Annotated in this window: 40 protein-coding genes and 4 pseudogenes (2 of these 44 only partly in view); 6 read left to right on the top strand and 38 right to left on the bottom strand. The window is 34.5% G+C overall.

Annotated features, from left to right (window positions below):
* On the bottom strand, positions 1–6307 hold the beginning of the coding sequence (locus tag ABWU32_RS03455) for an ankyrin repeat domain-containing protein (protein WP_353278856.1). 6902 nt of this gene lie to the left of the window's left edge; the window shows 6307 of its 13209 coding nt (coding positions 1–6307); its start codon is at positions 6305–6307; the stop codon falls past the left edge of the window.
* Positions 6308–6408: 101 nt separating this feature from the next.
* Positions 6409–7644 carry a hypothetical protein gene (locus ABWU32_RS03450; RefSeq protein WP_353278854.1) on the bottom strand — a complete coding sequence of 412 codons (1236 nt, stop codon included), beginning with the start codon at positions 7642–7644 and terminating at the stop codon, positions 6409–6411.
* Between the two features lie 748 nt (positions 7645–8392).
* Between ABWU32_RS03450 and ABWU32_RS03445 the strand changes: the two genes are divergently transcribed.
* The 3 genes from ABWU32_RS03445 to ABWU32_RS03435 all read left to right on the top strand — a co-directional run bounded on the left by ABWU32_RS03445 (position 8393) and on the right by ABWU32_RS03435 (position 14532).
* Positions 8393–9730, top strand: coding sequence for a hypothetical protein (locus ABWU32_RS03445; protein ID WP_007302980.1), 1338 nt, complete (start codon positions 8393–8395; stop codon positions 9728–9730).
* Positions 9731–9737: 7 nt separating this feature from the next.
* The gene (locus ABWU32_RS03440) at positions 9738–11936 is read left to right on the top strand and encodes a hypothetical protein (protein WP_353278852.1); all 2199 of its coding nucleotides are present in this window, start codon (positions 9738–9740) and stop codon (positions 11934–11936) included.
* A 649-nt stretch (positions 11937–12585) separates the two neighbouring features.
* Positions 12586–14532 carry an ankyrin repeat domain-containing protein gene (locus tag ABWU32_RS03435; RefSeq protein WP_353278850.1) on the top strand — a complete coding sequence of 649 codons (1947 nt, stop codon included), beginning with the start codon at positions 12586–12588 and terminating at the stop codon, positions 14530–14532.
* A 466-nt stretch (positions 14533–14998) separates the two neighbouring features.
* On the opposite strand, the gene ABWU32_RS03430 is transcribed toward ABWU32_RS03435, so the two are convergent.
* From ABWU32_RS03430 to ABWU32_RS03305, 26 genes and pseudogenes are all read right to left on the bottom strand, one after another.
* Positions 14999–16483 (bottom strand): recombinase family protein, encoded by a 1485-nt coding sequence (locus ABWU32_RS03430; protein WP_353278848.1) that lies wholly within the window; start codon positions 16481–16483, stop codon positions 14999–15001.
* Positions 16484–16492: 9 nt separating this feature from the next.
* Positions 16493–16924, bottom strand: coding sequence for a DUF2924 domain-containing protein (locus tag ABWU32_RS03425; RefSeq protein WP_353278846.1), 432 nt, complete (start codon positions 16922–16924; stop codon positions 16493–16495).
* Positions 16925–16928: 4 nt separating this feature from the next.
* Positions 16929–17402, bottom strand: a complete 474-nt coding sequence (locus tag ABWU32_RS03420) for an ankyrin repeat domain-containing protein (protein WP_226080515.1) — start codon at positions 17400–17402, stop codon at positions 16929–16931.
* A gap of 38 nt (positions 17403–17440) precedes the next feature.
* Positions 17441–18142 (bottom strand): ankyrin repeat domain-containing protein, encoded by a 702-nt coding sequence (locus tag ABWU32_RS03415; protein WP_226080513.1) that lies wholly within the window; start codon positions 18140–18142, stop codon positions 17441–17443.
* 168 nt (positions 18143–18310) lie between these two features.
* Positions 18311–19471, bottom strand: coding sequence for a phage tail protein (locus ABWU32_RS03410; protein WP_353278843.1), 1161 nt, complete (start codon positions 19469–19471; stop codon positions 18311–18313).
* Entirely contained in the window at positions 19456–20247 is a 792-nt protein-coding gene (locus tag ABWU32_RS03405; protein WP_353278841.1) for a baseplate J/gp47 family protein, read from the bottom strand. Before ABWU32_RS03405 ends, ABWU32_RS03410 begins: the two co-directional genes overlap by 16 nt.
* A 2-nt stretch (positions 20248–20249) precedes the next feature.
* Positions 20250–20585 (bottom strand): GPW/gp25 family protein, encoded by a 336-nt coding sequence (locus ABWU32_RS03400; protein WP_353278945.1) that lies wholly within the window; start codon positions 20583–20585, stop codon positions 20250–20252.
* A gap of 7 nt (positions 20586–20592) precedes the next feature.
* Positions 20593–21684 (bottom strand): YhcG family protein, encoded by a 1092-nt coding sequence (locus ABWU32_RS03395; protein WP_353278840.1) that lies wholly within the window; start codon positions 21682–21684, stop codon positions 20593–20595.
* Positions 21668–21922, bottom strand: a complete 255-nt coding sequence (locus tag ABWU32_RS03390; protein WP_063630987.1) for a PAAR domain-containing protein — start codon at positions 21920–21922, stop codon at positions 21668–21670. Before ABWU32_RS03390 ends, ABWU32_RS03395 begins: the two co-directional genes overlap by 17 nt.
* Positions 21922–22386, bottom strand: coding sequence for a phage baseplate assembly protein V (locus ABWU32_RS03385; protein WP_353278837.1), 465 nt, complete (start codon positions 22384–22386; stop codon positions 21922–21924). Before ABWU32_RS03385 ends, ABWU32_RS03390 begins: the two co-directional genes overlap by 1 nt.
* Complete coding sequence (locus ABWU32_RS03380) at positions 22373–22846, bottom strand: hypothetical protein (protein WP_253303090.1); 474 nt, start codon at positions 22844–22846, stop codon at positions 22373–22375. Before ABWU32_RS03380 ends, ABWU32_RS03385 begins: the two co-directional genes overlap by 14 nt.
* The gene (locus tag ABWU32_RS03375) at positions 22843–23358 is read right to left on the bottom strand and encodes a phage tail protein (protein ID WP_353278835.1); all 516 of its coding nucleotides are present in this window, start codon (positions 23356–23358) and stop codon (positions 22843–22845) included. The genes ABWU32_RS03380 and ABWU32_RS03375 overlap by 4 nt, the downstream gene beginning before the upstream one ends.
* Positions 23359–23664 carry a hypothetical protein gene (locus ABWU32_RS03370; protein WP_353278834.1) on the bottom strand — a complete coding sequence of 102 codons (306 nt, stop codon included), beginning with the start codon at positions 23662–23664 and terminating at the stop codon, positions 23359–23361.
* 74 nt (positions 23665–23738) lie between these two features.
* Entirely contained in the window at positions 23739–24743 is a 1005-nt protein-coding gene (locus tag ABWU32_RS03365; RefSeq protein WP_353278832.1) for a major capsid protein, read from the bottom strand.
* Between the two features lie 38 nt (positions 24744–24781).
* Positions 24782–25153 (bottom strand): head decoration protein, encoded by a 372-nt coding sequence (locus ABWU32_RS03360; RefSeq protein ID WP_353278831.1) that lies wholly within the window; start codon positions 25151–25153, stop codon positions 24782–24784.
* A gap of 77 nt (positions 25154–25230) precedes the next feature.
* The gene (locus tag ABWU32_RS03355) at positions 25231–26283 is read right to left on the bottom strand and encodes a S49 family peptidase (protein WP_353278829.1); all 1053 of its coding nucleotides are present in this window, start codon (positions 26281–26283) and stop codon (positions 25231–25233) included.
* A 14-nt stretch (positions 26284–26297) separates the two neighbouring features.
* Positions 26298–27698 (bottom strand): phage portal protein, encoded by a 1401-nt coding sequence (locus tag ABWU32_RS03350; RefSeq protein WP_353278827.1) that lies wholly within the window; start codon positions 27696–27698, stop codon positions 26298–26300.
* Entirely contained in the window at positions 27692–28390 is a 699-nt protein-coding gene (locus tag ABWU32_RS03345; RefSeq protein ID WP_353278825.1) for a glycoside hydrolase family 25 protein, read from the bottom strand. The genes ABWU32_RS03350 and ABWU32_RS03345 overlap by 7 nt, the downstream gene beginning before the upstream one ends.
* Positions 28387–28611, bottom strand: coding sequence for a gpW family protein (locus tag ABWU32_RS03340; protein WP_230609214.1), 225 nt, complete (start codon positions 28609–28611; stop codon positions 28387–28389). Before ABWU32_RS03340 ends, ABWU32_RS03345 begins: the two co-directional genes overlap by 4 nt.
* Entirely contained in the window at positions 28604–30433 is a 1830-nt protein-coding gene (locus ABWU32_RS03335; RefSeq protein ID WP_353278823.1) for a phage terminase large subunit family protein, read from the bottom strand. The genes ABWU32_RS03340 and ABWU32_RS03335 overlap by 8 nt, the downstream gene beginning before the upstream one ends.
* Complete coding sequence (locus ABWU32_RS03330; RefSeq protein WP_353278821.1) at positions 30430–31899, bottom strand: ankyrin repeat domain-containing protein; 1470 nt, start codon at positions 31897–31899, stop codon at positions 30430–30432. Before ABWU32_RS03330 ends, ABWU32_RS03335 begins: the two co-directional genes overlap by 4 nt.
* 7 nt (positions 31900–31906) lie before the next feature.
* Positions 31907–32383, bottom strand: a complete 477-nt coding sequence (locus tag ABWU32_RS03325; RefSeq protein ID WP_353278819.1) for a hypothetical protein — start codon at positions 32381–32383, stop codon at positions 31907–31909.
* A pseudogene (locus ABWU32_RS03320) lies at positions 32380–33009 on the bottom strand (DNA-methyltransferase); the annotation flags it as partial. The gene ABWU32_RS03325 and the pseudogene ABWU32_RS03320, both read right to left, overlap by 4 nt.
* Positions 33010–33158: 149 nt before the next feature.
* On the bottom strand, positions 33159–34631 hold the full coding sequence (gene ltrA, locus ABWU32_RS03315) for a group II intron reverse transcriptase/maturase (RefSeq protein ID WP_264378235.1): 1473 nt from the start codon (positions 34629–34631) through the stop codon (positions 33159–33161).
* 590 nt (positions 34632–35221) lie between these two features.
* A pseudogene (locus ABWU32_RS03310) lies at positions 35222–35842 on the bottom strand (ParB N-terminal domain-containing protein); the annotation flags it as partial.
* Between the two features lie 112 nt (positions 35843–35954).
* The gene (locus ABWU32_RS03305) at positions 35955–36410 is read right to left on the bottom strand and encodes a crossover junction endodeoxyribonuclease RuvC (RefSeq protein ID WP_265027983.1); all 456 of its coding nucleotides are present in this window, start codon (positions 36408–36410) and stop codon (positions 35955–35957) included.
* A 277-nt stretch (positions 36411–36687) separates the two neighbouring features.
* Between ABWU32_RS03305 and ABWU32_RS03300 the strand changes: the two genes are divergently transcribed.
* Together ABWU32_RS03300 and ABWU32_RS03295 are read left to right on the top strand one after the other, a co-directional pair.
* The gene (locus tag ABWU32_RS03300) at positions 36688–37860 is read left to right on the top strand and encodes a hypothetical protein (protein ID WP_265027982.1); all 1173 of its coding nucleotides are present in this window, start codon (positions 36688–36690) and stop codon (positions 37858–37860) included.
* Complete coding sequence (locus ABWU32_RS03295; protein WP_353278816.1) at positions 37826–38941, top strand: hypothetical protein; 1116 nt, start codon at positions 37826–37828, stop codon at positions 38939–38941. Before ABWU32_RS03300 ends, ABWU32_RS03295 begins: the two co-directional genes overlap by 35 nt.
* Before the next feature lie 474 nt (positions 38942–39415).
* Here ABWU32_RS03295 and ABWU32_RS03290 read toward each other — a convergent pair whose 3' ends face one another.
* The 9 genes and pseudogenes from ABWU32_RS03290 to ABWU32_RS03250 all read right to left on the bottom strand — a co-directional run bounded on the left by ABWU32_RS03290 (position 39416) and on the right by ABWU32_RS03250 (position 49229).
* Entirely contained in the window at positions 39416–40267 is an 852-nt protein-coding gene (locus ABWU32_RS03290; protein ID WP_047759514.1) for a BRO family protein, read from the bottom strand.
* Between the two features lie 69 nt (positions 40268–40336).
* On the bottom strand, positions 40337–41755 hold the full coding sequence (locus ABWU32_RS03285; RefSeq protein WP_265027980.1) for an AAA family ATPase: 1419 nt from the start codon (positions 41753–41755) through the stop codon (positions 40337–40339).
* A gap of 1241 nt (positions 41756–42996) precedes the next feature.
* A complete protein-coding gene (locus ABWU32_RS03280; RefSeq protein ID WP_353278813.1) occupies positions 42997–45150 on the bottom strand; it encodes an AAA family ATPase in 2154 nt (717 codons plus the stop codon).
* 61 nt (positions 45151–45211) lie between these two features.
* On the bottom strand, positions 45212–45664 hold the full coding sequence (locus ABWU32_RS03275) for a hypothetical protein (RefSeq protein ID WP_265027978.1): 453 nt from the start codon (positions 45662–45664) through the stop codon (positions 45212–45214).
* A 37-nt stretch (positions 45665–45701) separates the two neighbouring features.
* Positions 45702–46205 (bottom strand): hypothetical protein, encoded by a 504-nt coding sequence (locus tag ABWU32_RS03270; RefSeq protein WP_265027977.1) that lies wholly within the window; start codon positions 46203–46205, stop codon positions 45702–45704.
* Between the two features lie 26 nt (positions 46206–46231).
* Positions 46232–46597: pseudogene (locus ABWU32_RS03265) on the bottom strand (hypothetical protein); the annotation flags it as partial.
* A gap of 206 nt (positions 46598–46803) precedes the next feature.
* Positions 46804–47187 (bottom strand): annotated as a pseudogene (locus tag ABWU32_RS03260) (helix-turn-helix domain-containing protein); the annotation flags it as partial.
* Between the two features lie 96 nt (positions 47188–47283).
* Positions 47284–48465 (bottom strand): hypothetical protein, encoded by a 1182-nt coding sequence (locus ABWU32_RS03255; protein ID WP_264707743.1) that lies wholly within the window; start codon positions 48463–48465, stop codon positions 47284–47286.
* A 107-nt stretch (positions 48466–48572) separates the two neighbouring features.
* Complete coding sequence (locus ABWU32_RS03250; protein WP_155968723.1) at positions 48573–49229, bottom strand: RadC family protein; 657 nt, start codon at positions 49227–49229, stop codon at positions 48573–48575.
* Positions 49230–49693: 464 nt separating this feature from the next.
* On the opposite strand from ABWU32_RS03250, the gene ABWU32_RS03245 reads away from it, so the two are divergent.
* Positions 49694–50563, top strand: coding sequence for an Rpn family recombination-promoting nuclease/putative transposase (locus tag ABWU32_RS03245; RefSeq protein ID WP_208571569.1), 870 nt, complete (start codon positions 49694–49696; stop codon positions 50561–50563).
* Here the strand turns inward: ABWU32_RS03245 and ABWU32_RS03240 are convergent.
* Positions 50547–57671: the 3' portion of an ankyrin repeat domain-containing protein gene (locus ABWU32_RS03240; protein ID WP_353278809.1), read on the bottom strand. 4344 nt of this gene lie beyond the right edge of the window; the window shows 7125 of its 11469 coding nt (coding positions 4345–11469); its start codon lies beyond the right edge, outside the window; it ends in the stop codon at positions 50547–50549. The genes ABWU32_RS03245 and ABWU32_RS03240 overlap by 17 nt on opposite strands.

Genomic DNA, 57671 nt, shown 5'->3' with positions numbered 1-57671 from the left:
AATCTTCAACATATTCTTTTACAATTCTTTCATAATCATCTCTAAGTTTATTCTTATGCTCCATTACATTATCAACATTTCCTAATAACTCAGGAGATGGAAAAAGATCATTGTTATTCCAGAGAGAATAGGAAATATTCTCCCATTTACTTCGATCAGTATAAAAACCTTCTATTCTAATGATAAAAGGATTTCCACTTTCTCTTATTAATAAAAGATCTTCTCTATCTTTATATTTCTCAATATCTTCAAGACGAGAATCTATTACTACATGATCACCTTGAAAATCCTTAGGTAACAAAAACATATTCTGAGTTTGTGTAGCCTGTAAAAAAGGAGCTAATTTACCCTTTCCCGAAGAAGAGGGAGAACAAGACATTGATTGTATATTGGGGATAAAAGTTTCTCCTTTTTTGTTCATAATTATAAGATGCCTATAATTAGGATCTTGAAAGTAGTTTTTCACTCGAATGTTACTATTATTGTATTTTAAATACAGATCACATTGCTGAATTGAAAAATCTTTCTCAACTGCCGACATAAATAGTGTATCTAGTTTTTTATCACTTGAGTTATTATCAATTTTAACTTCTCTACTATTTATATCATTACCAATAATGTATACATCACTTCCTTCTCCGCCTCTAGCAAACATGGTGCCTTGATCAAAGTTAATTACATCTTCTTCTAAAGAACCAAAAACCATATGTAGAACTGCACTATTACCCTGATTCTGTACTCTATCTCTGATAACACTAAAGACTTTGTAATCCTTGTTATTGTTTAGAATTTTCTTGTAATGACTTTCAACATTGTCAAAATTATCTAGGGAATGTTCTGAATGTAATTCAAATGAAGTAATTTTTATAGTTGATGAGTCTGATCTTTCAATCTTAGGAACAATATTACTACCATTTTTATCTATTAGTGCAAAGCGAGGTTTATTACTGCTTTGCTCAACATAATTTTTTACATCAAGAGTAAATTGATTGTTTTGACCAAAATTTATTTTTAAAGATAAAGTATTACTGTTTTTAAAGTAAGTTATTTGATCACAATCACCTAATAAATTAATTTCCGGAAAAATTACAGTTCCTGTTCCATCTACATCAATTTCTGAATGCAAACCCTTACCTTTGTAGTCTGCAGCTTTTACGTAAAAAGTATAGTTGCTCTTTCCACCCTTGACTGTAGTATACGGCAAAATAATTACTTTTTTGCAATTTTCAACTATATCTTTCTCATTGTTGTTAGAGCCACCACCACTATCTATGATAACCTCACGATCATCGATTCCTGTAAAGTGTTCAGAGTAACCCATGCACAAAATCTCATCCACCTTGTTCTTTCTTCCAACATAGTAGTAATTAAAGATGCCATTATTATCAATTTGATCATTGATTAGCCAACGACCATTTACTCTTGCCTTTAATGACCCAGAGGCACTAGGCTTAAAACGATAGTTAACATTCACTCCTATAACTGTATCTTTCAATTGGCTCAAATCAAGTATATTAACAGAGTTACTTTCACCAATAATTTTACCTGAGAAGTCAACGTTATTTACAACAAACCTATTTACTACCTTATTACTACCACCAGTTATGTTTGCTGTACCTGAGCCAATTAGAAAATTATTGTTCCACTCGTTACTTCCAACGACGATACCTCTGTCCACATTGCTTAAATCATAAATAATTGTTTTGTCCTTTTGCATCATATTTACTCTCTTATCATGGCTAATAACCATTGCATTATCACAATAGTACTTAGCCGATGGAACTGAGCTTTTAATACCCTTTTCGTAATCTTGACTAGTACTGTGTGGCAAACAAATCATGCTAGCACCTTCAATATAATCAGGTATAACACGCGAAAGATCTTGTGTATTGGCATTTTTCCTATTCATCATAATCGTTGCATAATCTGGACGAAGAGTATTACCGTTTATTTTTCCAAGACCAATACCATAAGCAACAACATTACTAGGGTCATTATTTAAAGCTTTCCAAACTCCTTTAGCTAGACTATTAACCATTTCCTTTCTTGCTGCAAGATGTTGTACATCTTGTGGTACAGGTTGAAAAGCAAATGTATGCCAAAAAATACGCCAATTTTCATCATGGGTTGTATCATACTTTTTCTCGTACTCCACGATATTGCTAACACCACTATAAACTCCGGAAGCTACCATCAATGCAACTCCAACTGCAATGCCGATTCCAGGCATACCAAGTGCTGTAAGAGCAACACCAGACATAAACGATATAGTGGAAAAAGATATAGTTGCTATATTATCTCTTATTTCTTTCTCTCCACATGGATTATCACTATTCTCTCTTTTTTTACAATCAACAAGATTGTTTGCTGACATGCCTATATCAACAATATCAAAGACGCCAGTTATAGCTCCTGCTGTACCTCTTGCTATTGTACTTCCAAATTTTACTCCCACAACTCGAATAGCAAATTTTGTCTGTTTACCTAAAGTACCTGGTATAATTTTTCCCACAACCTTTTCAGCTGATGCTACAACTTTTGGAGTAATTTTAACCATTACATTTTCAATCGGTTGAGATGCAAAAGACCATCCTATTCCGCCTAGATTTAATCCACAATCTGTGGCTGTCCCTTCCTTGCAAGATACGATAGCACCATGGATCCCTCTTATTAATTGTATCCCACCAGCAGCATTCATTAACCTGCCTTTTAATTTTGAGCCTTTTGTTGCACTGCTAGCTTGCTGTGAGATATCTCCATGCAAATTCTTAACACGTTCATTCTGAACATAGCGTTCATACCCTTGATCTCCAACAACCTTATCAAGTAAATACTTACGATCACCTTCAATACTTTTATCTCCAACAAACTCTACTAGTTGAGCGTTTTTTGCTTCATCTTGACTATTTTTAACATAAGTTAGGAACTTTTCACTATCAATTATAGTTTTGTCTACATTATTTTCATCTACCTTTCCTTTACTAAACTTTTCTACATCACCCTTTGAAAATAAACAAGGATTGACACTTCTTTTGCTTCTACCACCAGACCTTACACAACTGTTTAGGTTGAATTTCTTCCTATTTGCTTGTGTTTCAGCAAGTATAGCTTCATCTAAGTTAGCTATACGTTGTGGATCTATACTTAATCTATCTGAAATATTTTCTCTTTGTTCTTGAAAATATGCTTCATTTCGATTAAATAGTAACAGATCTCTAACCCAATCGGAATCATAGCCATTTGCTATCATTTGGTTTAGGGAGTGAGCATTTTCTAATGCCCATAAGCCGCAATTGTGACCATCTGTTTGTTGAGCAATAGAAACGTCATTAACGGTAATTCGAGCACGTTTTAGAACTTGACGAATATTACCTGGAATATCATTACCCAACGAGTCTACATAGTGTCCATTATATTGCCCATTTTGATGGGAAATGACTAACGTAACCCAGTGATTATTATCTAAATTAACAATTAAAGTTAATGGCCGTTTTTCACCTCTTGTTGCTACGCTATTCTGAAACTGTTGTAATTGATTAGCTATATGCTTCGGTGATCCCACTACTTCAAACAATGTGTTAGCCCCATCAGTACCATAGCCATATTCTATTCTTGCAATATCAGCTATATCGTGTTGTTGAAGCCAGTAATGATAATCCTTTTCTGCTGTTGCAGACTCTAATGTACTTAGGTTCTCTTCTTGTATACCCATATCTTTGAGTCTCTGGGTTACTTCTTGTATTCCTTCTAAATGTTTTCTCTTAGCTATGTCAATAGAACTATGAACTACTAGAGCAGGAACAAACTTATTACTTGTTAATATTAAAGAATTTTTATCTTTAGCTTTCACATTAACAACTACTCCCATGAAAAGCATTTTGTCACTATCTGTGATTGCTTTCAGTGCCGCCCCTTTAGCATATCTAACATTTTGTTCTTGTGTTAATTTATCAACTTCTTCTTTCATTCCTTTTTCGTCTAAGTTTTTATCTATAAGCTTAAATTCCAGCGCTATAGGAGTATATTCTTTAGTACCATGAGGTGAAGGACCAATACCTTGAATTACCATATCAACACGACCACCTGCTCCTACTTGAAATTCAGGTATAATTACAATTTTTGCAGAATCCTCTTGTTTCGCAGAAGTCTCTTTTAGCTTCAAATCACTGTAGCTACTAAGTAAACCATTAAGCACAGCTTGCAATCTTGCTTCATTAGTAATCAAATCTTTAATAGGGTAAATCATATCTGCTACTTCAGTAAGCAACACTTTATAGGCTTGCAATGAAGCCTCAACGTCAGAAGCATGTTGAGAAGTAATTGCTTGATCAAGTTTTCCCTTTAATTCATCAGAATTAGGTATCTTAAGAAAACTACCTGTAAATTGCTGATCGGCACCATTTGGTTTATACTTACTTATCTGTTCTATTTCAAAAAGTTCTTCAAAAGATAACCCTGTTTCATATTTTTTGAGACTCATTTTAATTTCTATGACATTGCCTACTCTTCCTATTCCGGGTATGTCCAGCACTGGAATTTTTTTATCAGCATAAAATTCTCTCGTATTGGATTCTCTGATATGAAAAATGAATGCTGTTTTCTCTTGCCCTTCATTACCTTGAACAAATATTAATGTTGTAACAGGGCTTTTAGATAAAGTGTATTCTGTTCCCTGAGACCAATTTAGCGAATACTCATTGTATGAATATATATATTTTTTTACGTTACCCTGATCTTGACCAATCTTGTTGATTAAAATTGATTGACCTAGTATATCTCTACTGAAATAGTAATGATCTTTTGTTTCTTTATTCGCTGGAAAAGTATGGTATTCGCTTGATAACAAATCTTTTACCTTTCGCTTAAAAACTTCCTCAGAAATTGATTGATTATCCCACTCGCCAACTAGTTCGATAAATTCCTCCATCAAAGGAGCTGGTGGTTGTTTAATAGGTTTTACTTCAGTTTTAAACGGTTCCGCATTATCTAAATTCAACCCAACAGCAATAGCATTATCTGCATTGGTTAAAATCCTCATCTTATTTGGTCTAAAACCTTCAATGTAACCTTTAGCTTGCTCCAGCGCATCACTTGGATCAACTTGTCCTTCAGTTCCAGCCTTGAGTTCAATAAGAATTGGGACTGAATCAACAGCACGATTAGGCCCACGAACAAGCAAAACAATATCAGCGTAACCTCCCCCAGCAAACTGCTCCAGATAGAGTTTGGTATTATCACGATATCGAAAGTTATCAAATATTCCTGCTACAAAGCCATGTTGATCGGCTTCGCGAGCTTTAATACCATAAACATTACCTTGTAAATTTAAATTAGTATGAACTTCTTTTATGTAAGTTAGAATTTCTTTAAGATTATCCTGAACTTGATCTATTTCTGCATCTGGATTAACAAGCTTTTCAATATAATTTTCTAGATAGACAGATTTACCTAACTTTTTTGTCACTTCCTGAAACTTTATTGTAGGCTCAATGGGTTGATCTACAATTTTCTTTTTACTTTCTACCTTAATATTTATTTTTTCATCTTCTCCATCACTCTTTAAGGTATATCCCTTTTCTGAAGTCATTCTAGATAACTCCTTCCTGGCATCATCACTAAGATCTTTACCTTGCTTACCTAGAAATTGCTTGACTTCATCGAAAACCTTACCTTTTAGTTGATCACGACTAATCTCAATTGTTTTAACATTACCATATACATTCTTAGCTTTATACTCTAACACACCATCACTTTTCAGATATAAGTATAACTTCTTTGATTTAACATCTTTGTCTGATTTAGGTTTGCTTTTTACTAACTCATACTTATCTTTCAAGATTTTTATTACATCAATTTGAAGCTTACGCGCATCTGATTTAGTATAATCTCTACCCATCACATTCTTCCACTCACCTGTGGTGAATTCGAAATTCTTAGTATTTGTTTGTTTAGAATGTTGAGCTTCTATATCTTCAGTGAAAATAAAAACATGTGTTTTGGACTCTGTTTCTGCTACAACCTTTAAAGTTCTTGCTCCCTCAAAACGAAAGTGCAATTTTTTTATGCCTAGCTTGTCATTAAGTTTAGTATCTAATACACTAGAAAAAGAACCTAAGAATCTATGGGGAAAAAAGCCAGGCTTTTCACTAGAATGTAAATAAGATTGTATTTGATCAACCAACGACTGATATCTTGCTTCAAAAGATTGATCTACTGCATTAGAAGTTGAAGAATCTACTTTCCCCAAAAGCAACTCAATTAACTCGAAACCTTGTGGTTTTTCTTGCTGTTGATTGTTATTAACCATAACTAGCCCCCGATTTTAACCCTTTACAAATTTTATCCTCACTAAGCTCTTTGCATGCTTTCGTTTAAGTCTAAGTAACTGAATTTCCTAAAACAGAAATACTATACTTTGCTTCTAATATCAGTAACTTCCTGTTTTACAGATTCTACATCTAATGATGAACTTGGTAACTGACTATCACCTGCTCCACAATCCAATTGCGTGTTTCTAACTCTAATAAACACCTCATACTCTGACTTGTTGCGTTCCATAATAGACTGCATTTGCTCCTGACTAAGAGAATTGATAATTTCTGATACTACTTTAGTAGCTTTGTTGTCCTTGATAAGATGAACAATTAAATCTCTGGATGATAATCTTATGCTTAGATTATGTAAATAGTGTTGTCTATGAGCATCAAAGCCAGGACAATTCCACATAGAGGCAAGCATATCACTGCCAGATTTAACAAAATTATCACCTGGTGCAGAAACAAGCGAGTTTAATGCTGAAAACATTGATGTACTATAAGCTTCAGGAGATAAATCTTCTGGCTTTAAATGTTCAAACAGCTTTCTGGCATTTTCGAAAGAATGGTTTCTTCTTAATATACTTAAAGTATAATAACACCCATGCTGTTTAAAATCTCTTTTTAATAATTCATGATATCTGTTAGAATCAAGATAACGTAGACAAAAATCAACCATTCCAACATCATCAGTAGAAAAACGTCCTTTATTATATGCTACTTCCATTAATAAATCTTCTTTCCTTTTTGGAGATACAGAATCAATTGACTGTAACTTATCCCAGAAGAATTCCAAAGCTTCAACATGCTTTTCTAGCATTGCGCATTTAAAAGCATAAACGTATGGATGCTCATTATTTAGTTCTAACTGATGTTCTTGGTTATTCATAGCATGTGACCAATAGATCATTAAAGCCCCTTTATCACATCCCTTAACTAAACTCTCTACTGGTTTACTACCTAATGTTAATTTAAATTCTTCAAAAATGGCTCTTATCTCGTCTTCAAAACAACACCAGCAGGCAATTCTATAGCGATCAAAGGGTCTAATAAGACTTCTTTGCCCATCCAAAGTTTTCAAGGCTAACAATTTTTCCCCGAAAGTATACCTATTGAGTCTAATTTGTCCTGAAGCATCTTCTATCTTCCAACAAGTTTCATCTTCTAAAACTTTCTTAAAAAGGGGTGGTATTATTGTGCTATCCCATTTATTCAGCAATGTCTGATATGCAATACACCATCTTTTAATCTCTAACTCTTTAAGCCCTTTATGAGGATCATCCTCTTTAATGGAAGTTAGTAATACCTTTTGTACATTTTCGTAACCCATACTTACCTCCTAACAAGATTTAATATATTTTAGACATGTTGCTCTACCTTTAAAACTTTGTCAATTACCATTATGTATAGAAAAATTTTCTAACCCAAAGTAGTTTTAGGCAAAAGACCCTTAATAGACTCAATATATGACATTTTATTTATTTTGAATTTTGTTTCGTCATGGGCTTGTCTTCATTATTCTTCCGCAAGTAAATCAATATTAATTTAGCAAAATATATTATTAAGATCTCAAGCAAAATAACTATTTCTAGCACTCAAAATCAGCTATTGAGAGAAGAGTTTGTTTTGGGATGAGTTGGTCTACCAAACGATACATACGAACTTTTCTAGATAATAATTTCATTATACGCTGAAATCAGCTATATTGGCTCACTTTTACTAAACCTACGTACGAACTGTTTTGCCTAAGCTTATGAAAATAATTTAAATCTTCTATTTTTATAACCTTATTTTTACGCGGCTTGTTCTCACAAATATACGACCCTTTTTGCAATCTTAGGAAGAGTCAATAATTCAAATTTTTGTGGCACTAAAATAGGAATTTCTTTAGTTACAGCAAGGTCTATTTTTTCGTAAGTAAAAGTGTTTTACAATTAATTATTAGAATGAAAATATCATACTTGGCTCTCAAGAAATTTCCTGTTGTGCAGTGGTAAGGTTTGGAGAAAAAGATTGGCTTGGCAACGATAATTTACTAGACTAAAGTTTATATTAAAATACAAAATGGGGTTGCGGGTATGGAATCTGGTTTGGATCACAATTACAATAAAATACTTGATATATTAAAAGGTGCTATTAAAGGCGACGATAATCAAGTTAAAGCAAGAAAACACCTTAGAGTAGAAAGATGGTTGAGGGCTTATATTCAATTAATTGAAGATTTTGATGAGGAAAAACTAATTTTTTTTTCTGATATATTCTCTGATAATTCTTGTTGGGATGGAATAAAATTAAAGAATAAAGCTGTTGGTGAAAGGCTAACTGAAGAAAAAAATAAAAATGGAAAAGAAAATCCGCTTGATCTTGCAGATAGATATTACTTGGCATGTAAATATTGTCTAGAAGATAAGATTCCTGGATTATTTGAACAAGTATTTATGAGATTTAAGAGAAGTGCCTTTGAAGAAGATGGATCTGATGATGATCTGAGAAGAGAATTATTGGAAAATATCGAAGAAACTAGCCCTATAGAAGCTTTCTGGTCTTTTCTTATTGATAAGCAGATTGGAAAACTAAACGAATATAAATCAGTTGAAGGTTTGCAAAAATCCATACAGATAAATTCTAATAAAAACTGGGAAGAAGGTATAGAGTTCTTCTATAATAAATTACACAATGATTCCAGTATTTCTAGTCAAGATAAAGATGATCTGTTAATTGAAGCAGCTTTATCTGCAGTAAAGGGTTACAAAGAAGTAGACACCATAGAGTTTTGCCTGTCTAAAATGGATGATGAGCAAAAGAAAAAATTACTAGATAGAGATTATAAGGAAAATACTTATTATGCAGTGTTGAATGTGCTAGTAGGTCAGTATTACTTTGATTCTTTTATGGAATTAAGCCGATTGTGTAGTCAGATTGAATGTGAACGTTACACAACTTTTTTATCTTCATTATCAGATCAAGTACTGAAGAATCCAGATCTGTCTGAAGAAACAAAAAAATGTATGATGAATGTTTGGGAACGTATAATAAAATTAAAAACTCAAGACCGCGGGGAGCAATCTATTTCCTCTATTTTTGTAGACTATTCAGTTACATATACAATAGCAAATTTAATTGTGGATCCAAGTAGACAAGGGGTAAGTAAAGAAGAAATATTAGGGAAGATATTAAAGCACGTAAAAGAAATGAGTGGTGAAGAGATGATAAAGGTTAAAGATTCTGTATTAAGTAAAATTCAGTTATTTCATGGGGGTAAAAAATTGCAGTTAGGAGAACAAGTATTTTCTAAATTAGCTCAAGAAGCTTCTAAAGAATCAATTTTGCGTGAAGCTGGTGATACTTTGCCACAGTCAAGTCTCAGTACGACTGATACCCCATATAATATAAAATCTTTAAGCCATAGCAAATAGGAGTAATATGCCAAGTAATGTCAAGCCGCTTGAGTTGGTACAGCTTCTGTTAATGAGAAATAAATCAAAAGACGAGTTCCTAGATTTTCAAAAAAGGTTCCAATCGTTTATCAATCAATCTCCTTCTTTTTTGCATTCAGTTGGAAAGCCAGGCTTTTTCCCTAGTTTCTTTTTTGGTATGTTTGCTACTGTATTAGACACAGAACTTGCTACTAAAATTGGTATTAAAAAACTTCATTTTCGTTTTGATGATAATAGAACTTTAAAAATAGCTATATTAACTAATGAGGGACTTAAGTGTATAACGATGTCTGATCAAGTTGATGGTAACATGCATCTAAAGTTCTCTCAAGGAGAGTTAGAAAAAATAGCACAGAAATGGAAAATGGGAGCAGAGTTTGATAAACTAGAAAAAGAAGAGCATGAAATAACAATTACAGGAAAAGAAGTAAAGCACGGAAAGGTTGATCCAGCTTTTAGTAAAAAGACTGATTATTCACAAAAAGGTTTTACAGAAATAGAAAAAGATCGTGACCAACAAGACCTAGAGAGCTTAATTTCAAAATTGAGTAATCAAGATTTCGAAGAAGTAAAAAAGAACGCTAGAAGAATGTTTAATTATATTACAAATGTCTATAAGAAATATGAAAAAGAAACTCTATTTAGCGGTAAAGAATCAAGTCATCATGGGTTTTTAGCTGGGTTTTTGATAAATTTTAAGTATCGTTTTCACCTAAAACTTTATCTCGAATTATTTGCTGGAAAAGGTTACGCAGACATTATTTTGCTTGTGCGCGGTTCTGATAAGTCGCTAAGCTCTATTCCTATTATTATTGAGCTTAAAGCAGGTACTGGTGAGATAAGTACAGTGATAAAAGCATTGAAGCAAGCACAAGATTATGTTAAGGGCTCTTTTTCTAACTCTATAAGAATGATTACTATAGCTAATGAAGCTATTTGTGTAGGATTAAATTTTGACATGGTTCATCACGAAAATGTTAAAATTGATGTAGAAAATTTTCTTAGTCGAGAAGGTAATTCTGTAATAGAAAAGTTACTTGGCACTGAAGCAACGAATGCTGAGGTGATAAGAACACAGCTAGAGTATCTTTACTATGGAATTGTTTGGAGCAATGGTGGAAGTGATAATATTAATTATGTCAGCAGAATGATCTTAGGTCAGCTAGTACTTATTTCTAATATTATTAAGCGTGAAAAGTTAGGTAAACATATTTTTATTTATGATCAAAATGATAAAATGGTTACTGGATCACAGAAACGCCCAGAAGCAGCAAAAGAAAGTATTGAGGATTGTGTTACAACTATAGTGCTAACTTTAGGTAAGAAGGTGCTTATACTCAACATAAATGAAAAAAATGAATTTGCATTGAGAATGCCAGATAATAAAGGAATTCCTATTGAAAATATTAGGAGAATTCAAAACGTCAATGACATAAAGATACAAGAAATAACCTGTAACTTATACAGTACGCCTAGTAATAAGAATCCATTTGATCAGTACTGTAATAAGAATAAGGGAATTACAGTAAATACGTATGACTCATTGGACAAATACAAAAGAGGTAAAGAAATTTTACAAGGTAATTTTACTCGAATTGTGGAAAATAAAAAATTTAAAGCAGCTTTGAGCAAAGCTATAGAATCTGGTAAATATGATGATTACAAAAAACTATTTGAAGAAATTTCTCATATACTACATCCTTTCAAATCATTAATAAGCAATGAGGCTACATTTCAAGCTGTATTGCATGGTTTATTTAGTAGCTACGGAGAAGATAATATAAAAGTTATTACTGAATTTCAAATAGGTGGTGGAGAGAAGTTGGATGTTATGTTGGTTATAAATGCTACTGATCAAAAAAAAGAATACCCCCCAGTTGGAATAGAGCTAAAATTTGCTAAGAAAGGAGAATTGGATAAAAAAGAAAAAGATGCTAAGGACCAGTTGAAAAGATATAAAGAAGGTGAAGCGTATAAGGTAATTACTGATGCTGGCAAAGTGAAACTGATATATGCTGTTTTTAATAAAGGTGCAACAGATGAAGGTTCCCTTATAAAAATTGGTAATGAGTTTGTAGAGGTAGATGTAAGACATAGCTCTGTGGTTGCTTTTGGTCAACAGCCAGGTAGTCTCCAACAACCTTATGTTAAACAAGCAGGTCTATCTCGAGCAGTTAATCAGTGATCTAGTCTTAAGAAATAGTCATCTTAAGTAGGTTATGCTGTCGGGAAGTTTTGTGACAAAGTTATAGAAGGAAAACAAAATGATCCTGATACGAGTACATGGAGTGCTGTTAAAAGTTCGTTTTCCGATACATTTATTACTAAGCATAATATGAATTACATTTATAGTAATCAATCTCCAGTGAATTCCTTAGATAGCTAAGAGCTAAAAGTATGTATTGTGTAAATAGTTACCAAGGCTGGAAGGTTTTGAACTTTTTTTCACAACACTGATGTTCTTGCTAAAATATTTTTGAAAAAGTTAGTTGACTTATAAATAATTCTCTACTAATACTGGCATGTGTTTGTTTATTCTGCTGAAGTGGCTCCGCAGGTTACTGTATAAGCTTCAGCAGTTTCCGTGCTCCTTTAAAGCATCATGCTCTTATAGTAGTGATATCAAGTATAGGTCTTAACCATGTTGATTTATAGTAAAATTAGCTCAAATTTGGAGTCATAAGCAACTTTTAACCTCTCTATATACTCCATTGTTACTCACCATAAAAACTTAACAAAAGCTTAACGACGTGAGCAGTAAAAAGATTATGGTTATTGACTTAATGTTACATATCGCATACAATATATCATATATCTTAGCTTAAGGGGTAAGTATGAGTGAGTCTACTGGGATGGTAAAATCTATCATCAATCTACTAAAGCCAAAATCCAAATCAGAACTATATGATTTCGAATATGAGTCCATTATAGAACATCTATCATCTAAAGAGCATTTATTAAATGAGCTGATGAATGATATGTGGTACTCAGGAGACTTACCATCAGTTAGAAATCATAATGAACTACCTTCTTTAATTGATAGCAAACTTGGACTAAGCGAGCAAATTTGTGTTTGGTTTGCTCTGGACCATGATCTTACGCCAAGTCAAAAAATTTTAAACAAAAAGTTACTTAGTGCTCTAAAATGTTTAGCTTCTAACTGTGGTTCATTTGATAATACTGAGCCCCTTGAAGAATTTTTACATGATAATAAAAACAATAAAGATTTAAAAGTGATTCTTAACCTAAGAAGAGGAGAATCTCAATCAACAGTATTGCATGCGATTGCAGGAGCAAATATTGGTGGATTTCGTCGCACAGGAAATCAGGCTGTAGATTTACTCTTAGAAGCAGGCGCAGATCCTAACATACAGGATAGTAAAGGAAAAACACCATTATACATTGCTGCTGCCAAAGGTCATTACAATAATGCAAACTCTCTTTTCTTAAAAGGAGCTAACCCTAATATAACAAGTAGAAAGGGCAAAACTCCACAACAAATAGCAACTAATAAACTCTGCTATAATATAGAAGAATTATTTCTAACTGATAAACAGAAAAAGTTAAATGCAGAATTGTATGACTTACTTGTACTCGATTCAGACTGCACTAAAAATTTAAAGGAGTTTTTAAGTAAGCATAAAAGAGATTCAGACCTAAAAGTAGTGCTAAATATTCGGCAAGGAATGGGTGAATCAAAAGTGTTTTCGTATGTTGATCGTTTTGCTTGGGACAATGAAGGTCTTGCTCAAGAGTTAAGAAAGATATTTTTAGAAGCAGGAGCATTAGATTATGATATAAATATTTATCGTCAGCAAAAGAAAGGACAGGCCAGTAAATTACTCGTTAATTTAACTTCAAATCAAAAGGAGAAGTTAAATAATTTTTCTGATAAGGTATTTCGAGCTCAAAACATGGCTGAACTTGAAGAGATTGTAAATGATGCTATAAAGTCTGGTGTACGTTTAAATTATTCTTCTTCACAAGATTTTTTTTTAGGTAATGAGTACACTTTTACCGATTATGTGATGAAAAAAATCAGTGAGTTGGAAAAAAATCCTAAAGTTGCTAGTAGTATAATATGTCAATTAGTATCAAAAGGAGCAGTGTTTGGTAATACAGTTGATGCTAACACACTGACATCAGAATTTAAAGAGCATAAAACTAACCTAAAAAAAGCTTATAGAGATTATATTAGCAATTCTCATAAATTTATTGAAATCGCAAAAAGTGCAACCAATAGCGAGCTAAAAGATGCAAGAGTAGACAACTCCGTTTTTTACTTAGAATATTCTAAAGATAGTAAAATAGACATTATAAAGATAACAGATGGGACAAGGGATTTAGGTCTAACCGATGGGGATGTAAAGTGTGGAAGAAATATAGTAAAGATCGGTAAAAGTGAAGTAGAAATTAAAACTGAAGATGGCATAAGGAATTACACAGATCTTACAGAAGGTAGCAGTATAGCATTAACTTTCTATACTAGTTTGGGAAATGTAGACGTTAGGCTGTATCCTGACGTACAGAATAAAAGCAAAATTATAGTAGAAGTGAGTAATAGAGAAGAAATATTAGAAAAATTCAAAGGTCGCGAAGAAGAGTTAGGCAATGATTGCGAGCTTGGTAACTACTGGGTCTACGATGCTATTGAACAGGGATATTTTGAAAGATCTGGTGGATTAATGCGTCCTGAAGTAATAAGCGAGTCTAACAACAAATGGACAGAACGTGAAGAGTTAAGAAGGACTTCTGATCCTAGGAGAGAAGTTTCTAGGTAGATTGATTTGCTAAAAAAGTTGAAGATTATTATTTAAATATAAACTACTATAATTTATAGGTTAAGGAGTTCGTACCAATGTCTTCTAAGAATACTCTTTTATGTTGTTTTTAAGCTGGCTACAAAATGAGGATATGGAACATACAATGGCTGGGCTGCCTTTTACACTCCAGATCTACTATTAAAATATGCAGCTAAAATTGGATACATTTTCTACCATTGTCGTATCTAGTCTGTTAAAATCTTCAATATTTATATTGATATCTTCGCATAATTAGGTGTCAACTTTTGTAACATTGATTTACTTTTCTATATCAATCTCAACATCTTTTGGTATGGTCCTTGATTCCTCTATATCAACTGCAGTAGCGGCAATTTGGCTATTTTTCCTATTTCTCAGCAATACCTTTCAATAGTTTTTGGTGTTTTCAGTTTCTCTCCTTTTGTTCTTTTTATAAATGGTGTAATTACGCCCCTAATCCATAAAATTTCTCTAATTGCTCACCCCACAGCATCGGTATTTCTCTTAAATCCACTAACCTCAAACCCCTTGGCTGCCTCCCATTTACTATATCTTCTTTAATTTTTGGTGCTAAATAATTTAATCTTAAAATTTGTTGTATACGTCTTGTACCTATATTAACTTTAGCACTCAGCTCTTTTATATTTGCGTATTTTCCTTCCTCTAGCTGACGTTTCCATAGGTGAGCCCCCACCACTGCTTTTAGCAATGCATTATTTGTTTTTCCTTCTGGCTCGATTACTGTGCATTTATTTCCTTTCTTCTTTATTGATATAAATTTTTCCTCTGATTCAGAACATAACTCTATTCCATCCTCTCTCACCAATACTGCTTTTATTAACTTTTTCACTACTTCTTTCTGCTTTCCAAAGCTTAAATTTTTCCACTCTTCCGCTTTTTCTCCCCGTTTTTCATATAATTGCTCTGCTTCTTTCATCACTTCTTTTTCTATTTCTCCAGCTACTATAGTTCGATTTACCGATTCACAATTTTTCCCTCCTAGATGATTGTTACATACATAGTATCGATACCTTTTATTCTCTTTTTTCGAGTATGTCAGTGTCATATTTACATCACAGCTCTTGCACTTAATTATTCCCTTTAGCAGCGCTTCCTCATATTTTGCTTTTCTATATGGCTGATTCTTTATTAACTCTTGCGCTTTTTGCCATTTTTCCTCTTTTATTATTGCTTCATGCTTTCCCTCATACTGTTTGTCATAATGCCTAATTTTTCCCATATATATTGGATTTGTTATTATTCTTCTCACCGTTGCCTTTTTAAAGATACCTGATTTCGTCCGGTACCCTTGGCTGTTTAACTCTCTTGCCAGTTCTACCATTGACTTCAGCTCTATATACCTCTCAAATATATGTTTTACCAACTTTGCTTCTTTTTCATTTATTATTAATTCCTTATCTTTCACATCATACCCAAGCGGTAAAGTTCCACCCATCCATAATCCTTGTTCTTTTGATGTTGCTATTTTATTTTTTACTCTTTCCACTATCATTTCTCTTTCTAGTTGTGCTGCTCCTGATAACACCGTTTGTACGAACTTTCCCATTGGCGTATTATTGTCAAATATCTGCGTTACTGCTACAAAATTTACTCTATGTCTTCTAAAAAATGACGTTACTTCGATGCTGTCTTTTGTTTCCCTTGATAACCTGTCTAGCGTATATACTACTACACAATCTACTTCTCCTCCTTTAACATCTTCAAATAACTCCTTTATTGCTGGTCTTTCTAAGTTTTTTCCTGAATATCCGCCATCATCGTACCTTTTTGCCAATGCTACCCATCCTTCTCGGCTTTTTATATATTTTTCACATGCTACACGTTGCGCATCAAGACTATTAAACTTTTGTTCTAGACCATCTTCATTTGATTTTCTCGTATATATTGCACATCTTACTTCTTTTAGCATTCTCTCTCCTCAATTTCCACTTTTGTCACGCATCCCGAATAATAAAGGTCCGTTGTAGCTCATTCCCATTATTTTCCCGGCTACTGCTGACAATGACGTAAAAAATTCTTCTCTGTAGATTAAACCCTTATCTGTCACCATTACCGCATGCGTCTCTTCTCCTCTCTCTAGTATCAACTCTGTTCCTGCTACTGGTAATTTGTCACTACTTATTCTTTTTCCCTTCTCTAGCCGATCTGCCAGATACTCTAGTCTTTTTGCTCCTTTTCTTGACATTTCTCCATATGCTTTTTCCTGCATTCTATAAGCTAATCTTGGTATCAGATATTTCTTTGAGTATCTAGGCGCCTCTTCCCCATATACCTTCTTCCATATTTTTCTCATTTCACCCAAAGGTTTTTTCTCTAAATTCATTACTTTCTTTTCTATTTCTTTCTCCATATTTTTAGCCCTTCATAAATAGCTTTTCAATTCTGTCTATTTCTTTCTTCAATATTTCAGTGATCTCCTTACTGTTTTTCGCATAATCCATTGCTGTCATTCCAAATTTATCCGCTTGTTCTATTTCTCCTCCAGCCTTCACTAATTCTTTCACTATCTCTTTTTCGCCTATCATGCATGCAAGGTGCAGCGGTGTGCATTTATTTCCATATTCTTCCGCATTTACATTCCCTCCTGATTTTATCAATTCTCTCACGGTTTCTAGACGTTTCTCCGTTACCGCTAGATGCAGTGCTGTATATCCTCCTACATCTGCTGCATTTACATTCACTCCTTTTTCAACTAATACCCTCACTGTTTTTGCGTTTATTGCATAATGCAGAGCTGTTCTTCCATTCTCGTCTCTTGCATAAATATTTTTATATGAGTTCTCTAATAATTCTTTTGCTGATTTATTAAATTTGCCAAGCTTTAACATAATCCACCTCACCTTTTCTTTAAATTTAAATCCCTCTTTTAAACCTTCCTTTTCGCTACCTCATCTATCATTTCGTTCACTTGGCTCATTATTTTGCTTGCTAAATTTTTACATTCTTCCTTTATTAGCGATTTGTCTCTCTTCCTTATTTCTCCTATCTCTATTATTTTTAGCTCCGGCATGTAGCTCCCATTCAACATGTCTGCTATTTCTCCCACTAGCCTCTCTATTCCATAGCATGTCAGTTCTCTACTTCTTGTTATTCCTCCTTGTTCTCTCAGAAATTTACTCGCCTTTTCATTCTCTTCTCTATTCCATGAACAATACTTTTCACTTTCCCAAATGTAATACATTGGTGTTGCACCATATTTATTCAGTTGATTAACCTCAGCTCCGGCCTTCACTAGCTCTTTTATTATTTCAACTCCTGCTCCTCCTATTTTGCACGCAGAGTGGAGTGGCGTACATCCAGTGACATATTGAGTAGCATTTACTTCCGCTCCTTCTCTTAGCAGCACTTTTACATTTTCTAAACTTTTTGCGAATACTGCACAGTGCAGAGGTGTATAACCATTTTTGTCTCTTGCATTTACCTCTGCTCCTTTCTTTATTAAGAACCTCACTGTTTTGTAATTGGAGATTTCTACTGCTTGGTGTAATATCGTCTCTCCTTCTTCATTTCTTTTATTAATATCCTTACTTGATACTTCTTTAAAAAACTTACTCTTGCTAAAACTCATTTCATACCTCACAAAATTAGCTTTTCTAGCGCCAGACAAATTTCTTATATTTACCTGCTGCTATTCAAGTCATGTCCTTTTTAGCATGAGAAAGCAAGTCTTTTTCTTTTTATTTCATACACTTTTACCTATTATTAATATAATATATGAGTATCTAAATATAAGTACTTAACTTATTAGACATATTACTTGACTATTTTTCCAACTTCTGTGCAAATGTCGATGTTCGTGCCACTTCAGTACTCCCGGGTAAAATACTAAAATGTGCTTTTCTAATTCGTGTATTGAGTCTTTTTGCTCTGAATCTGAGTCATTTTTATAGTAAACGTTGTGTTCTGCTAAAACATATTTTCTGACCTTCTGATCTGTATAATTTTCTACTTTATAGTTGTGAGTAACGCTAAATCTTTCTAAAATTGGCTTGTGTTTTAGATTCCAATGTTGCCCTGAAAGTTTATCGCTTCCCAATACAAATTTATTTCCTCTTTCTTCTACGCTACTAACTGGAAAGCACGTATTTATGTCTCCTAAATCCCAACTGTTTGATAATACTATCTGCGCTTTTGCAAACTTTATTTCTGGCAATAAGCTCTGTGGTAATGGATATAGTGCTTTTAAATTGTACCACAAATGATTTCTTTCATAAATACCGTTATAATTCTTTGTGTGAGGCTCGGTTTCTCCAAGGATTGCTACATCTAGGCGATATATATCATTGCTTAAAGCTCGTTCATAATGATCGCGTAGATAGTTTTCTATAATCCTAATAACTGGACCACTAGACCTGAAAAAATTTATTCTTCCAAACGATAACACTGGCCCATCTTTTTCAACTTTTCTACCTGAGTAATCCGACAACAAACTTCCAAAAAAGCTTTCATCTAAAATAAACCTGTCAACATTGTAGTGATCATTGAAAATCCTCATTAGCCTTGATCTTGCTGGTAATGATAGTTTTGCAAGTTCTACTACTGCATCCACAAAAAAGTCATTTGGAACATCCTTTATTCCTATTTGCAACTCGAAAAAATGTTTACCGGGTGGCTCTTCAATAATTGTAATATCTTCTATATTTGCCCACTTGAGTGCTATTTTGAGTGATGCTGGGGTTCCACGTAGTCTTTGAAATTTTACTCCTTCTACTACGGCTTTTCTTCTATCTTTTACCCAACGCAGTATCTCTTCTAAACCATATTCTTCTATTATCCACGGCAATGTTTCTTCTTTAAGACTAAACTTAAATCCTCTGATACAGTTTGGATCTACTTTATAATCTATCGCATCTACCAATGCTTTTTCTTGTTTTGTTGCGTTTAGTGGCAATAGCATTTTAAATTTCGCAAATTTGCACACTCATTCCCCAGTACCACAACATCCTCTTTTGGCTCGATTAATTCCACATTTTCTACACCATCTACAAATAAATTCGCTATTATCCAAGATCTTGTCACACTCCACCCTAATCTTTTTGCTAATTCAAACCTTTCAATAAACTGCTTCTTGATTTCTTCTTCTGATATTAAAGGACTTATGCTCATTCTGCTGTGAATATCTATTTCCATAATATTGCAACCAACTACTGTTACTGTATCTGTTAAAACCCTTATATCATCTCTAGTAACCTGCTTTTTTACAATTTCAAGTAGCTCTTCTAACGCTATGCCAGTTGTGGATAATTGTGTTGATAAGATTGAAATTTGTACTTTCCCTGGTATAGTTGATTCCACTAGTGCATCTTTTACTCTACTATCTGCTGACAGTGCATGATATTTATAATATTCCTTACTTCCTCCTGTTGACCAACCTGCTATCTTTGCTTTAATTCTTTTTCTAAATCGTTCATCATCTTCCCCTTTTTCTCTTTCTACAACATAAAACTCAGCTAAATTATCAAGATCTTCTCCCCTTGCAAACTTCAGTACATTACTTTTTATTGCTTCGTTTATTCTTTCTCTAAGCAAAAGTTCTCGCCATGCTGCTACTTCTAAAATCTTCATCGCTGGGTCACTTTCAATTAGTGCTGTAAAACTTTTATCTCGACTTATTAATTCTTCTTTCATCCGAGCAAAAATCTCTTCGAAGTTCAGTGATTCAGGCTGCTGCATTTTTAAACAACTACTCCACTAATACCTATGAATTTGCCTTCTGAAAGATACATACCTTCAAGTACAAGAGTCATTTTTCCTTCTTTAGCTTCAGCAATCTTTACTTTTTCTAACTTAAATCTCTTCTCAAATTTCCCCAGTGCTTCTGCTGTTGCTGCATAGATTTCCAAAGTTAAATCTCTATTTATTGGCTTATCTACTAATTCAAATAATCGAGAACCATAATCTCTTCTCATTACTCTACTGTTAATAGGAGTGGTCAGTATATCAATTATCGACTGCTTTAAGTGCTCTATTCCTTCTAATGCTTTTCCTGTTTTAGCATCCATTCCTCGCATATATTTTTCATGGCTCTGACTGAATACTTGCATGTTTTTCACGTGCTATAGAAATAGCCTTTCTCAACTTCTTTTCAAGAATTTCTTTAGAAGGAAGCTGTGTTAAATACTGTGCAACATGAATATTAGAGCCTTCGAGCTCAAGATATTCTATATCCTCTTGATCCTTATCAGCACATAAAATAATCCCTAACGGTTTTTCTTCACCTACTTTTCGTTCATTTTTATTCAACCAATTTAAATACCATTCCATCTGTCCTTTATAAGCTGGTTCAAAGCGACCTATTTTTAGTTCTATTGCTATAAGGCGTTTTAATCCTCTGTGAAAAAATAGCAGGTCCAAATACCTGTCAGTTGCTTTAGTACTCATCCTTTTTTGACGTGTTACAAAACAAAAATCATTTCCAAACTCTTGTAAAAATTTTGTCAGTTCATCCAAGATTGTATTTTCTAGATCAGTCTCACTATAACTTGATGGCAATTCCATGAAGCTAAGGAAGTATGGGTCATGAAAAATGAATTCTGGTGCTAACATATTTTCTTCACGTAAATTTTTTATACTCCTTCTTATGAAATCTTCAGGTTTTTTTGCTAGTGCTGTACGTTCATACAACATAGTATCGATTTTACTACGTAGTGCCCTAACACTCCACCTTTCAATACGACACATTTCTATATAATAATTACGCTTCAGCTCATCAGAAATTGCAATAATTTCTACAAAATGTGACCAACTCAATTGTTGTGACAGTGTCGCGACAATCTCTTGATCAGGAAAGAATTTAGAAAATTGCACCATACGAAATAATGACGCTCTATCAAACCCACGTCCATATTTAATCTGAAGTTCTTTTGCAAGTTGGGAGATGATTTGCTTCCCATAATCTGCGCGTTTGTGCTTTAGAATATCTTGGTCAATTCTGGAGCCAATTTGCCAGTTTAGCAATACTAGAGTAGAGTTGAATTGAACAGAAAGATGATTCTTTGCTCTATCTATTAAATTACTAACGTCTCCTAATAGGCTAGTAGTTATATCCATGTTCATAACCTTACTTTTTGTAAGTATAACAGATGGTTTATTTTTATCCTGAAAAAACATTATTACTACCACTCATTACTTTAGAACCACAAGATATTGAATCTCCAACTCTTCCTATACCATACCCATTTGTAAACACTGTTTTTGACCCTTCAGTTAATACTCTACTTTCTGTAAAATTATCTCCTTTTCGGCAAACTGGTTTACCATTCACAAAAACATTATTACTGCCGCTAATGCAAAAATGTGGTGTTGCTTCTGCACAATGATCTCCTACTCGCACAACCGATTTATTCATCAATTAAGGTTTATTTTATCTGCCTTCAATTTTATTCCACTTTTTGTCATTTCTATACTTGATTCCCCAGCTTTCAGTGTTATTTTGTCTACTACTTCAATCTCTAAATGATGTTTATCTTTATCGTATGACAACTTTGTTCCATCTTGAAATGTTAAGCTACTCACCTCTTTTTTATTTTCTGGTGCAGAGTACTTTTGTTGATATATTCCAGGAAGTACTACTCCTAAAGATAATTCTCCCAGCGGGGAAAGTATAACTACTTGCTCATCAATATCTGGCGGAGACCAATTTCTATCTTTTCCTGCTTTGCTTGTTATCCATGGCAACCAATCTGTTAAAAATTCTCCTATTTTCACTCTTACTTTTGCTTTTTCATAATCTATTTCTTTTACAATTCCTATTCGTACAATGTTTGCTAACTTTCTTTGCAGCTCTGAAATAGCAAAATTACTCTCTAACATTTTCTCCTATTGTAATCGTATGTGGCTTAATCGTATTTTCTGTCCATATCGATTTACCTAAATGAAGCTGATGACTCCACTCAACCAACCACACCAAATACGCATCTAATTCGGGTCTAAATCCGTCAATTTCCGCAGATATAAATTCTCCTGGTGAAACATTTTCCACATTCCAAGTATTTTTATTTACTACTCTTGCTACTTCTGCTGCTAATGTTCTGACAATAATAGCTGCATTTTCTATTGTGCTATCAATCACAATTCGTGCTTCAAATCTTGCTTTCAGTGCTAATTCCTCTGTTCCTGGATCTTTTCCCGATTCTAAACTCACAAGCTCTACAAATAACGCTGGCGCTAATAATTCTTTTCTTATCGATGGATAAATATCACAAGTTTGAATTGCTGATATTTCTTCTTTTAACTTAGTGCAAATTGCTTTATGTAAATCTTGCCAATTCATATAGATGTAATGTAACTTAATTCGCGGTGGAAGAATTTTTCAAATACCTTTTCAACTTCATAATTAACAAGATTACCTATTATCCTTGAAGCCTCTGGTTCTAGTAGCAACTTAATTTCCTTTATTGGTAATGCTGTTCTTCCTTCACGCTTAAAAATACCGCTATTTCCTTTTGGCATAACTGCTGCAAATCCTCCTATAAACTCATGCTTTCCTACTTTCGATCCTCTTCTTGTTTTTTGTATTTTACCAATTGTCGATGCTCTAATGTCATAGAGATTTGCTCTAATTAACACTTCTAATCTGCTAGTTTTCGCCTTAAAAATTCTTAGCCTTCTTCTCATTAACGTCAATTTTATCTTCTTTTCCTCACTAATTTCCTTAGCTGCTTGCGCTTTTAACCATAGTGCCGTTTTGTTTAATGCCTTTACCGTTGCTAATTCTATTTTTCTTCTTTTAGCGTTTACACTTTCTATTACCTTATTACTATTAACTTCTATATGAATAGACATTTACACCCCAGATGCTTCGATTCGCCAGATCATTCCAGATTTATCTCTAAGTGGTAGTGAGTGCACCTTATACTTACAGTTACCAATAACGAAGATATCTCCTACCATTGGCTTTAATATATCAAAGACACTCACCTCCAAAATCAACATCTCCCCCACAAATTGTCCTTCACCAATCTCGTATAATTTATCTGGCTGTTGCTTTAATACTTGTACCATGTATGACTTATCCTTTGATTTATACAAAGCCACTTCTCCTAAATGGGCAAAACAATCTTTTAGTAATCTCTTAATATTCTCTTGCATTCTTTCATAAGTATGCTAATAAGGTATATACTACTCTTGTGCCTCACCAACTTGTAGTTAATCTACCAGTATTGTTATGCTGCAACGACTTTTACTAATGTTCCTGGTCTGTGGCACACTGGCAGAGGATTTGACTGTGTATGTAAATCAGTTCCTCTATCAAACCTCCTTGGCTCTTGTTTTGCATATAGTGGCTGTCCAAGAGTATTTACTGTCTCATTAAAATCTGCTGGTGCAAAATATGTTGTAAATGTGCTCGCTGTTCCTAGTGGAAAACAGTGCCCTGTATCTTTCTCAATAAATCTTCTCACAGTTCCTTCAGGGTCAGTTGCTTGCCCTCTATACTCCTCAAATGTTATACCACAAAACGTAAATCCTGATCTCATATCATTCCTTAGCGCTGCTCCTTCTTGCCATCTCTCGTATGCTTCTTTCACTTTACTATGCGAAGTTAGTGCATCAAAAAACTCAGGGCTTACCAAGGCATGAATTCCCGTCATATATTCACCACTTAGATTATCTTCTATATGCCGGAGTACTTCCATACACTTACGCTTTACATCAGTTGTTGCAGTTCCTAGTGCAAAATTTACTACTTTTGGTGTGATTTCAAATTCGTTGTACAGATTTAATAATTCTGACCCATCAGCATCTAAAATTATTCCTTTCAGCGCTCCCATTCGCAAATGCTCTAATGTTATTGCATGTTTGTTTCTCATTAGCTGCAAATGATCAGTTATTACATCTGCCAGCGCTTTAAGTTCACTCTCTGATCCAAATGCCCTTATTCCTTGTACTTCTTCTGGCAGCACTACATCATCATGCGGAATGTGCGGAATCGTAAATGTTCTTACCTTTCTTTTTCCTCTTTTTCCTACTGTTGCTGGTGCTCCTGGAACTTGTGTTGGCAGCAAACTTAACACACCGTTTTGTTCTTCTATAGTAATATGACGAAACCTTACTGATTTGCCTGGAAATAACTTTAAACTTTCAGTTCTACCAAAATTAATCGGCAATATATTCATCGCATTTGTTAGTGCCGTCATGCTAAATGCTGTATTTGTAAATGGATTTTGCATTTTTTATTTCCCCCCTTTTGTGTTTTTAATAGTTTTTTTTAAGCTCCCTTGCGGATAATGATCCCTCGTCCTTCAAGTTGCTTTATTGCTTCAGCTTTCTGTTCTTCAGTGATATTTGCTGGCCACACAACTGCATGATCTGCTAGTATTGCACCACGAGTAATAATTACTGCTTTGGCATTTTCTGTCGCATTTACATCACTTACTATTGCACCTATTGCTGTTTGTGTGCCGTCTGTTCCAGTGGGATTAAGGACTCTAATAAAACCATCTTCCGTCTTTTTGGCAACTACTGCACCAAGCTTAAGATTTTGACCTTTAGCTACTGTTATTTGATCTCTTGAATATAGACTTGATGCCTCATACTTTAATAAGTCACCTAGATTATTTTGTTCGATTATACATGTCATATTTTCTTTTCTCCTTTTTTTCCTTTAGTTTTACCGCCATGTTTGTAGTTATTGTACGCGGCGGTTATAAAAATACTTTAACTCCTACGACTTCTTGCTACCTGTATCATTAAATCTTCTCCTGAATTCTGTGGTATTGCACTCAGTATTTCTGTCTTCTTCGTTCGCTCTGCTAGCAGTTCCATTAAAACTTCCCGTGCTTGCTCAACACTTACGCCCTGCTCAATAAATTCTCCTATCTTTTCTGGCATCTTTGATATATTACATAAACGTATTAATTCAAGAACTTCAGTACGATACTTAGTTAAATTATTAGTTTCTAGGTCAGTTATAGTTTGTTCGTTCATAGTAATACTCCTGTTTTTATTAATAGATGAAAGAATTGTCATTCCGTCTGCAAGGCCTATTTCTACTGCTTTCTCGCCAAAATATAGACCTGCTTCTGTTGATCGAATCTTTTCAATTGAAAGACCTCTGTTTCTTGCTATTAGCTGCAAAAACATTTCATATAGTCTTCCTACTTCTTTTTGTAAGCTTTCTAAACTTTCAGACGTCATTGGCTCATGCGGATTTAAATCATTCTTCCGACTACCAGCAAATATTGTGGTATATTTTATTCCCTGTTTTTCGTCAAATCCACTTTGATCTATATGACTTGCTATTACTCCTATACTCCCAATTCCTGAAGTGCGGGTGAGAAAAATCTTTTCAGCGCTAGAGGCTATAGCGTACGCAGCAGAATATGCATCATCATTTGCTATTGCAATAATTCTCTTTTTTGCTCTTGATTCATAAATAAAATCAGCCAGGTCAAATATACCGTTTACCTCTCCTCCGGGGCTGTCTATTTCCAGTATAATTGTCTCTATGCTACTATCTGCTAATGCTTGTGTAATTTGTTCTTCTATTTGCTCATATGATGTCATTCCCAGAAAGACGTCAAAAGCTCCTGGTTTTTTGGTCAAAATTCCATGTATTGCTATTACTGCTGTTTTTTCTATATTCTGATTTACTGCATGTTTTATATTTTTAAAGATAGGTTGTTTTCCGTTATATAGTGACAACAGGTCAAAGCTTTTTTGCTCTATCATCATCGGCCTACATAGCCAGTTGGTTTGTAAAATTTCCATAAAGTAAACGAGATTTATTTTGTTTGTGTCCTAACATCAGAATCAAAGAAAAGGTTGAGAGAATCAGCACGCTTTTGATCTTCTGCTATTTCTTGGTCAATTTCTTCTACATCGTAACCCATTTCTGATACTACTTCTGAGCGGCTCTTGAAGCCATTTCTTACCGCCATTTGCTGTGCTTGCTGGTCTTTCAGTGGATCTACCCAATCAAATCCCTGTGGTATCCATTTTACTTCTTCTTTCACTACTTTTTCATCTGTACTCAGTTCTCCAGAAAGTACTGCTAACTCTAGCCATCTACTCCATACTGGTCTGCAAAATTGAAATACCATAATGTTGTGTTGCAGCATAGCACATCTACGACGAAACTCTATTAATCCTGCTCGAATGGATGAATAATTAACACCTGTTAAATCTCCTGTTAGCTGTTCATATGTTATCCCTGTACCAATCGCTATTGCCCTCAGTTGCTGTCTCATAAATGCTTCATAACTTCCCCCAACATCAGACGGCTCTGAAAATTTTATGTCTTCTCCTGGGTCTAAAAGCTGCATTGTTCCTGGCTCTAAACCTGATAGTGCTACTCCTTGCTCATTACTTTCACCTTCTCCCATGATATTTGCTTCTGGATCGAGTCTCGTAATAAACCCTGCAAACATCGCTGCTGTCTTTTTTCTCACTAGTTCTGCATCATCATATTGATCAAGTTCATAGAGCTTTAGCAGTATATTAGAAAGCCAAGGCTCCCCTCTGATTTGCCCAGGTCTTAAAGGTTTGTAGATATGTAAAACATCATTTGCCGGTACTCTAACTGATTCTCCAAACGAACCTTCACCTGGGTGCTCTCTAAATAAGTAATATGCTTCTCTTTGACCAAGTCGGTTAAATTCAATGCCACTACGAATAATATTGCCATTTGCAAGTGTTTGATTGCTCTTATTATCTAAATGTTCAGACTCAAGTACTTGTAATTGCAGAGGTACACATAGACCATCTTCAGGTTTTCGGATCCGCAAACGTACAAAACATTCTCCTCCCTCTATCATACTTCTGCATACTAGAGCTTGTAATCCATAAAAATCACTTACTCCATTACTGTCTGCTTCATCTGTCCATTTTAGCCATAATTCTTGTACTTTTTTGCGAAATTCTCCATCTCTTGCTTTTGATTGTGGTTTTATTCCTGTTCCAATAGAGTTACTTACTATTGTATCAATTATATTTGCAGCGTAAGGATTTTTTCTCACCATGTCACGTGATCGACTACGCAAGTGCTCAAGGCTTTGAGAAAGCAAATTATTTATGCTTCCTGCTTCTCCTTGCCAATACATTACCCTTCTTCCTGAGCCTGCTGCATCCCATGCAGAACTTTTGATTTTTGGCTTGCCAAATAATTGTTTGAAGGTTTTTAACATCCTGATAACCAAAATTCTCTTAATTCTTTCAAAGTTCCGTTAAATTTATTTCTGTCACATTTTCCTATTCCTTCTACTTCATGCGGCTTTGCTCCTGTTTGACCGTCGGTATATTGCCATAGAGTCCAGTTCCTCCATCCTATTGGTAATGTCAGTTTTGTTCCCCATTTTGCTAACCATAGTGGACATTCTGTTAAAGTTGGGGTGGCAAAATCCTTGAGAAAACTAGGGCTTCCATAAATTAACGGCAAACGTCCGGTTACTAAATAGACCCTATTTACAAAGTCCTCTGCTTGTTTTGGCATTATGCTTTTTCCATCTTTGTTTTCCTCAATGTCAAGGGCTAACAATATATTTGAACTATCACCAATTGTTTCGAGAAAATGCTCAGCTTGGTCTTTGCCGCTTTTTTCCCCGACACCAAAATGGTATGCACCCCAAAGCAATTCCTCTTTTTCAGCGGCTTTTTTCCTTTTTGTATATTCAGGATCTACGTACTTTACCCCCTGGGTGGCTTTGTGAATTATGCCTACTATGCCATCTTCTTTTGTTAATCTAAAATCTATGTCCTGATTCCAGTGCGACAAATCTATTACTGCATTTATAAGCATACCTGGTGTAGCGGTAGCTATCATATACCTCAAATGCTCTAGAAAATCTGGGTATCCATTTTCTACCATGCAACTTCTCATACCACTCCTTTATTCGTTGAAATAACAATCTTTCTTTTTGGTTTTTGACCTTCAACCTTGAGCTCAGCCTTGATTCTTTGTCTTAAGTTTAAAAGATCGTTTATTTGCACTTCAGCATATCTCACAACATGGTCACCATATGCAATTGATACTACTCGCTCTCCGCTTTGCAGCTTCTTTATTGCTTGTTCAACTTGAAACAAATACTCTTCGTTATACATTTTTCAACCACTTACTCTGTCTTACTTTTTTAGGTTTTTTACTTTCTGGTTTTTCACTCAAACTATTCCATTTACTCTCTGGCCAACGATCAATTCCAAGTGCAATAGATGCAGCTCTCGCATAAATTCGGCAATCTAGTACTTCATTTCTTTCTCTTACCTTTTGCCACTCTTGTTTGGTGTATCCTTTTACTACCTTACTGACTAATTGCTCTGCCGTTAGCTGCTTAAAATATTCAGGTGCATACTCCGGAAAATGACAGTATCCTGCTGGAGCTTCTTCACCTTCTTTTAAAACATTAAGTAATTGAAAAAGCTCTGACTTTAATATCGATACTCCTACTGGCCAGAGCTTTATTCCTCTCTTTAGCTTTTGACCACCAACTGTTATATCTACTCTACTTGGGCTGCTAAGTGGTACTAGTGCTTTATTTACACCTTTGACTGCCATTACTCTTCCAGATCCTTGATGACCTCTTATCCAATTGTATACTTCTTGTGTTGCATATCCAGCATCTACTGCCATCATACTTATCATATACTCAAGCCCATTTTCACCGATAAAATGATGACTCAGAAGCTCCGAAAGTTTTCCCCATACTTCTCCTCCTCCTGTATCTCCTTCAAATACTCGATAGTCTATTGACCAACTTTCGCGGCTTTTTCCCCATGCTACAACTTCTACTTCTAACCGATCTTTTTGTACATCTACTCCTGCTGTAAGAACTACTTCGCCTTTTGGTACTGTGCCTACGGGAAAAAATTCTCTTCTGTTGAATAATTGCTTCCAGTCTGGTACTTCTCCTTTATCTACCCAAGTTTCTCCTAAAGTGGTATTTATCCAAACTTTCAGTAATTGTTCACTTTCCTTTGCATGGAGAAAGTCCTCTACTGCTTGTTGCCAACTATACCAGCCAACAGGACTATAAAGACTTGATAGATGAAAACCTGCTATTTTGTTACTTGAGGTTTGATTTGTAGCTCTCCATTCTCCACGTTCAAGCATTTCTGTCTTTTGATGATTTTCTATTTTGCCACTACATTCAGTGCAGACATAATGTGCTGTTTTTGCATCATTGTTCTCCCACTTTATTTGTGACCATTTTAGAACTTGATAGTAATTACAATGCGGACATGGAACAAAAAAGTATCTCTTATCTGTTGCTTCAAATTCTTTTTCAATTCTGCTTATTCCATGAATCGTTGGTGTTGATACTAAAAAAATCTTTCGCCGTGCAAATGTATTAGTTCGAGCAATACTGAGCAGTACTGGATCTCCTTCTCCTCCTGAATCTCCTGGGTAGGCATCTATTTCATCAAGAAAGAGATATTTTACTGGCATAGATCTCAGTCCTACACTACTATTCGCTCCAGTTATTACTACTATTCCACCTGGAAACTCCTTACTTTGTACAGTATTCCCTGAATCTCTTGACCTTGGGTCTTTTACTTTACTTTTTAAACATGGTGTACTCTCTATTAACGGTGCAAATCTTCCCTTCGACCAACGTTTTCCCATTTCAACTGTTGGCTGTACTACCAGCATTGGACCTGGTGTTTGATCGATGATATAGCCAATCCAATTGTTGCCAGCTTCTGTTCCCCCAATCTGCGCTCCCTTCATAAATACTACTTTTTCTGCAGGTGAAGATGGTGATAGTGAATCCATTATTTCTTTTAAATAAGGAGTTCTTTCTGTTCTCCATTTACCTGGCTCTGATGCTGCAGTTGCTGCTAAAACTCGATACTCATTCGCCCACTCTGATACTTTAAGCTGGGGATCTGGTCTTAAACCTTCAGAAAAAGCTCTAGCGTATATCATTGTCTGCATCTACTCATAATTGGTTCTATCTCAATATTGTTAACAGTAGAACTACACTCTTCCAATTCCATAAACATCTTTTTCTGAAATTCGTTTTCTATATATCTTTTGCTCACCTCACTTATCATTATTGCTATAACAAGCGCAAATATCCCTGTTATTGTTGCAAAAATTATTGCACTGCTTATTGTTGTTGCTGTTAACCCTATACATACCGCTATTGCTACTGCACTTACTGAGGTAAAAACACAGATCACATTGGTGTATTTTCTTACTTTTGCATCTCTATGTTCTATACACCTATAATAAACTGGTACAGACTTGCCTATCTCGTCTGGTAATTTGATGCTCTTTTCTTTAAATAAAGTTTTTAGCAATTCTAAATTATTTGACTTGATTGCTAAGTGCAGAACAGGTGTATAGTTTGCTCCTTTTTTCAGTAGTAATTTTACTACATGTAAATGTCCTTTTTCTGCAGCAAGGTAAATCGGTGATAGACTCTTATTGTTTGAAATATCAATATCAATTTCTTCTTTTAAGATAGACTCTACAAGCTCAATTTCTCCCATTTGTGCAGCTAAATGGAGTAGACTATTCTTCTCAGAACCATACTTATTGCTCATCAAAGTCTTCTTTATCTCAGGTTTAGCGTAATCAAATGGTGTTTTGCCACTATCGTCTTTTACCAGAGGATCTATATCTTCTCGCGTTAGTAAAACCTCTATTGTTTTAAGTCTTTCAGCATAATGTAGTGGCGTTTTATTTTCGTAATCCTGTAAATTAACTTGAGCATTAGGCTCCTTTATTAAGCATTTGAGAATATCGAGACACAAATCTCTTTCATCGTAATTAGTGTTACTTACAGCTATATGCACTGGTGATAATTTCATTGAATTTTGTCCTACACGTGCGCTATTTACATCTGCTCCTAGCTCCAGTAATAACTTTACTATCTCTAATTTTTTGTTGTTAACTGCATAGTGCATCGGTGTCTGATTTCGTGCATCAAAAACCTCGATTTCAGCATTTCCTTCTCTGACTAAAATCTTTACAACTTCTACATGTCCAATACCGGCTGCCAAATGTAATGGTGTATGAAATATTGCATTACGCGAATTAACATCGATGCCTCTATTTATTAGGTACCTTACAGCATTTACCTCACCCACCATTGCAGCTAAATGAAGTAAGCTATCTTGTTCTGACCCGTATTTATTATTAATTAGCGCTTTTAATATTTCTGCTTTTTTCCCTTCTTTGGCGTAATCAAGAGATGTTTTACCATCATTATCTTCCACAAAAGGATTAATGTTCTTCTTCGTAAGTAGCAGATCCACCATGCTTAATTCATCAAACTCTATAGCGCAATGTAGTGGTATCTTTCCATTTAATCCTCTAACATTAACATCTAATCCAGGTTGATTAATTAAACACTTTATTAGTTCTAAACTTAAGTGAGCAGACATTTTATATTTAAAATTTAGTGTTAGATAATTCTTCAAGCGAGTTTGTAATCTCTTCAGTTAGCGCCATATGAATCTTTTCAGTATCACTCAGTGATGCAAGTAGTGCTGAAACTCTATTTGGAATATTAAGCAAATTATTACGTACAACTCTTGCTACATTAAATGCTTCGTTTTTCACTTCTTCTACTGCTACAAGCTCTCCTATTTCAGCCTTAGCTTTTGCCTCAAGCAGTTTACCACGTTCCATTTCATTTTTTATTCGCGTTTTAAGCAACATCGTGGAAAGTTTTTCTCCGCTTTCTGAATAGTTTTTTCTTCTCAGTGGTTGACTTGGATCTCTGATTGTTTCTATAGCCCTGTTTGCTTGTTCTCGGTCAATGAGTCCATCCTCCAGCTCAACTATTCCTTTTTTTACTAAATAACAGACATATTGCTTTGAAAATCCTTGTTCTCTTGCCCATTCTGTTTGTGTTATTAACTTCACTTTTTTTGCTCCTTTTTTTCTTCTTGAATCTCTTGAAAAGTTTTACCAGTACCAGAAAGAATTGCTTCCCTGCCTGTATACACTTGCCAACGTTTTATCGTTACATCTACAAACTTTGAATCTAGCTCTATTGTTCTACAAATTCTTCCTGTTCTCTCACATGCAATCAGTGTGCTGCCAGAACCGCTAAATGGATCAAGTACTATGTCTCCAGATCTACTGCTGTTTACTATTGCTCTCTCCATTAGCTCTACTGGCTTCATCGTTGGATGTAGTGAGTTGTGTGTTGGCTTATCATAAAACCAGAGGTCACTTTGATTTCTACCTCCATACCACTCACGTTTATTGCCACTTTTCCATCCATAAAGCATTGCTTCGTATTGTCTTTGATAATCAGATCTGCCTAGTGTAAAGTGATTCTTCGCCCAAATGATAAATGTCGACCAACGTCCACCTGCTTCTTCAAATGCTTTTTGCAACGTCGAAAACTCTGATGATGATATGCAGATGTAAATTGCTCCTTTCGTATATGCTAAAATATTGGAACAAATGTAGTAGAGAAAAAGTTCGTACTTTTCACCTTGATTATCGTTTAGTATTTTTTTATCTTCTCTTTCCTGACTGCTACGCCGGGTAGAAAGAGAAGCGTTGCCGCTCCTTTTCCCCCTAAGAACCGTACTTGACAGTTTTCCGTCATACGGCTCAAGCCTTTCAAAGGCAGATTTATTTGCCCGGCTGTTATCGATAGAAGACTGGTTCTCAAGTTTCGTCATAATTACTTCTCCTTAATACAATGTTGGTATTTCTTTCTTTCAAGATTTCGCTTGAAAAAGTATGAATTAAACTTTGGATCATAGGGATTAGCATCTGCTCTTATTTTGACATGTCTCACAATCGGAATTGAGGCAGCTTGCATTAAAGTTACCATGCTACCTTGTCCTTTATCTTTTGAAGACTTAGCAAAGAAGGTCCAGTTATTATTGCCAATGGTGCAAAAGTATCTCTGCTTTCTCCATTGAAAATTTTTATTTGGATGCCTTCTTTTAATCCATCTCAAAAGCGCACCAAAGATCTTATGATCGACATAGTTGAACACTTTCTTTGACACAACATGACGGTAATAATTTGTCCATCCTCTGATCTTAGGATTCAAGGTGTAGATAAGTTGTTCCGTTGTTATTGTGCTGTGAAGTCTCATGGTTTCCAGGATCATTTTTAGGAACTCTTTGATACTTGCTTTAGAAGGCATGATCAAGAGCTTTCCTCGATACTTTCGAATCGTAAATCCTAGAAAATCAAATCCTTCATCAATGGAAGTAATCTTAGTTTTTTCTACTGAGAATTCCAATCCACGCTCCTTCAAAAAGGCACACACTGCTGGTTTTACTTTGTTTTCAAGGACTTCTTTCGATCTTCCTGTAATAATAAAGTCATCAGCGTAGGCGGTAGTATTAACCTTATCGCGCCAAAAGGCAGATTTTTGGGCTGTCTTTTCTAAGCCTCTAAGGGTAATATTCATCAGTGTAGGAGAGATGATCCCTCCTTGAGGAGTACCTTCTTTAATGATATAAAAAGTGTTCTTATCCATGTATCCTGCTGTCAGCCATTTTTTCAGAATTTTCTTATCCATAGGGCAGTGTTCTAAAAGCCATGCATGACTAATGGAGTCATAACAAGATTTGATATCTGCTTCTAGGATCCATGGTGCCGATACTTTTTGGCACAACGTTTTAAAACATTGGTCAATAGCATCAGCAGCTGATCTTTTATGCCGAAAACCATAGGCATGACGATCTAAAATTGATTCTGAAACTGGTTCAAGTGCTTGCAGATAAAGAGCCTGCATTGCCCGATCCTTCATAGTTGGTATTCCCAAAGGACGTTTTTTTCCTGCTCTTTTTGGAATCCATACTCGTCGGAGCGGTTGGACGCAATATCCTCGACGCTTTAACGATTGAACAGCTTTGATCTTTTGTTGCGGTGTGCGCCAAACTAAGCCATCAACCCCAGGGGTGTTTTTTCCTTGATTTTGAGTGACTCGTTTAACAGCCAAAAGTTTTGCAGTAAACGAATGTGTCAATATCCATTGCAAAGCTTTCACTTTGCCGTACCTTCTTTCTCGAACAGCCTTTGCAATACGCATCTGGAGCTTTTTGACACCTATTATCACTTTAGTCCAATTAATAGATTCCCATGTAATTGTAGGTGTAGAGGATGCACCAATCGCTGAATATGTCAGTGTTGTCATTTGCTTTTCCTCATATATAAAAAGTTCTCCAAAATCTCTTACAAAGAAAGACCTATCGGACGTGGGCACACTTTTATGTCCAGTAATGTTTCAACTGGTATTCCCACCATTACAGTGAGACCTTTGCTTTTTCCGACATCCCAAACCTGCACTGCCATAAGCATTCCTTACAGTTTGCTGTCCCCACTATGGTAGGGAGCAAGTACAGGGTTTCCACGCTTCCCCAAAAGTAGCTTGTGAACTTAGGTGCCTGCTGTCGACCGAGAAGCTTATAGGTTACGGGAACACAACTACGAGATGTTCCTCCTGCTTCCAATGCCTTTTGGCCCAAGCGTATCAACCGCTTTCGCTTGTCAACGTTTACGGTCTTTATCACAGGTTCAGTTACCTTCACCTTATTCACTATCTAGCACTTACCCTCTGTATGGTTTGAGGGAGAATACGCCTTTTGCAATTTGTATCCCGCATAATGCTTTGTTACATTGTCAGGGCAGCTACTTAATTCATGCCCCTAGATTCATCCGGCAACACGGACGGTTTCTTCTTGATCTTTCTAAGAAAACCTAGAAAATCCTGAGAAACAGCTACTTCTGACGCCTTCGCGTCGCAACGTAATCAACGTTATATGGAGGATCACATACGGTAATATCTGCCATTTTATTATCTAATACCGCTTTATATGATTCAACTAAAGAGCTATCACCACAATAGATTCGATGATCACCTAAAATCCATAAATCACCTGGTTTTGTTATTTCTACCCTTTTTTCATCACCAACCAAGTCAGAAAAATCTTCTTTTTCACTATCTAAATCATCAAGGAAATGTTGAACTTTTTCTAATTCAAATCCTGTCATTTTAAGATCAAACTGTAAATCTTCTAACTCTTGAATTTCTACTTTCAAAAGCTCATCATCCCACTTTGCCCAATTAGCTGATTGATTGGCCAGTAATCGAAAAGCTTTGGTTTGTGGTTCATTTAAATTATCACTTAAAACCACTGGAATACTCTCCATACCAAGCTTTCTTGCTGCTTTAAGTCTTAAATGACCATCAACCACAGTTCCATCGCTTTTTGCAACTATTGGTATACGAAAGCCGAATTCTCGAATAGAAGCACACATTCTGTTGACCACATCGTCATTTTTACGAGGATTACGCTCATATTCGACGAGATCTCGAGTAGGATAATAGTGGATTGCTAAATTCATATAATTTAAATTCTTAATAACTAAAAGGTTAATATTTAAAATATCTCTGACGCTAAAGAAGGCCTGGGGTCAGCACCACCAAATCCGCCATTATGGCTGAAAGGACCCACTTTTATGGTATTTTTAGACTATTAAAATCTTTACTAACATAGAACATTAATGCCAAAGCATCGGCCTCATTATCATCTCTAGGTGAACCCCCTTTTTTCTTTACAGCTTCAATAACTTCACTCTTACTTGCATTGCCTTTGCCCGTTATAAAGCGTTTGATAGTTTTAACATTAACACCTTGGTAGGGAATATTGTTCTCTTCACACCAAGCAGAGAGAACTGCAAGAAAACCACCGTAGCAATGCGCTGCATCAGTTCCTAGATGTCTTCTTACTTCTTCAAAATAAACTGCAGAAATGTCTTTCAAAGAATTGAGCCAATTACGAAAGTTTAAGAAGCACATTCCACCTCCACTGAAACGACTACCATGAAAACTTTTGCTTCCACTTTCAATTATTCCATCTGTTAGAATTGCCCAGCCCGTTTGTTTGCCGAGGTCGAGTGTTAGGATTGACATTTATATTCAGAATTTGTTTCGCTAGAGTGCTATATAATATATATTCAGGATTTGAAAAAATTTTGTCCAAAAAATCTTCTTCTTAAGTAAACTTTTTAGAAAAAGCTTGGTTAAAAATCAGTAAACAGCCCTTGCATAATTATTGGTCAAGACTTTCAGATTTCTATCTTAACTATTTAAATAGTCTATTATGCTATTATGGTGTGGTTAGTTTCTTATGAACATTTATCCAAATCGTAAATTTTAGGAAGATGATTTAGAAGTCCCTGTTAACCATTTGCTTGATCGTTTTCACAATACAAAAATACGTCAGTCTTGGATAGATTCACTTTCTGGTAAGCAATTAAATATTATTTTTCAAAACTCCTTTAAAGATAAATTAAATGCTCAACTCTTTGATGATGAAAGCTACGATAATACATCTGTACAATACAAACGTAAAGTGATTGCTAATTATTCCGATTCTCTCGTTACTTACTACTTGATTACCTGTTTTGACCGTGCAAAACTAGAAGTTACTGTCAGTGAAATTGCAAGATCTGCATTAACTACAGAACTCATGAAATCCTACCTTGTAAAAAATAATAATAAATATGATAAGAAGTCTTTGCTGTTTCTACTGTTTCATGCAGATTACAATCTTTTAAAGTCTGTCTATCACTTTGAAAAAATACAAAGAAAGAGTTTCATGTCTTTTGCCTTACAAAAAATACCAAGACGACCAAGTACTCCATTTAAAGACTTTATCTCAGAGGAAATCATACAACAAATACTGAAAGAAGATAACATTAAGAGAAATGACAGTTTCGAGAATCAACTACAAGGTTTCTTCTATCATCAGAATCGTTTATATGTGTTAATACGAAAAGCTAGCGATATAGATTTGTTGTTAAATTCAAACAAAGTCATTCATGGCCATAAGGCAGAGTGGATGATTTTGGATTTTCTACTAAATGGCACTCAGGTAGATCTTGGTGCTAGAAATATTGATCAAGCTATAGAAATAGCAAATAGCATTGCAAGTTGTTACTTTGGCTGCGAATGTATTTTTGTAGATGTGCAGGATAAAAACTTCGCGGAACAGGTGCATAAATTTATAGAAACTTGTATTAATGAATCTGATTCAAATATTCGTGTTTTTGAGTTAAAGTTTCAGTCAAATCGTTTCAATTACAGCTATACTAATATCACTTTGACTGTTGCTCCATATGATCCTATTGCACCGGAATTGCATGTTTTAAAGCCATTTGTAGGAGACATAGTGCCATTTATAGAGTCGATTAAAGTAATATTTCAAGGCAAAAAGATAGGCTTATTTTTCAAGCGAAGTGATGAGTATATAGCAATTTACTACTCTGAACATCCTCTGAATAAAAGGGAAAGAGAGGATTTTAAAGCATACATAAAACAATTTTATGGTCTTACAATCTTGCCAAGAGCAAATCTCTGATCTTCTTAATTCTGGCAGCTCTTGGGTTAATCCAAATCAAAATTACATCAAAGCAGCAAGGTATTTGTCAGATCTTAAATTAATTCAGATGCAAGAGAGGTCTTACATTATCTGCTCTCGTAGACAAGATAAATTAGATTGGCCAAATATAGTTGATCCATACTGTAACAATGAGATTTTCATTGATGAGGACTTTAACGAAGCATGCGATAACATAATTTGTGAAAATTGCAACCGTGATATTTTACCTAATACCTACAAGAAGCAAAGATTTCATCGCTTATCTGTATATTTAAACCCAGAGAAATTTATGAATTGGTTTGAAGGTCAGCTAAGTGATACAAATTTTATGTGGCAAAAAGTGGAAAGTGGAGTTTATCATGTTGGTGGACAAGGTAAGATTGTAAGTTTAATCATACTTGATTTTTGCACCAATCCAACATTCTTAACGATAGATAAGCTTAAAGCTAATCCAACTGTATTAATAATACTGAGAAAAAATCCATCAAACATACCTCTTGATTTGCCCATAGTAAAAATGGTTGACCTTTTCTTTCAGCATCAGACTTTAATTGAAGTATTTCAAGAAGCAGTACAAAGAGGAGTACCAGAGTTAATACCAAATACTTCAATGCAAATTTTGCATACTTCACTTAATCTAATTGAACCTCCTAAAGAGAAGGAATTACTAAAGTTGCAATTGATAGAGGGCTCACTTTACGTAAACAATATAGAGATTCTAAATAAGAAAGCTGTAACATGTATGAAAGTTTTTCGCATATTATTTGAACAATTTTTGCATGATTGTAAAAAAGAATTACCCCCTGAAAAACACATGTTGCTTAGCATAACTGAAATAGAAAAGCGCCTAAATCTTGATCCAGAAGCAGACCCAGAACATTACATTAGAAAACCAATAAACACAATCCAAAGAACAATAAAAACCACTTTAGCTAAAAAGTTAGGATTAAACATCGAACGTAATGATGTGATTCAAACAGTTGGTTGGCCTGGATCATCGCGTAAAGATTATGGCTACCATATTAACCCTTTCACTGTGCTGATAAAAGTAGTTCGTTAACTGTGTTAAAGAGAAGTAAAAGATGTTATAATGGAAAAAGTAAAATTTGTGACAAGGCTTGTGATCAAGTTTTAAAGAAGCGTTCTTTGGTTGGTATTTTACCCTGAAGTCACATCTAGCTTTAAAATACAGTTTTTGTCTCATCTAAAAAAATACAAATTCTCAATTATGTAACTTACCAAAAGCCTAAATTTCTTTTGCTTTCTTCAATCTTTTCTACTCTGTCCGTTTGCCGACTTTTGTGTTTGAAGCACATCTACACTCAATGCCCCTATACTAATATATACCGGATTTCTTACTACTTTTTCCGGGATTTTCTCAAAAAAAGTTTAAATAATTTTAATGCAGCTCAGAAATTACATGAGTTTTTGGTAAAAGCATACAAAACAAACTATCTAAATTAGAGATAACGCTATAATAGCCTTCTAAAACGTTTTAAATCATAAAATTCAGAGATTTCTCATAGTGAGAACTTTAATCTTTAATCCTCTTTAAAAAGTTATCTGAAGAAACGACTTTCACACCTCTAGCTCTTTCAAATGCCTCTCTTGCTGTGCCTGCGTTCTTACCTCCTTCCTTTGCCGCCTCTAAATTTTTATTATAACCCTGCGCATCTTTATCCTTTATCTCATCAATTGTAGCCTGTTCTCCTAGCATATTGAAAATTAGCTCAATCGGCGTCATATGATCTCTTAAAGGCTGTTTCTTCAAGCCTTTTATTTCCTTATGATGCTTTGTTTTTACTCCAAATGTTCCCTCAGAAATTACGTCTGTCAATATTGCGTATTCCCTACCTTCAATATACTTGTTATTGTGGTCAGATATATTTCTATTACCCCATTCTTTTGTTAGTTGATTTCTGACAGCTATTGATTCTATTCTCTTTTGTATCCATTCTTGAGGGTACCCTTTTGCAGCATAATCGGCATAGATTCGTTTGAGTGCAAGTTCAGGGTTTTCATATTCTTGTAGTCTTTCATACCCAACTTTTGCAAGCCAACGTTTAAATTGCTCAACTCTTTTGGAAGGAATAGACTGCAAAATACGAAACAACCCCTCAACATTTGTACAATTAACATTCTGTTTACCACCTTTTGTTTTAATTTCAAGGGGGGTGACAAATTGTCCCCATCCTTCAGAAAGCCCTATATCTCTGCTTTTTATCTTTTTTAGATAGTCAGATGGGTTCTTACTACCTGTCAGAAAAGCTATTACTTCTGTTATTACATACCACCACTCTCCATCATGTAGTACTCTAGTAAAACTGCTATTATCAAAAGCAGTAGTTTCAATATCTCCTTCTTTTAAAGTTAAAGTATCAGTCATAAGCAACCTCTATAAGTTAAGAATAAACGTAAAAACTAAAAAGACATTATTTTTAAGTCAGAAAAAACATTACTTACAATTCAATAATTTTCCAAAATCAATGATGTGTGAAAAGTAACCACTATCTATAACATCATCACTTACATCATTGACGTGGATAAGGACTGGACGACATGAAAATCCTTTTGGACGATTTAGTGCATCTATTTTCTTTTGTACCTCTTGTATTATTGAATGACCAATTTTATCTTTTGAAAATTTGATTTCGCAAATGTAGAGAGTGTTAAACTTCGTTTGAATCATATAATCAATTTGACAACCTGCACTATTACGCGTTCTCTTCTGAAAAAATGGATTCTCGCTTATTATTCCATCAACTCCTAAGATATTATGTATATTCTTTCTATTGTTCAGCACCAAATTTTCAAATTGAAGCCCAATAATTGTATACCACTCTGGTAAGAACCCTATAGAATAGGTGTCACGACTAATTTTCCCTAGATCTTTTTCGATATATTTTAGATAAAACCTTAAATAATTATCTTGAAGTCTGTATCTCCTGAGTCGTGAATCAGTACCAGTTTTTATACTCCAAGTATGATCCTTTGCTATAAAACCAGCAAGCTCAAGTTCATATAGATACTCAGAAATGCGTCCATGTCTTACGATATTTAAAGTAGCACAAATTTCTTCTTGTTCTTTAGCTCCAGTAGAAAGAGCTCTGACTATTTGCTTATAAAAAGCCGTTTTTCGCATGAATAAATCTGAGAATATTTGATTAAATTCTTCAACTAAAAACCCACCTTTTGTAAAACAAAGCCTTTTAATATTTTCTTCAGCGCTATGCTTAAAATTTACCTCCTCTAAATACTTTGGAATTCCGCCAGTTACTGCAAGCACCTTAAACTTTTCATATGCTGAAATATTTTTTGGCCAAAATTCGTTACAATCAGAAAGCGATAATTCTCCGAGTGTTAAAGTTAACGATATTCTCCCTACGAAACCAGTACTACTAAGTATATTTTTCTCGATCCAGGATGAAGCTGATCCACAAACAACGAAAATTAGCTTGTTATTATTTTTTAGCTGCGTATCCCAAAAATTTTTTATTTTTCCTAAAAAGGTTGGATCTTTTGAGCCCATCCAAGAAATTTCATCAAACAGCAATAATGTTTTTCCTGATAGTAGACGTTCACCAACTGCCCATAGTAAATCGCTCCAGTCATCATACCTAGCAAAAGATGTATTAAATTGTCTAGCAACTTGTCTAGAAAATTCATTAAGTTGGTAGGACATTGTAGTATGCTTTTCTGGTGGCAAACCTATAAAGGAGTAATATTGTTCAAAATACTTACCAAACTCTTGAATTAAACGACTTTTTCCTATACGACGCCTTCCTTTGACTACTACAAAAGATGCAGTATTTTTTTCTGTAAGCTCCAGTAGTTGTTTTAACTCAGTTTGCCTACCAATAAATGATGGAGACATAAAATACGAAATATAAATCTTTGTCTCCGTTATACTAGATAAAATTGGAGACGTAAATAAATAAATTTAGATCTTTGTCTCCATTTTAAGGGGCAATCAAGTTTTACGAGCTTCTGTTTCTTCTTCTATGGCAGTAACTTCAAACTTTTTTCCTTGAGCTACCTCTACAATTTGCTAATTTCATTACTGAGAGTTTTGCAATTAATTGCTCAGAGATTTGCAATAAAAGTTGTTGTATTTTCATAAAGTCTCCATTAACCCCTTATACTCACCACAAGTCGTTCAATCTTTTTTGAAGAATTTTCTTTGTAAAGTGTAAAAAATGTGTTAAACTTACTGGTAAGTTTACTTTGCAACAGTTGGGTTACTAAAGATGCCTTTTATTCGAGTTTTTAGGGAGGCTACACGCGTTAATTTAAAAAAGACGAACTATCACAATCTAAATTACAAATAGTGTTGTAAGGACCTCCTAAAGCGTTTTAAAGGGTAGGAGCGTTTTGTTACCCTCTCTATGATAGAAGTGACATAAGTTGGCTGTTGCAAAAATAACGTTTCAAAAAGTCTACTAACCATTTGTTCTTTAGGTTTGAAAGATTTTCTTTGCAACTAACAAAAAACACGATAAACTAACTGTAGGGTTTTTTGTAATAAATAAAAGTTTTAGATAAAAAATAATTTAGAAATGCCTCGTAATCGAGTTTTAAGCTACCCTACATGAGTAACTTAGATTTTGGTGGTAATAATTCTACCCTGAAGTCGTAGAATCGTTTTAAAACCGCGCTAATTGTATCTTTCATTAAATGTAAATATCTTAATAATGTTTTGTGACAACCTTTCCAAACTTCTTTCTTTTCGCTTACTAGTTAAAAGCTATTATGAACCATTACTATAGTTATTGTATTTTATATTAGTTTATTATTATATCATTTATTATTATTTATATATATATAATATATAAGATTCTCGGAAAGTGGAAATTAGCCACTGTAGCGGGTTTGAGTGTTACCAAATTAGCTAAATTTTTTGGAAATGGAAACGTAATATTTCTTATATTAGATGGCTAAAAATCAACGAATTTCAATAGTTTAAGTGTGAATATACTCTAATTTCCAAATCTTGATAAATTTTCCGGAAATCATGGAAATTTGGTCGTGTGGAATTCATTTTTTGTTCTTAAAACCTTACTTTCAGAGAGACAAAATGAACCCACAAAACTTTCATAAGTGAGCTTTAAGTATTTTTTAGAAGTTACCTATTTCAAACCTTCCTGCACCTAGCTTAAACTTACCTTCTCCTCTGGCAAAAGAACCAGTTTTGATATCAAGCCATTTATCCTCTTTTGAGTTTGTAGCCATACCTTTTACTATTTTTCTTTCGTTTAATAGTTCCTGTGCTAAACGTTCAAGTCTATGCCTACTAACACCATGAAATGCAGCTGGTAATCTATGCCGTTGTTGAAACACTCCTGGTCCACCTGTATGAGTAAACGGATGACCTTCTTCTGCTGACACTGCAATAGCTTGCATCAGTATCTTTTTTAAGTATTCATCAGATAATTTTCCAAGCTTAAATTCCTCAGATATATCCTCAAGCAAGCCAGTTGAGGAGCGTAAGTAAGTTCTTATATTCCTATCTGTTGCTCCATTAGACTTAACTATAGCTCCTTGGTATACTGCATTATTAACTTTACTAACCTTTAATGTATTAAACACAGTATTCTGATGCTCTTTTGAAGCAGGCCATAATGCAAAAGAACACCTAACTCCATCAACAAGTGCAGTTGTACCTCTTATCGCATCTCTTGCCTGTTCCACAGTCGTAATCGGTTCACTGCACTTGGGTTTTCTCATATGATGTGCTACAATTACAGCTGCTCCTGTTTCATTTGCTAAGTTTGCAAGTAACCCCATTGCGTAATATCCCATTTCTGGGTCTGAGTTTATATTAGCATGGACAAATGATACTAGTGGATCAAATACTATTAGTTTTAGATCTTTTACTTTATCTAATTGTCTACAGATGTCTTCAAATTTATCTGAAGTTTCAGGACATTTACCACGCATGTTGCTTTTCACTATAGAAAAGGGCTCTCCCGTATTTGGAATAGGTATAATAAATAATCGATTTTGATATTCTGCTCTCTTGCTACCAGGATCAAGACGATCAAGACGACGGTGTATCTCACCTGCATCATCTTCTGCTGAAAAAATCACTACTGATCCATGCTCTGTAACAAGGGAACCAAAACCACATATCTGATCTGCATCACTTGCAACCTTAAGTGCCAAGTCAAGGAGTAGCATACCTTTACCTGTATCTCCCATAGCAGCTACTATTGAGGTAACACCTAAAGGAAATAAACCTTCAACAAGAAACCTTTGTATTGGTACTGAACCTAAATAACGACTCACACTCCAGTCTAAAATGTTAAGCGGCTGTTTTGTAGATCTTTCTAAACTTTTCATATTTGAAGTATTTGGAATGTCAGTAGATGGGGTATCAATAGTAAGTAAAGGAGTTGAAGCTAAAAATTCTTCAATGCTTATACCCTCCTTTACACAATCAGCAGCATCCCAACCTTTCGGCCTATCTTGTGGTATCTTAAGCTTAACAAGTGATGCAACTCCGATCTCTAAAAGCTTTTTTGCAGCATTTTCAGCATATCGTTTACCTGGTTCATCATTATCTGGCCATATAATAATGTGTTTACCTTTAAGTGGAGTCCAATCTGTCTTCTCAATAGGTGCATTTGCTCCAGACATTGCTGTTGTTGCAGTTATTCCTTTCTCTATCAGCGCTTCTGCACATTTTTCCCCTTCAACAAAAATAACTTTATCGGATTTCAAAATACCTGGAATATTATAGAGTGGCCTTATCTTCGGTGCACCAAAGTCAGATTTTTTTATATCAAAAGGAAGATATCGCTTTCCATTATTATCATCATAACGATAGACCCTAACAATAGCTTGGCCGTTTTCATCGTAATAATCCCAATATGCAGTTGGATTACCTGCAGTTTTGTCAGTTTTGATCTTTTTAAAATGACCAAGCCATTCAGCTATAGAGTCCATTACTTCAGTAAACTCTGTTCTAGTACTTTTTCTATGCACTTCTGCCCAAAGGTCGATAATGTCACCACCTTCTCCTGTTGCAAAATCATGCCATAGGCCAGCTTCATTGCCACTTAATTCTACTACTAGACTCTTGCCTTTATCACCTTGTATATTGCCTACATAAAACTTATCACCACGAAAAATTCCTCTTGGTAATAGGTATGAAAGACAAGACCTGATATTTAGTAGAAGTTGATCTTTTAACTGTTCTTTCTCCTCTAATGGCTTATAATTTCCATTCTTTAGTGGAGCTGCTGTATTAAAATCACAATATGTATCCATACAATCTCCAATATGTTTATAATTTAATTAATTTGAAGTTTGACTAAGCTCAGCGTCCGTTTTATGAATTTTGTTGGTATGGATTTGCCGTTTTTAAATTTGCAACTACTTTCATAACTTTGATTCGCCTTTTACTTTCTGGTATTTCTTTCTCATAAAATTTAATATAACCAGCAGCAGCTAAAGTGTTAATATGTTTGCGAATAGAATGACAACCCTTAAGGCCAAATTTATATTCAAAAAGGTAACTAAACGAGTTCTTAGCATAAGGAACTCCTCCATGTGACTTCTTATCAATTAACTGCAAAATAGTATCATACTCTCTTCTCCAACGCTGTTTAGTAGTCTTATTTAGTAAATCTTTAGCAAGATTTATATCATTTATAACTGAAGTCAAAAGTTTAGCTACATCTCGCTTAGAAAGATCATCTGCTGTTTCATGATTGTCAGACAATAAATAAGATAGACATTCTTTAAGATTATTAATTAATAGTGTTTTTTGAAATTTATTCATAAGAGTCCTCTAATATAAAAAATAATTCTTTTGCTTGCTAGAAGGGTATCCAGTCCCCTTTCTGAGGATCAGACTGCCGTTCTGGAGTAACAACTGTAGCAATTCTGTTCCTGTTCCCGTATCTACTGTCGGCTTCAATACCAACTTTTGCAGTAAACTCTAACCCGTTAAAATCAGCTATAGAGTTGATTTTTCTAGCAGTAACTGCTTTCTCTGAAGTGTCATGTGCATGAATATTTCGTGCTGACTCCAAAATGCTTCTAAGCATAGAACGTCCAGATTCTCCCCAGATGTCTTCTTCACCTTCTGCTTTGCCACTTTTGACACCTATAATCTGAAAAATCTTGCGTTTTGCATATGGACCTTCAGTGATAGTAAATTCAGCGTTTAAATAGATGCTGCCAGTAGTGTAGCTTTTCGTGAACCAATTCTCATAACCTCCAGGCTTTATTGCCATTTTTACCTTAACTATTGTACCTTTGGGTATCAAACTACTCTGTATTTTTGCAGTATTAAAATCAGTTAAAAAATCTGATAACATATTGTCTCCTATAAATTAAGTAAAAATCAGTTACTCCATTGGTCTGCAAGCTTCCAACGACCATCTATCTTATCAACAAGCTTATTTGCTACACGTTCACCATTACGAAGCTCAAATACTATCTGACGTACAGTACTTTCTTCGTCATAAGCAAACATTACCATCCCAGTACTGTAGAAACCTCTTAAAGATCCAGCTCCGCTCAAACCCTGAAATGGATCTTCTTCTAACATTTTCTTGGATAGTTTTTTTGTATGGTGGGTAAGTATTATGCCCGAATCTGGGTTAATAACATTTCTCAGTCTTTCAAGTGTTTTTTGCAAAAAGAATAGCATAGCGCTATTGTCGTTTTCATTGCCATATTCACTTGAGTTAAAAATGTTACGAAGAGGTAGGGTCGAGAACTGGCGCGCCTCTTTAGGGCTTGGTGGCTGATCCATTATTTTCATGTTGGGCCTCAATCCAAAATTCCCATGTTTACGTTTCCAGCTCCCGCCTCGTCAAACGCAGCATGCAGTTTTCCCGCACTACGCTTTCCTAGCAGATTCTTACCAAAGTTTATAACATCTTGTACTGGGGCTGCTTTCGGAACGTAATATCTTAATCTATAGTCTTTCCTACTACTTTTTTCACTAACTTGGACAAATTTGGTGAATAAACAAAACATTTTACGTAGCTCTTTATCGTTAATCTTTTTATATTTTCTTACCAGATTGAGTATCTCTTCTTCTTCATTTTCAAGGCAAATTTTCTCACTTGATACAGGAATTAGATCCACAATACTTACTGACAATGCTTCCGCTATAGCGTACAACCTTTCAATTGAAATTCTACGATTCCCTTTTTCATATTGTAGTATCACCCAGTACTTTACACCAATTTTCCTCGCTAAATCCTTCTGAGTATGACCTCTCTCTAACCTCCAATTTTTCACTTTTTCCCCTACTTCACAATCTAGACTTTTTTCCACGAAAACAACCATGCGTATAATATTTTCTACTATAGCTCAATTTTGTTAAGGCTCCAGATATAATGGTAAGAAAAAACCTCTGGAACCTTAAAGTTGACTGTAGACACATTAAAGTTTTCTAAAAGTTTCTTTACTACCTTCACGTATCCTATTTACCCACGGAGACAATACTTCATCATTACTAATCTCTTTTATAGCATACTTTTCACTCCATATGCCACATCTAGTGAAACTACCTCTCTCTATTGCTTCTTTAAGTTTTACTCCCCCGAAAAGGCAATTTTTTCCAATTTCTTCTCCTCTTTCTTGTAATTTAGACCATATTTCCTTATTTTCTACTCTTACTTGTACTTGATCATATTTTTTTACATCGTGGTACAATATAATATTTAGTTTACCAATGCTTGTAGGAAATTCTAACATGACAGAGCTGCCATCTGAAATATCGGTATAGTTTCTTATACCTCCCTTCTCACTTTTAACCTCAACTGCATCATTGCCAATTTTTAAAATATTACTTCCTAACTCTCTCAGTATTTTGGCAACCTCTACTTTACTGTCCTCAGAAAATTCTATATATAATGTTGCATTGTCTATCTCGATATCTATTAATTCTCCTTCTTGCACAGCACTTTCGCCAGCCTTCTCTAGTTCTTCTAGTCTCTTATCTATCTGTGGCTGAACTTCTGGTTGTAACTCATTATAGATTTCACCTATCAGTTTATTCTGCAATAAAGTATTATGAAACTCTGCACCACTTAGCATTAGCTTCCGCATTATCTTTTTTCGATCACTTTTTTCTAACTTATGAAAATGTGTACCCAATACTACATACTCTGCAATGCTCCATTCCCCATCGTTATATGCATTTATTCTTGCTCCAGAGGCTAGTACTTGGTCTATAGTTTTGTGCAATTCATTTACGTTTTTTGCCTCTACCACTTCACTTTTAAACCAGCTCAACTTTTCGCTTTCGCTTATACTTGGCTTTATTTTTTGCAAAGCTGAAGCAAATGGATTTTTATCTTCTTGATCATTTAAAGGTTTTGTACCATATATGTAGTCGAGCCCTTTTCCGTAGTTGATTTGAACGTCTCTATCAGGGGAGGGCACTTCTCCAAGCTTTTTAGCCTTATTAATTTTGCTCACAAAGGTAGGCTGCTGGCTAGTACGACCAATACCTCTAATAGAATTTGATATTTCACCCTTCGATAATCTATCAAGATCAATGTTTAACTCGTAAGTACCTCCTTCTTGATCATCAAAAGGTACAATTATTTTATTACCCATATTATCCTCACTATTAAAAATACTTTTTAAGCGTACAATAAACTTTATTATTATACATTTTATTACTCATTATAAATTATAGTGAGTAGATTTGCAAATACTTTCTGCTATAACAATCCGTTTTCTCGAAAGCTGAAATAGCCTCCACTTGTGATGATAATATGGTCAAACAATTTTACGCTTACAGTACTACATGCTGCTGCTAAGCTCTTCGTTACTTCTTGATCTTCTTCTGAAGGCTCTAAACTTCCCCCAGGGTGGTTGTGTGACATTATTATTAATGTTGCATTTTTTATTAATGCTTTTCTTATAATCTCCTTTATATATACTGGTGCTTTTTCCATTTCACCAATATAGGATTCTTCTCCGATTAATTGGCGCCTTTTATTCAAGTACAGTATTTTTACACATTCCCTTTCTGAGTGGCCTATACTTACGTTTAAGTACTCTACTAACCCTTGTAAGTCCATTATTGGCTCACTTTTGAGCTTTTCTCTCAGTACCCTTTCTAGTGTTTCCTTAACACACATAATCATTGCTACTGCAGAATCAGTTACTCCTTCTATAACTTTCAGGTCGTCCATTTCTCTACCTAAAATCCTTCCTACTCCCGTATAGGTATTCACCAGATTTTTAGCAATTTCTTGAGCTTGTGGCCTTTCATGTACTGCACTTAGAAACGTTTCCATTATTTCACGATCAAGTAGTGCTTTACCTTTGCTTTCTAATATTCTGAATTCTATTTCTTCTTTACTTTTATTCATATAATTTACCTTTCACTAACAACAAATTGTTTTTAATTATTTACTGCTGTTTTTTTATCAGCATTGGCATGAAGCCATAGCTTCCGAGTGAAGTCAAATCAATTTCTCAATCTTTTTTATTTATTTTTTTATGAATAAATTAATATATTAATAGATACTGATTTCCTTAAGCGATGTCGTTGTAGATTCGTGTTTTTATACACCAATTTGATGTCTCCCACAGCTTTAAATTCATGATATCCATTTGCTGGTCTTTTAAGGCACTTTACAGAAGGGTGATAAAAAGATATAGAAAAGGACCGTCTAAGATGCGTAGTAGCATTCTAGGGTCATCTATGAAGGTAGTTTTTTGCCAACTCTTGAAATTTAGCTAAATTTACCACTTTAATAGACTTCAGCATAAAAACGTTGAACATTTCTTCACAATTGTGTATAATCATTAATACTTTTTAACTTACTTTCTCATGGCTCTTTCGAAGTTTCTTGATGCTCGCAATGATATAGCTTTTCGCCGTATCTTTGGTACCGAAAAAAATAAAGATATTCTTATTCACTTTCTTAATGATATACTAGGTCTTACCGATGACAATAAGATTAAAGATGTCTCCTTTCTCAGTCCCATTCAAGACCCTGTCATTGCTTCTCAAAAGCAAAGCATTGTTGATGTTCTCTGTGTTGATTCTACAGGCATAAAAACAATAATTGAGATGCAAGTCGCTAAAACTACTGGCTTTGAAAAACGTGCCCAATACTATGCCGCTAAGGCCTATTCAAGTCAAGCTGATGTAGGTGATCAGTATCATGATCTTAAAGGCGTTATCTTTATTGCCATTGCCGATTTTATCTTATTTCCTAATAAGCTAGCTTATAAGTCTGATCATGTTACTTTTGATAAGATAACTTTTGAACATGATCTCAAAGACTTTAGTTTTACTTTTATAGAGTTACCTAAATTTAAAAAAAGAGAAGATCAATTAGAAAATGTAGTAGAGAAATGGTGTTATTTTTTTAAACACGCCGGTGAAACAAGTGAAGATGATCTAAAAAAAATAATAGGAAGTGATTTAATTATTGGCAGGGCTTATGATGAGCTGAACCAATATAATTGGAGTAAAGAAGAACGTCTTGCTTATGACCAAGCTAAGAAACGTACCGATGATTATTTATCTAGTCTTGAAGAAAAACTTCATGAAGGCATCCTCATCGGACATCAAAAAGGTAAAATTGAAGGTAAAATTGAAGTTGCAAAAAACTCACTCAAGGCCGGTGTATCTATTGATGTTATCGCTGAAATAACCGGCCTTTCTTTAGATGAGATTAAGAAATTAATTTAACCTTATTCCGAGTCAAATGGCCTTGAATAGAAGTATTATTTAAATAACTCCTAGGTCCTTGCTGTTCTTCTATATTATTAACCTCTAATGTATCACCTCCATTGTGTAATATCTGCTCTATTGATTGATTTAATGTTACATCTAATCCTTTATTAAATTTAGCCATAAACTCATTAAACCTTTTCTCGCTTAATTTACCAGGGCATCCTGCTTCTCTACCAGGGCACGCTTTCTCTACATATGAGCTTAAAATCCCTGAAACCTCATCAAATTTACCACTCATGACTTTTCTAGTAATCTCTTTCTGCATTCCCATATAATCAATATTTAACCGGTGCATTGATACACCACTTTTTAATCCAGCTTGCTCTACTACTTTCTCAAATTCCTCTATAATATTTAATGCATAGCCCTGTGCTTCTAATGGTGATATAGACTGAACTACTGTGGAAATATACTTCTGACCTGTAACCCTTCTAATCAATAAGTCAAATAATATTATTGAACCATTTACATCCATTTTTGCATCTACTTGTGATATTGGACTTGAAGTGCTTGATGTTTCCTCAGGTAATGTAGGTTTAGAATTTAATAATCCACCTACAGAGCTTTTTACCCAACTAAACAAATTATTTATCCATGAAGATGGTCTTGCTCCACTACTTGTTGCTATCTCAGGTCGATCACCTAAATCTATAGCAAGAGGTTTACGCGATAAGTGATTATGATGACGACTATGATCTCCATGGTGATGACGGCGTTTGCGTTGAACAGTTTTGTCTTTTTCTTCTTTGATTTCCTCTAAATATTTTACAACATCATTATGTTTTTGCCAAGAGGCAAGATCCAACGGTGTTTTATCATCTTTATCTTTAACATCAAAGTTAGCACCTTCTTCTATAAAGTATTTTACTACATCTAAATGACCATTTCTAGCAGCATAGTGTAGAGGAGCCCTACTAGTGTTATCCTTAGCATTAATGTCAGCAACTTCCTTTATAAGATACTCTACTCCTGGTAAGCAACCTTCAAATGCAGCCCAGTGTAGAGAAGTCCTTCCATTACTACTCTTAGTATTAATATAAGCACCCCGTTTTATACATTCTTTAACTTTATCAAGGTCTCCGCTTTTTGCAGCATTCAATAATTCTTTATCTAGATCTAATTGTGCTTGCCTTAAAACTTCCTCTATATCTTTGTAACCACTTTGAATAGCCAATTCTAAAGGTATATCACCATCCATGTCTTTAGCCTCAATGTTAGCGTGCTTATCAAGAAGAAATTTTACTATATCCAATCTGTTCACCCTAACAGCAAGATGTAAAGGTTTGTTATTATAGTCGTCTTGAGACTCAATATTAGCACCTTTATCAATAAGAAATTTAACCGTATCCAAATTACCCTCTCGAACAGCAAAATGTAAAGGTGTTCCCTGATACGTTATTTCATTATTAAATTTAGCACCCTTACTAACGAGAAGTTCTACTGCATTCCATTTACTTTCTCGAGCAGCAAAAAGTATAGGTGTCCAACCATTCCTATCTAGAAGCTCAATCCTAGCACATCTACTAAGAAGAAGCTGAATCATACCTAAGTTACCTTCTTGAGCAGCATAGTGTAAAGGCGTAGAACCATACATATCTTGAGCATTAATATTAGCACCATAATAAAGAACAAGACTCACTACATTCAATTTTCCTGATCGAATAGCGAAAAAAATTGGTGTACAACCAAAATTGTCTTGAGCTTCAATATTAACACCATAATCACAAAGAAGGTTTATTTTGCTCAGATCACCTGCTTTGACAGCAAGATGTAAGGGGGTTCTACCAAGTTTGTCTTGAACCTCAATGTTATTACTATTTGGGATTTCTAAAGACGCAGAATTTTCTTGTAAGTTACTTATCAAATCTAAATTATGTATTTTATCAAGGTAGTTTACTACATTAGAATAACCACTACAAGAAGCATAATATAGAGGCGCCCAGCCACCATGATCTTTAATATTAACATCAATTTTTTCTTCGTCTATAAAATATTTTACTATATCTAGTTTACCATTGTAAGCAGCATAGTGAAGGGGAATTCTACCACTATTATCTTTAATTTTTAAACTACTCTTTTCACCTACCACAAGATATTTTACTACATTTAGCTCGCCCCCATAAGCAGCACAATGCATAAGAGTTCGGCCATCGCTATACTTAGCACTTAAGCTAGCCCCTTGACTTACAAGATCTTCAACTTTGCTAAGATTTCCATATTGTGCTGCAATCAATAATTCTTTATCTAATTGCACTTGTTTTAAATACTCTACAATATTATTGTGTTTTTGATCAGTAGCAATATCCAGCAATGTTTTACCACCTTTGTCTTGAGTATAAACGTCAGCTCCCCTATCTACAAGGTACTTTACTATACCCAAGTGACCATTCCAAGAAGCACAGTATAGTGGTGTTCGACCATATCTATCAAAATCATCGATGCTCATTCCCTTGCTGAGAAAAAAATCTATAATGTCTTTGTTATTGTTTTCAGCGGCAATGTGTATAGGTTTTCTGCCAAAAATGTTCTCAGCGTTAATATCAGCACCCTTTTCTATTAAAAAGTTAGCAACTTCTAAGTAGCCTCTCCATGCAGCAAAATGTAGCGGTGTCCAACCATTTTTATCAGTATCATTAATATCAACACATTTGCTAATAAGGTACTTTAGTATATCCAAATTACCACTATAAGAAGCATCACATATAGAGGGACCACAACGATGATCTTTACCCTCTAAACTAACACCATTTTCAACAAGGTATTTAAATATACCAAAGTGACCTTTTAATACAGCATTGCGTGCAGGGGTATTACCATCTCTGTCTTCAGTATTAACATTAGCTCCTTGATTAACAAGGCCTGTTACTTCACTAATATTGCCAACTTTTGTTACATTCAACAATGCATGATCTAATTGTGCTTGCCTTGAAACCTTTACTATATCTAAACTAGAACCAGCATCTGCATTTCTCACTTTTCTTACATTAGACCCACAATCTTCAATCACCCACATCCCTTGCGGAACCTGACCTCCTGGAATCCAAGTAAATACTCTACGCCTATCATTGTCATATTTAGCATAATTAGCAGCATATAAATATTCATTAAGCTTAACATTCATTATAGAACAGTTATCACCATCAGGTCCAAGCTTCCACACATCTCGTGCAACTCTTCCTCCTGAAATACAAGTAAATACCATTCGTCTATCATTATCATAATTAAAATAGTTACTAGCAGCATACAAGGTTTCATTAAATGCAACATTCACTATATAAAAATTGTCACCATCAAGTTTAATCTTCCACCTAAACTTATCATTTTTTTCATTCTTTGGAGTCCAAGTAAATGCCATTCGTCTGTCATTATCATAATTGAAACATTTGTTAGCAGCATATAAATATTCACCCTGATAAACATTCTTAATACATACTTTTGAAGCAAATATTGCATTCCTTACTGATTTTGGTAATCTATTTTCTAGCTTTTCAAGGCTAGATCTTTTTTCTAAAGGAACATTAGGATAATCCTTCATCTCCATTGCTTCTTTAATGTAAGAAGCTAACTTAAATATTGCATTATCATTTAGATCACCACTCTTTTGCATTGCATCAAATACAGCTATGTAACCTGAAATCAACTGACCAATATCACCATGATTATGTACACAGCTTAATATTTTTTTCGTATCTACTCTTCCATATGCATCATCTACAACTTCTTTAATTATATCATCAAACAGCTTTCCATCTGATTTATAAATTTCATTAGCAAGTTCATTAACTGAACTATACCTATTATGCAACATGCCATCCTTTAGCTTCTCTTTTGCTACACTTTTTATTGAATATCTTAACTTCTCTACAAAAAACTCTGCCCATCTTTTTACATTAGGTGCAGTATCTGCTTGGTTAATAATTTCGTTCTTTACGCCCTCAACTACTCCCATCACCTTATATGGATCATTATTTTTAACCTCAATATTCATGTTCCTATCAAAAAAAAATTTGACCATATCTAGGTCACCACTATAAGCGGCTACACGCAGAGGAGTTCTACCATTATTATCTTTAGCTCCAATATCAGCACCTTGATCCACAAGAAACTTAGCTATATTCAAATTGCCTTGCTGAGCGGCCCAGTGCAGGGGATGGATGTCTTTATCTTTAACACTAAAATGCTTCCTATCAAAAAGAATTTCTACTATGTCCAGCCTACCTGCTTGAATAGCAACGTACAAAGGTGTTAATTCATGCCTACTTTCAATATTAATACTTTCAATTTTTCTAATTAAATCTTTAGCTTCATTAATATTATCTCGCACTATAGCATCAAACATTTGCTCCTTTAATAAAGTCACTTTCTCCTTATTAAAGTCCTCTATAATATCTTCTGAATTACAAGCAGAGAATATGCATTCCGCATTAGAAACCATTGTATCATTAAAAGCGAACATCATTTCTCTTGCAGGCTGATAATTACTCCAATTCTCCACTTTTGCAATGGTACTATTTCCATATGATAGCACTAAACTATCATCAACAATCTCCATATCAAAACCCAATATAGACTTATCTCTAAAATCAACCAACCCAACATCATTCTTGTCAATAGGTTGATTATGATAAATCTGTAATCCTTGTTCATCTGGCTGATAGTATCTGAAAGAGTTAGGATCCATCTCTACATGCTCAAGCTTTAAATTTGTACTGTCAATTTTATAAAGCTTATTGTTCATTTGTAATACAATTTGCTGATGCTCTGGACTTTTAAAGTAATCAACTAAACCAATAGACAAAGACCACTTAGTACCTTTGCTATCAAGTACTGTAATATCTTTTATCTCTAAACTGTCCTCTGTAAGGTCAGAGATTGATTTGTTATAACATTCATTTATATAACTCCTTTCACCTTCTTCTATACCTATACTATCAATATCTGTTACATTCAACCCAGCAAAATCAATAATATTGTAAGGTACGTTCTGATAAGGCACTGCTTTGCTTTTTATTTTTAAATTAAGTCTTATGGGGAATAACGAGATTTCGTGATTTAATGTATCTGGTAGTCTGATAACATACTGATGTTGCCCTTTTTCTCCTTCTACCGTCACATCTTGATAGTGATTACATGCTACCATATAGCGATCATAATTAAGGCTTCCTCCATTATTATGATATTTCTGATAACTACTTGTAACATCAGAATTATTATAGCTAAAATCAACAACTACCTGACCTGAGTACATATCAGCAATTATCACTTTTTCACTAGGTATTCCCATGTGATTTTTGATGACTTCTATTTGAGATATTGGTATGTCCAAATTACTCTTACTAGCAATATCTTTTGCAATTTGGTAAGTGCTAGGCAATTCTTGACCTAGAATACTTGCTTGTATAAATGCTTTTAACTTCTTTTCACTATCCTGTATAACTTCTCCACTAATATCATTGCCTGAATTTTTCAACTTTTGATACCTAATATCCTCCGCCGTATCAAACAAAGACTTGTCTTGTATTGCAACAGATTCTGTTACTCCACTACAGTTTACTTGAATTATTAGATTTTTAAAATCATCGATTTTAGTACTTGAAACAATACTTTGTGTATCATTAGCTAAAAGATCTAAGCTATAGCCGACCTTTTCTATATCTTCACTTATTCCCCACTGTGTGATATTAGCAACTTGAACACTTATTACGTCAATATTCCCCTTTATTTTTCCTGTACTGCCTAAATCACTTACTATCCTAGCACTATCACTGTTTTCATTAATAATAAACACTGTTTGCTTCAATCCTCTGTGATGTACATTTTCTTTGTTGACCACTCTAACTTCATAATCTTTATCTGTGCAGTTAGATGAATTTTGCCAAACTTCCGCGTTTTTTACATTAATTAATCTCGTTTCACAGTGAGTAGTAATATTTTGCTTGTTGTCAGAGTTAGATACATAGTTATATGTGTTAACCAATCTTATGTTATTACTATTACCATAACGTATAGTTCCACTATGCAAATTTGCAGCGATATTATTAGCTTTAACATTCATTACTAGAGTATTTTCTTTTCCTGCTCCACCTTTGAGGGTACCAGACATAGAATTATTAATAATAAAAATAGTTTCATTGTTTTTAGAGCCAATATAACGTATATTACTACCCTCTGGAATATGCATTACTGCTGGATAATTTGCAGCTGCTGTCAATGTTTTCGGTCCTGAAATGTATAATACTGATCCTTTAGGAAAGGTTTGCTTTTTTGTATTACTAGGATCTTTTATTGTTGGACTAGTAAAAATAAAAGGTTCACCTGAGAGAGTAAAGCTCTCTTGACAGTTTCTATAGGTTTTGCCAGTATTGCAAGGCATATATACCTTATCCAAAGCGTAGGGCCGGAATATACGTTGTTCATTAATTATGCCACTACATTGATGTTGTGGTATTAAATGTCCTGATGGGGCCATTACGACTCTCAGCCCGCTATTGTACTCGTCTTGAGTTATATGGGGAAGGTACTTTGCCTCTTTACTAATCAAATAAACTTTTTTCTTTTCTTGTTTTGCAAGAAACTCTTCATATTTTTTAGTACTCTTAAATCTTGTAGCGCCTATGTCATCCAGCTGATAAAATTCTAAGTAGAGAGGTCTAGATATATTTAATGAAGATAAATCAGTTTTTATATTAGAAGTTACATCAAAGGAGATGCCATCATATTTTTTTTCTAATTCACACTCCCACACAGTATTGCAACCAATCCCGCTACCCATACAAATGGTCCTTTCTTTAATGGTAGTAATTACCTCATGGTACTTTTCCTGAATGGAAGAAACATATTGTACAACTGCAGCTATATTAGGGTCAGAATTAAGGTAATTTATGGCATTGCTTTTCACAGTATTTAAATAACCCTTTATCCTTATATAGTCTTCGTATATTGCTTTTTCGGAATTTGAAAAAAATATTTTAGTACGATCGATATTAGATATAGGAATTTGTGCTGCTATTGCTTGCGCTTCCATTGTTCTACTGTATAAGGACTGATGCAATGAAAACACAAT

Origin of the sequence: Wolbachia endosymbiont (group A) of Udea olivalis (assembly GCF_964028365.1) — a bacterium.
Lineage (GTDB): Bacteria > Pseudomonadota > Alphaproteobacteria > Rickettsiales > Anaplasmataceae > Wolbachia > Wolbachia pipientis.
This window is presented reverse-complemented; position numbering and strand designations above follow the sequence as displayed.

What these genes read in the sequence shown, in the direction of transcription:
- ABWU32_RS03450 (WP_353278854.1), bottom strand. Translation starts at nt 7,644, where the DNA reads ATGGGTTACGAAAATGTACAAAAGGTATTACTAACTTCCATTAAAGAG.
- ABWU32_RS03445 (WP_007302980.1), top strand. Translation starts at nt 8,393, where the DNA reads ATGGAATCTGGTTTGGATCACAATTACAATAAAATACTTGATATATTA.
- ABWU32_RS03440 (WP_353278852.1), top strand. Translation starts at nt 9,738, where the DNA reads ATGCCAAGTAATGTCAAGCCGCTTGAGTTGGTACAGCTTCTGTTAATG.
- ABWU32_RS03435 (WP_353278850.1), top strand. Translation starts at nt 12,586, where the DNA reads ATGAGTGAGTCTACTGGGATGGTAAAATCTATCATCAATCTACTAAAG.
- ABWU32_RS03430 (WP_353278848.1), bottom strand. Translation starts at nt 16,483, where the DNA reads ATGCTAAAAGAAGTAAGATGTGCAATATATACGAGAAAATCAAATGAA.
- ABWU32_RS03425 (WP_353278846.1), bottom strand. Translation starts at nt 16,924, where the DNA reads ATGGAGAAAGAAATAGAAAAGAAAGTAATGAATTTAGAGAAAAAACCT.
- ABWU32_RS03420 (WP_226080515.1), bottom strand. Translation starts at nt 17,402, where the DNA reads ATGTTAAAGCTTGGCAAATTTAATAAATCAGCAAAAGAATTATTAGAG.
- ABWU32_RS03415 (WP_226080513.1), bottom strand. Translation starts at nt 18,142, where the DNA reads ATGAGTTTTAGCAAGAGTAAGTTTTTTAAAGAAGTATCAAGTAAGGAT.
- ABWU32_RS03410 (WP_353278843.1), bottom strand. Translation starts at nt 19,471, where the DNA reads ATGCTATTGCCACTAAACGCAACAAAACAAGAAAAAGCATTGGTAGAT.
- ABWU32_RS03405 (WP_353278841.1), bottom strand. Translation starts at nt 20,247, where the DNA reads ATGCAGCAGCCTGAATCACTGAACTTCGAAGAGATTTTTGCTCGGATG.
- ABWU32_RS03400 (WP_353278945.1), bottom strand. Translation starts at nt 20,585, where the DNA reads ATGCGAGGAATGGATGCTAAAACAGGAAAAGCATTAGAAGGAATAGAG.
- ABWU32_RS03395 (WP_353278840.1), bottom strand. Translation starts at nt 21,684, where the DNA reads ATGTTTTTTCAGGATAAAAATAAACCATCTGTTATACTTACAAAAAGT.
- ABWU32_RS03390 (WP_063630987.1), bottom strand. Translation starts at nt 21,922, where the DNA reads ATGAATAAATCGGTTGTGCGAGTAGGAGATCATTGTGCAGAAGCAACA.
- ABWU32_RS03385 (WP_353278837.1), bottom strand. Translation starts at nt 22,386, where the DNA reads ATGTTAGAGAGTAATTTTGCTATTTCAGAGCTGCAAAGAAAGTTAGCA.
- ABWU32_RS03380 (WP_253303090.1), bottom strand. Translation starts at nt 22,846, where the DNA reads ATGAATTGGCAAGATTTACATAAAGCAATTTGCACTAAGTTAAAAGAA.
- ABWU32_RS03375 (WP_353278835.1), bottom strand. Translation starts at nt 23,358, where the DNA reads ATGTCTATTCATATAGAAGTTAATAGTAATAAGGTAATAGAAAGTGTA.
- ABWU32_RS03370 (WP_353278834.1), bottom strand. Translation starts at nt 23,664, where the DNA reads ATGCAAGAGAATATTAAGAGATTACTAAAAGATTGTTTTGCCCATTTA.
- ABWU32_RS03365 (WP_353278832.1), bottom strand. Translation starts at nt 24,743, where the DNA reads ATGCAAAATCCATTTACAAATACAGCATTTAGCATGACGGCACTAACA.
- ABWU32_RS03360 (WP_353278831.1), bottom strand. Translation starts at nt 25,153, where the DNA reads ATGACATGTATAATCGAACAAAATAATCTAGGTGACTTATTAAAGTAT.
- ABWU32_RS03355 (WP_353278829.1), bottom strand. Translation starts at nt 26,283, where the DNA reads ATGGAAATTTTACAAACCAACTGGCTATGTAGGCCGATGATGATAGAG.
- ABWU32_RS03350 (WP_353278827.1), bottom strand. Translation starts at nt 27,698, where the DNA reads ATGTTAAAAACCTTCAAACAATTATTTGGCAAGCCAAAAATCAAAAGT.
- ABWU32_RS03345 (WP_353278825.1), bottom strand. Translation starts at nt 28,390, where the DNA reads ATGAGAAGTTGCATGGTAGAAAATGGATACCCAGATTTTCTAGAGCAT.
- ABWU32_RS03340 (WP_230609214.1), bottom strand. Translation starts at nt 28,611, where the DNA reads ATGTATAACGAAGAGTATTTGTTTCAAGTTGAACAAGCAATAAAGAAG.
- ABWU32_RS03335 (WP_353278823.1), bottom strand. Translation starts at nt 30,433, where the DNA reads ATGATATACGCTAGAGCTTTTTCTGAAGGTTTAAGACCAGATCCCCAG.
- ABWU32_RS03330 (WP_353278821.1), bottom strand. Translation starts at nt 31,899, where the DNA reads ATGTCTGCTCACTTAAGTTTAGAACTAATAAAGTGTTTAATTAATCAA.
- ltrA (WP_264378235.1), bottom strand. Translation starts at nt 34,631, where the DNA reads ATGACAACACTGACATATTCAGCGATTGGTGCATCCTCTACACCTACA.
- ABWU32_RS03305 (WP_265027983.1), bottom strand. Translation starts at nt 36,410, where the DNA reads ATGTCAATCCTAACACTCGACCTCGGCAAACAAACGGGCTGGGCAATT.
- ABWU32_RS03295 (WP_353278816.1), top strand. Translation starts at nt 37,826, where the DNA reads ATGGTCTTACAATCTTGCCAAGAGCAAATCTCTGATCTTCTTAATTCT.
- ABWU32_RS03290 (WP_047759514.1), bottom strand. Translation starts at nt 40,267, where the DNA reads ATGACTGATACTTTAACTTTAAAAGAAGGAGATATTGAAACTACTGCT.
- ABWU32_RS03285 (WP_265027980.1), bottom strand. Translation starts at nt 41,755, where the DNA reads ATGTCTCCATCATTTATTGGTAGGCAAACTGAGTTAAAACAACTACTG.
- ABWU32_RS03280 (WP_353278813.1), bottom strand. Translation starts at nt 45,150, where the DNA reads ATGGATACATATTGTGATTTTAATACAGCAGCTCCACTAAAGAATGGA.
- ABWU32_RS03275 (WP_265027978.1), bottom strand. Translation starts at nt 45,664, where the DNA reads ATGAATAAATTTCAAAAAACACTATTAATTAATAATCTTAAAGAATGT.
- ABWU32_RS03270 (WP_265027977.1), bottom strand. Translation starts at nt 46,205, where the DNA reads ATGTTATCAGATTTTTTAACTGATTTTAATACTGCAAAAATACAGAGT.
- ABWU32_RS03255 (WP_264707743.1), bottom strand. Translation starts at nt 48,465, where the DNA reads ATGGGTAATAAAATAATTGTACCTTTTGATGATCAAGAAGGAGGTACT.
- ABWU32_RS03250 (WP_155968723.1), bottom strand. Translation starts at nt 49,229, where the DNA reads ATGAATAAAAGTAAAGAAGAAATAGAATTCAGAATATTAGAAAGCAAA.
- ABWU32_RS03245 (WP_208571569.1), top strand. Translation starts at nt 49,694, where the DNA reads ATGGCTCTTTCGAAGTTTCTTGATGCTCGCAATGATATAGCTTTTCGC.